Source organism: Reyranella sp., from assembly GCF_044224635.1.
In the GTDB taxonomy this organism is placed as follows: domain Bacteria; phylum Pseudomonadota; class Alphaproteobacteria; order Reyranellales; family Reyranellaceae; genus Reyranella.
Genome location: NZ_JBGAKA010000001.1, coordinates 57,214 through 114,884 on the forward strand (window position 1 = coordinate 57,214; position 57,671 = coordinate 114,884).

48 protein-coding genes and 2 pseudogenes (2 of these 50 only partly in view) are annotated in these 57,671 nt (G+C 68.3%); 32 read left to right on the plus strand and 18 right to left on the minus strand.

What is annotated here, in order from left to right:
* From ACILR9_RS00265 to ACILR9_RS00290, 6 genes are all read left to right on the plus strand, one after another.
* A protein-coding gene (locus ACILR9_RS00265; RefSeq protein WP_395707870.1) for a flavin-containing monooxygenase crosses the window boundary here: on the plus strand, positions 1-527 show its end. It extends 1,222 nt beyond the left edge of the window; 527 of the gene's 1,749 nt are visible here — the last part of the coding sequence; its start codon lies beyond the left edge, outside the window; it ends in the stop codon at positions 525-527.
* 295 nt (positions 528-822) lie between these two features.
* Positions 823-2,397: an ABC transporter substrate-binding protein gene (locus ACILR9_RS00270; protein WP_395707871.1), complete on the plus strand. Its 1,575-nt coding sequence runs from the start codon at positions 823-825 to the stop codon at positions 2,395-2,397.
* A 64-nt stretch (positions 2,398-2,461) separates the two neighbouring features.
* Positions 2,462-4,591, plus strand: a complete 2,130-nt coding sequence (locus tag ACILR9_RS00275; protein WP_395707872.1) for an FUSC family protein — start codon at positions 2,462-2,464, stop codon at positions 4,589-4,591.
* 247 nt (positions 4,592-4,838) lie between these two features.
* Complete coding sequence (locus ACILR9_RS00280; RefSeq protein ID WP_395707873.1) at positions 4,839-5,306, plus strand: hypothetical protein; 468 nt, start codon at positions 4,839-4,841, stop codon at positions 5,304-5,306.
* A gap of 74 nt (positions 5,307-5,380) precedes the next feature.
* A complete protein-coding gene (locus ACILR9_RS00285) occupies positions 5,381-6,517 on the plus strand; it encodes a nitronate monooxygenase (RefSeq protein WP_395707874.1) in 1,137 nt (378 codons plus the stop codon).
* Between the two features lie 212 nt (positions 6,518-6,729).
* On the plus strand, positions 6,730-7,719 hold the full coding sequence (locus tag ACILR9_RS00290; protein WP_395707875.1) for a Bug family tripartite tricarboxylate transporter substrate binding protein: 990 nt from the start codon (positions 6,730-6,732) through the stop codon (positions 7,717-7,719).
* Between the two features lie 196 nt (positions 7,720-7,915).
* Here the strand turns inward: ACILR9_RS00290 and ACILR9_RS00295 are convergent, their stop codons facing one another.
* On the minus strand, positions 7,916-9,079 hold the full coding sequence (locus ACILR9_RS00295) for a phytanoyl-CoA dioxygenase family protein (protein ID WP_395707876.1): 1,164 nt from the start codon (positions 9,077-9,079) through the stop codon (positions 7,916-7,918).
* Between the two features lie 324 nt (positions 9,080-9,403).
* Between ACILR9_RS00295 and ACILR9_RS00300 the strand changes: the two genes are divergently transcribed.
* From ACILR9_RS00300 to ACILR9_RS00315, 4 genes are all read left to right on the plus strand, one after another.
* Positions 9,404-10,576 (plus strand): iron-containing alcohol dehydrogenase, encoded by a 1,173-nt coding sequence (locus ACILR9_RS00300; protein ID WP_395707877.1) that lies wholly within the window; start codon positions 9,404-9,406, stop codon positions 10,574-10,576.
* Between the two features lie 202 nt (positions 10,577-10,778).
* Positions 10,779-11,051 (plus strand): hypothetical protein, encoded by a 273-nt coding sequence (locus tag ACILR9_RS00305; RefSeq protein ID WP_395707878.1) that lies wholly within the window; start codon positions 10,779-10,781, stop codon positions 11,049-11,051.
* A gap of 43 nt (positions 11,052-11,094) precedes the next feature.
* A complete protein-coding gene (locus ACILR9_RS00310; protein ID WP_395708170.1) occupies positions 11,095-11,769 on the plus strand; it encodes an ABC transporter substrate-binding protein in 675 nt (224 codons plus the stop codon).
* Positions 11,688-12,272, plus strand: coding sequence for a hypothetical protein (locus ACILR9_RS00315; RefSeq protein WP_395707879.1), 585 nt, complete (start codon positions 11,688-11,690; stop codon positions 12,270-12,272). Before ACILR9_RS00310 ends, ACILR9_RS00315 begins: the two co-directional genes overlap by 82 nt.
* 133 nt (positions 12,273-12,405) lie before the next feature.
* On the opposite strand, the gene ACILR9_RS00320 is transcribed toward ACILR9_RS00315, so the two are convergent.
* The 3 genes from ACILR9_RS00320 to ACILR9_RS00330 all read right to left on the minus strand — a co-directional run bounded on the left by ACILR9_RS00320 (position 12,406) and on the right by ACILR9_RS00330 (position 15,212).
* The gene (locus ACILR9_RS00320) at positions 12,406-13,338 is read right to left on the minus strand and encodes an NAD-dependent epimerase/dehydratase family protein (RefSeq protein ID WP_395707880.1); all 933 of its coding nucleotides are present in this window, start codon (positions 13,336-13,338) and stop codon (positions 12,406-12,408) included.
* Positions 13,339-13,436: 98 nt separating this feature from the next.
* Complete coding sequence (locus ACILR9_RS00325) at positions 13,437-14,417, minus strand: Bug family tripartite tricarboxylate transporter substrate binding protein (protein WP_395707881.1); 981 nt, start codon at positions 14,415-14,417, stop codon at positions 13,437-13,439.
* 21 nt (positions 14,418-14,438) lie between these two features.
* A complete protein-coding gene (locus tag ACILR9_RS00330) occupies positions 14,439-15,212 on the minus strand; it encodes a LamB/YcsF family protein (protein WP_395707882.1) in 774 nt (257 codons plus the stop codon).
* A 451-nt stretch (positions 15,213-15,663) separates the two neighbouring features.
* Between ACILR9_RS00330 and ACILR9_RS00335 the strand changes: the two are divergent.
* From ACILR9_RS00335 to ACILR9_RS00345, 3 genes and pseudogenes are all read left to right on the plus strand, one after another.
* Positions 15,664-16,500 (plus strand): annotated as a pseudogene (locus ACILR9_RS00335) (alpha/beta fold hydrolase).
* Positions 16,501-16,941: 441 nt separating this feature from the next.
* On the plus strand, positions 16,942-19,926 hold the full coding sequence (locus tag ACILR9_RS00340) for a TIR domain-containing protein (protein WP_395707883.1): 2,985 nt from the start codon (positions 16,942-16,944) through the stop codon (positions 19,924-19,926).
* 69 nt (positions 19,927-19,995) lie between these two features.
* Entirely contained in the window at positions 19,996-20,406 is a 411-nt protein-coding gene (locus ACILR9_RS00345) for a RidA family protein (protein ID WP_395707884.1), read from the plus strand.
* An 80-nt stretch (positions 20,407-20,486) separates the two neighbouring features.
* Here ACILR9_RS00345 and ACILR9_RS00350 read toward each other — a convergent pair whose 3' ends face one another.
* From ACILR9_RS00350 to ACILR9_RS00370, 5 genes are all read right to left on the minus strand, one after another.
* Entirely contained in the window at positions 20,487-22,145 is a 1,659-nt protein-coding gene (locus ACILR9_RS00350; protein ID WP_395707885.1) for an MBL fold metallo-hydrolase RNA specificity domain-containing protein, read from the minus strand.
* Positions 22,142-23,644 (minus strand): thymidine phosphorylase family protein, encoded by a 1,503-nt coding sequence (locus ACILR9_RS00355; RefSeq protein ID WP_395707886.1) that lies wholly within the window; start codon positions 23,642-23,644, stop codon positions 22,142-22,144. The genes ACILR9_RS00350 and ACILR9_RS00355 overlap by 4 nt, the downstream gene beginning before the upstream one ends.
* A gap of 220 nt (positions 23,645-23,864) precedes the next feature.
* A complete protein-coding gene (locus ACILR9_RS00360) occupies positions 23,865-24,284 on the minus strand; it encodes a cyclic nucleotide-binding/CBS domain-containing protein (protein WP_395707887.1) in 420 nt (139 codons plus the stop codon).
* A 73-nt stretch (positions 24,285-24,357) separates the two neighbouring features.
* On the minus strand, positions 24,358-25,218 hold the full coding sequence (locus ACILR9_RS00365; protein WP_395708171.1) for an aminotransferase class IV: 861 nt from the start codon (positions 25,216-25,218) through the stop codon (positions 24,358-24,360).
* Positions 25,219-25,304: 86 nt separating this feature from the next.
* A complete protein-coding gene (locus ACILR9_RS00370; RefSeq protein WP_395707888.1) occupies positions 25,305-26,051 on the minus strand; it encodes a GntR family transcriptional regulator in 747 nt (248 codons plus the stop codon).
* Between the two features lie 269 nt (positions 26,052-26,320).
* On the opposite strand from ACILR9_RS00370, the gene ACILR9_RS00375 reads away from it, so the two are divergent.
* From ACILR9_RS00375 to ACILR9_RS00410, 8 genes are all read left to right on the plus strand, one after another.
* The gene (locus ACILR9_RS00375; protein ID WP_395707889.1) at positions 26,321-27,622 is read left to right on the plus strand and encodes an aspartate aminotransferase family protein; all 1,302 of its coding nucleotides are present in this window, start codon (positions 26,321-26,323) and stop codon (positions 27,620-27,622) included.
* Positions 27,619-28,593, plus strand: coding sequence for an ABC transporter ATP-binding protein (locus ACILR9_RS00380; RefSeq protein WP_395707890.1), 975 nt, complete (start codon positions 27,619-27,621; stop codon positions 28,591-28,593). Before ACILR9_RS00375 ends, ACILR9_RS00380 begins: the two co-directional genes overlap by 4 nt.
* A 12-nt stretch (positions 28,594-28,605) precedes the next feature.
* Complete coding sequence (locus ACILR9_RS00385; RefSeq protein ID WP_395707891.1) at positions 28,606-29,628, plus strand: extracellular solute-binding protein; 1,023 nt, start codon at positions 28,606-28,608, stop codon at positions 29,626-29,628.
* Positions 29,629-29,808: 180 nt separating this feature from the next.
* Positions 29,809-30,627 (plus strand): ABC transporter permease, encoded by an 819-nt coding sequence (locus ACILR9_RS00390; RefSeq protein ID WP_395707892.1) that lies wholly within the window; start codon positions 29,809-29,811, stop codon positions 30,625-30,627.
* 187 nt (positions 30,628-30,814) lie between these two features.
* Positions 30,815-31,624: an ABC transporter permease gene (locus ACILR9_RS00395; RefSeq protein WP_395707893.1), complete on the plus strand. Its 810-nt coding sequence runs from the start codon at positions 30,815-30,817 to the stop codon at positions 31,622-31,624.
* 236 nt (positions 31,625-31,860) lie between these two features.
* Entirely contained in the window at positions 31,861-32,586 is a 726-nt protein-coding gene (locus tag ACILR9_RS00400; protein ID WP_395707894.1) for a phasin family protein, read from the plus strand.
* A gap of 123 nt (positions 32,587-32,709) precedes the next feature.
* On the plus strand, positions 32,710-35,307 hold the full coding sequence (locus ACILR9_RS00405; protein WP_395707895.1) for a hypothetical protein: 2,598 nt from the start codon (positions 32,710-32,712) through the stop codon (positions 35,305-35,307).
* Positions 35,308-35,348: 41 nt separating this feature from the next.
* A complete protein-coding gene (locus ACILR9_RS00410) occupies positions 35,349-36,197 on the plus strand; it encodes a protein-L-isoaspartate O-methyltransferase (RefSeq protein WP_395707896.1) in 849 nt (282 codons plus the stop codon).
* Between the two features lie 401 nt (positions 36,198-36,598).
* Here ACILR9_RS00410 and ACILR9_RS00415 read toward each other — a convergent pair whose 3' ends face one another.
* Entirely contained in the window at positions 36,599-36,811 is a 213-nt protein-coding gene (locus ACILR9_RS00415; RefSeq protein ID WP_395707897.1) for a cold-shock protein, read from the minus strand.
* A 335-nt stretch (positions 36,812-37,146) separates the two neighbouring features.
* Here ACILR9_RS00415 and ACILR9_RS00420 point away from each other — a divergent pair, with 335 nt between their 5' ends.
* Positions 37,147-37,470 (plus strand): hypothetical protein, encoded by a 324-nt coding sequence (locus tag ACILR9_RS00420; RefSeq protein WP_395707898.1) that lies wholly within the window; start codon positions 37,147-37,149, stop codon positions 37,468-37,470.
* A gap of 1,011 nt (positions 37,471-38,481) precedes the next feature.
* Here ACILR9_RS00420 and ACILR9_RS00425 read toward each other — a convergent pair.
* On the minus strand, positions 38,482-38,901 hold the full coding sequence (locus ACILR9_RS00425) for a RidA family protein (RefSeq protein WP_395707899.1): 420 nt from the start codon (positions 38,899-38,901) through the stop codon (positions 38,482-38,484).
* A gap of 286 nt (positions 38,902-39,187) precedes the next feature.
* Between ACILR9_RS00425 and ACILR9_RS00430 the strand changes: the two genes are divergently transcribed.
* Positions 39,188-40,063, plus strand: a complete 876-nt coding sequence (locus tag ACILR9_RS00430; RefSeq protein WP_395707900.1) for a sulfurtransferase — start codon at positions 39,188-39,190, stop codon at positions 40,061-40,063.
* An 8-nt stretch (positions 40,064-40,071) separates the two neighbouring features.
* Entirely contained in the window at positions 40,072-40,659 is a 588-nt protein-coding gene (locus tag ACILR9_RS00435) for a hypothetical protein (protein ID WP_395707901.1), read from the plus strand.
* 141 nt (positions 40,660-40,800) lie between these two features.
* Here the strand turns inward: ACILR9_RS00435 and ACILR9_RS00440 are convergent, their stop codons facing one another.
* Positions 40,801-42,000, minus strand: coding sequence for a CaiB/BaiF CoA transferase family protein (locus tag ACILR9_RS00440; RefSeq protein ID WP_395707902.1), 1,200 nt, complete (start codon positions 41,998-42,000; stop codon positions 40,801-40,803).
* Positions 42,001-42,377: 377 nt separating this feature from the next.
* Here ACILR9_RS00440 and ACILR9_RS00445 point away from each other — a divergent pair, with 377 nt between their 5' ends.
* From ACILR9_RS00445 to ACILR9_RS00460, 4 genes are all read left to right on the plus strand, one after another.
* Positions 42,378-42,767 carry a DUF4280 domain-containing protein gene (locus tag ACILR9_RS00445; RefSeq protein ID WP_395707903.1) on the plus strand — a complete coding sequence of 130 codons (390 nt, stop codon included), beginning with the start codon at positions 42,378-42,380 and terminating at the stop codon, positions 42,765-42,767.
* 83 nt (positions 42,768-42,850) lie between these two features.
* Positions 42,851-45,778 (plus strand): type VI secretion system tip protein TssI/VgrG, encoded by a 2,928-nt coding sequence (gene tssI / locus ACILR9_RS00450; protein WP_395707904.1) that lies wholly within the window; start codon positions 42,851-42,853, stop codon positions 45,776-45,778.
* A 52-nt stretch (positions 45,779-45,830) separates the two neighbouring features.
* Positions 45,831-46,424: a hypothetical protein gene (locus ACILR9_RS00455; RefSeq protein ID WP_395707905.1), complete on the plus strand. Its 594-nt coding sequence runs from the start codon at positions 45,831-45,833 to the stop codon at positions 46,422-46,424.
* A 311-nt stretch (positions 46,425-46,735) separates the two neighbouring features.
* Positions 46,736-47,407, plus strand: a complete 672-nt coding sequence (locus tag ACILR9_RS00460; RefSeq protein WP_395707906.1) for a hypothetical protein — start codon at positions 46,736-46,738, stop codon at positions 47,405-47,407.
* Between the two features lie 74 nt (positions 47,408-47,481).
* Here ACILR9_RS00460 and ACILR9_RS00465 read toward each other — a convergent pair whose 3' ends face one another.
* Both ACILR9_RS00465 and ACILR9_RS00470 read right to left on the minus strand, forming a co-directional pair.
* Positions 47,482-49,491, minus strand: coding sequence for an alpha/beta hydrolase domain-containing protein (locus tag ACILR9_RS00465; RefSeq protein WP_395707907.1), 2,010 nt, complete (start codon positions 49,489-49,491; stop codon positions 47,482-47,484).
* 130 nt (positions 49,492-49,621) lie between these two features.
* On the minus strand, positions 49,622-50,116 hold the full coding sequence (locus ACILR9_RS00470; RefSeq protein ID WP_395707908.1) for a hypothetical protein: 495 nt from the start codon (positions 50,114-50,116) through the stop codon (positions 49,622-49,624).
* A gap of 277 nt (positions 50,117-50,393) precedes the next feature.
* Here ACILR9_RS00470 and ACILR9_RS00475 point away from each other — a divergent pair.
* Positions 50,394-51,245, plus strand: a pseudogene (locus tag ACILR9_RS00475) (serine/threonine-protein kinase); the annotation flags it as partial.
* Between the two features lie 498 nt (positions 51,246-51,743).
* Positions 51,744-52,808, plus strand: coding sequence for an amino acid ABC transporter substrate-binding protein (locus ACILR9_RS00480; protein ID WP_395708172.1), 1,065 nt, complete (start codon positions 51,744-51,746; stop codon positions 52,806-52,808).
* Positions 52,809-52,967: 159 nt separating this feature from the next.
* On the opposite strand, the gene ACILR9_RS00485 is transcribed toward ACILR9_RS00480, so the two are convergent.
* Entirely contained in the window at positions 52,968-53,915 is a 948-nt protein-coding gene (locus tag ACILR9_RS00485) for a hypothetical protein (protein ID WP_395707909.1), read from the minus strand.
* A 226-nt stretch (positions 53,916-54,141) separates the two neighbouring features.
* Between ACILR9_RS00485 and ACILR9_RS00490 the strand changes: the two genes are divergently transcribed.
* Both ACILR9_RS00490 and ACILR9_RS00495 read left to right on the plus strand, forming a co-directional pair.
* The gene (locus tag ACILR9_RS00490; protein WP_395707910.1) at positions 54,142-54,750 is read left to right on the plus strand and encodes a hypothetical protein; all 609 of its coding nucleotides are present in this window, start codon (positions 54,142-54,144) and stop codon (positions 54,748-54,750) included.
* Positions 54,747-54,899, plus strand: coding sequence for a helix-turn-helix domain-containing protein (locus tag ACILR9_RS00495; RefSeq protein ID WP_395708173.1), 153 nt, complete (start codon positions 54,747-54,749; stop codon positions 54,897-54,899). The genes ACILR9_RS00490 and ACILR9_RS00495 overlap by 4 nt, the downstream gene beginning before the upstream one ends.
* A 26-nt stretch (positions 54,900-54,925) precedes the next feature.
* On the opposite strand, the gene ACILR9_RS00500 is transcribed toward ACILR9_RS00495, so the two are convergent.
* The 3 genes from ACILR9_RS00500 to ACILR9_RS00510 all read right to left on the minus strand — a co-directional run.
* Complete coding sequence (locus ACILR9_RS00500; protein WP_395707911.1) at positions 54,926-56,410, minus strand: tripartite tricarboxylate transporter permease; 1,485 nt, start codon at positions 56,408-56,410, stop codon at positions 54,926-54,928.
* Positions 56,411-56,576: 166 nt separating this feature from the next.
* Positions 56,577-57,086 carry a tripartite tricarboxylate transporter TctB family protein gene (locus ACILR9_RS00505; protein WP_395707912.1) on the minus strand — a complete coding sequence of 170 codons (510 nt, stop codon included), beginning with the start codon at positions 57,084-57,086 and terminating at the stop codon, positions 56,577-56,579.
* A gap of 94 nt (positions 57,087-57,180) precedes the next feature.
* A protein-coding gene (locus ACILR9_RS00510) for a tripartite tricarboxylate transporter substrate binding protein (protein ID WP_395707913.1) crosses the window boundary here: on the minus strand, positions 57,181-57,671 show its end. It continues 493 nt past the right edge of the window; 491 of the gene's 984 nt are visible here — the last part of the coding sequence; its start codon lies beyond the right edge, outside the window — the gene reads right to left on this strand; the stop codon is at positions 57,181-57,183.

Sequence of the window (57,671 nt, forward strand, 5' to 3'; positions counted from 1 at the left end):
TCACCCTTGCCGAGAAGTGGCAGGCCGGGCCGCGCACCTATCTCGGCCTGGCGACATCGGGCTTCCCCAACCTGTTCACCATCACTGGACCGGGCAGCCCGTCGGTCCTGGCCAGCATGATCCAGGCCATCGAGCAGCATGTCGACTGGCTCGCCGACTGCATCGGCCACCTGCGCGACATCGGCGCCGCGACCATCGAGCCGGTCGAGAGATACGAGGACGACTGGGTCGAGCATGTGAACGAGGTTTCCCTGGTGTCGCTGCGCTCGACCTGCAGCTCGTGGTATATCGGCGCCAACATTCCCGGGCGTCCGCGTGTGTTCATGCCCTATATCGGCGGCTTTCCGGTCTACGTGCAGAAGTGCAACGAGGTCATGAGCAACGGCTTCGAAGGCTTCGTCATCGACGGCGCGAAGACGACCAACGACGCGCCGAGGGTGGGCCTCACCGAGCGCTGGCGCGTCCCCCTGGACATCGAGGTGATCTCGCCGGCCGCGATCGCCGCCAAGCGCGTGCCGGTGGTGTGAGGAATCAGGCTTTCCTCCCTAGCGAAGCTGGGGAGGTGTCCGCGTCTTCGCGGAGGGAGGGGTCATGAGTCACGTGAGGGGGCCTATGACCCCTCCGTCGCCGAAGACGGCGACACCTCCCCGGCGAAGACGCTGGGGAGGAGGTTGAGATCGGCGCTTTCCAGTAGCAGAGCATTGTGCCTGCGCCTCGCTTCGCCCTAACCTTCCCTCTGCCGGCCCCGCGCGCGACGGCGCGAATATTGCTCGTCCTGGCGTGACGTTTCCAGAGGCAGGCCGGCGAAGGGAGAGATCGATCGTGAAGAACTGGCTCTATCGGATCCTGGTCGCGGCCGTCATCGCGGCCTGTTCGCTGACGGCTCACGCGCAATCGTCCAAGACGTTGCGTGTCGTCATGCACTCCGACATCAAGGTCCTCGACCCGGTGTGGAGCGGCGCCTACATCGTGCGCAACCACGGCTACCTGATCTACGACACGCTGTTCGCCCTCGACGAGAAGTTCCAGATCAAGCCGCAAATGGTCGACACCTGGTCGGCGAGCGAGGATCGCAAGACCTGGACCTTCACCCTGCGCGAGGGTCTCGAATGGCACGACGGCAAGCCGGTGATGGCCGACGACTGCGTCGCCTCGATCCGCCGCTGGGGAGCGCGCGATCCGATGGGCCAGAAGATGATGCTGTTCCTGGAGGACATCAAGGCGACCGACGCCAGGACCTTCGTCATCACCATGAAGCAGCCCTACGGCCTGGTTGTCGAATCGCTCGCCAAGCCCAGCGTCGTCACGCCCTTCATGATGCCGCGGCGCGTCGCCGAGACCGACCCGTTCAAGCAGCTCGGCGAGTATGTCGGCTCCGGCCCGTTCATCATGAAGCAGGACGAATGGAAGCCGGGCGAGAAGATCGTCTACGTCAAGAACCCCAAGTACAAGGCGCGGCCCGAGCCGGCCTCGGGGCTGGCCGGCGGCAAGGTCGCCAAGGTCGATCGCGTCGAGTGGGTCTGGATCTCCGACTCGCAGACCGCCGTCAACGCCCTGACCAGGGGCGAGATCGATATCATCGAGCAGGCATCCTACGATCTCCTGCCGCTGCTCGAGAAGGACCGCAACATCACGCTGGTGCGCGCCGCGACCGGCAACCAGTACGTCTTCCGACCCAATTGGCTCAATCCGCCGTTCAACAACGAGAAGGCGCGGCAGGCCGCCATGATAGGCCTGAACCAGCAGGATTTCCTGCACGCCATCGTGGGCGACCCGCGTTACTACCGCGTCTGCAAGTCGATGTTCCCCTGCGGCTCGCCGCTCGAATCGACGGAAGGCTTCGAGGGTCTCATCGAGGGCAACATCGCCAAGGCGCAGGCGCTCCTGAAGGAGTCGGGCTACGACGGATCGCCGATCGTGCTGCTGCAGGCGAGCGACACCCCGGCCCTGTCCAATCTCTCGCCGGTCGCCAAGTCGATCCTCGAGCGCATCGGCTTCAAGGTCGACATGCAGGCGATGGACTGGCAGTCGCTGGTCAACCGCCTGCTCACCAAGAAGGGGCCGGCCTCGGAGGGCGGCTGGAACGTCTTCCTGACCTACTGGTCGATGGCCGACCTGTTCGATCCGCTGATGACGCCCTTCCTCCAGGCCAATTGCGAGAAGAGCCGCGCCGGCTGGCCGTGCGACGAGCCCATGGAGAAGCTGCGCGAGCGCTACGCGCTGGCGAGCGACGCTGCCGAACGCAAGGCGATCGCCGTCGAGGTCCAGAAGCACCAGGCCAAGATCGTCACCCACGTCCATCTCGGCGAGGGCTTCAACGTCGCCGCCATGCGCAAGACCATCACCGGCTGGATCAACGCGCCGGTGATCGTGTTCTGGGGGATCGACAAGCAGTAAGCGGCGTACCGTTCATCGGTTCCCCCTCGGCGCCCATTCCAGCCCCGCTCTGGACGGAGTCGTCTTGCGCCGCGCGCCCTTCCCAGAGCGCACTGTAAGGGCCGCGACGACGGCCGTCCTGCCCGCCCGCACGCTGATGCCGTTCGATCCCGGGCGATGGAACCTCCGACGCGGGCTGAGCGCAGCGCTCGCCTGCTGCGTGCCGCTGCTCCTCGCCGAGTGGGCCGGCGAGCCGACGCTGTCGTGGGCCTCGCTGATCGGCTTCTGGGTATCCCTGGTCGATCCCGCCTGGCCGCTGCGCCATCGCCTCCTTTCGATCGCCGGGTTCGTCGTCGCCACGGCAGTCGGGTGCTTCGTTGCCGTGCTGCTCCGGCCCTACCTGTGGGCGTCGGGCGCCTTCGCGCTGGTCTGGTGCATCGGCGCGATCCTGACGAGGATCTGGGGCGACGCCTCGGGCAGCGCCGGCAACCTGTCGGCGCTTTCGGTGATCATCGCCCTCGGCGACGACCATCCCTCCTCCCTCGAAGCCGCCGCCGTGATCGCGGCGGTCACCCTGGGCGGCGGCCTGTGGGGCCTGGGATTGGCCGTGTGCATCGTCCGGCAACGCCCCGACATGCCCTTGTGCAGCGCTCTTGCCGACGTATTTCGGAGCGAGGCGGCGTTCCTGCGCGACATGATGAACGAGCGCGCGGTCATGGTGCGGGCGGCAGCGACATCCCTGCCGCATCGCGGCGCCGTGCGCGACGCGATCGAGCAGGCGCGCGACCGGCTGGTGGCGGCCCGCCGCGAAGGGTTCGGCGACGGCGTCCTGCTCCGGCGTCTCTCCCTGATTCTGGGCGACGCCGAGGAGGTGCTGCGGGCGCTGCTGGCGTTGCGCGAGATGATGGAGGACGCGGCCGAGGCCGAGCTGCCGCACGCCGCCCTGGCCGGCCTGGTCGCCCGGCTCGGGGGGCTTGCCTCGATGCTGGCCACAGGCGGCGATGCCCCCGCGCCGTCGTTCCCGCCGATCGGTCTCGACGCGTCAAACAGCATCGCCGCCAGCCTGAGCCACGCCATCGCATGGACCGAAGCGGCGGCGCGGCATATGGCCGGGCCGATGGACACCGGCACGACGGACCGCGCGATCGTCCAGGACGCCCGACTCGACCGGCTGGGCCAGCTTCGCAACAACCTGAGCCTCGATTCGCTGTCGATGCGGCATGCCCTGCGCTTCGGCCTGACCGCCGCCAGCCTGACCCTGCTGACCAAGGGCCTGGATCTCGACATGGGATACTGGATCACGCTGACGGCCATCATCATCATGCAGGCCTACCCGTCCGCGACCTGGCAGCGGGCGGTTCAGCGCGTCGCCGGAACCATGGTGGGCGGGCTGATCGCGACCATCGCTGTCTATGTGCTGCAGGGCCCCGCCGCGGTCCTCGTCGTCATCGCGCCGCTCAGCCTGCTGGCGATGGCGGTGCAATCGGCGAGCTATGCCCTCTACATCGTCTGCATCACGCCGATGTTCATCCTGATCACCGAGCTGTTCAGCCACGGCGGCGTGCTGTCGCCGGAGTTGGGCGGCGTGCGCATGATCGACAATGTCCTGGGTGCGGCCGCGGGCATGCTGGCCACGTTCGTGCTGTGGCCGAGCTGGGAGAGTCGCTACCTGCGCCGGCGGCTCGCCGATGACCTGCGCGCCAACGGCGCCTTCCTGCTGGCCGCGCTGCAGAGCGCGAGCGGCGCGCTCACGCCGCAGCAGTCCGACGCCGCGCGGCGCCGCGCCGGCCTGGCGGGCAACAACGCCGAGGCCTCGCTGCGCCGCGCCCTCGACGAGCCGCGCCGGCGCCCGGTCGACGAGATCGCTGCCGCCATGCTGGTGACCGCGGTGTCGCGCCGATTGTCCGGGATAGCCGCGGCCATCGTACAATGCGGGCAGAGCGACGGCGCCCGGCGTGATCTCGCCCAATGCTGCCGCGCCTTGCAGGAACAGATCGAGGAGGTCGCGAACGCCATTGCCGAAACGCGGACTCCGGCCTCCAGACCGCATCAGCCGGTTCCCACATCAGAGATGAGCGAGGTCGAGCAACTCGTCGCGCGCGCCGAGCGACAGCTCGCCATTGCCACGGAAGCGGCGCGCAGCCTGTCCGCGAGGCGAGGACCCGACTCGTCGCGCGTGGATGAAACGAAAGGTCCCTCGCTGCGCTCGGGATGACAGGGGTGGTGTGGCCGCAAAGGTGATGTCATCCCGAGCACAGCGAGGAACCTTTGAGGCAACAGAACGGTCCCCTGCTAATGACGCTTGCTTCGCAAGCGTCAGACTCGGGATGGCAGGGTCTTTGTCGCGCCTACCCTGTGCCCTCGCGCCTGGCTCGATCTCCCGCGCATCCGTGTTGATCCGGGCCACGATTTGCCCTCCCATAGGCCGACCAGCGCCAAGGCTTGCGGTTCGGGAGGCTTACATGGACCACGCCACCTATCTCAAGGAGCTCGTTGCCGCCTACCAGGGTGAAGTCCGGGGCGAGGCCGGGTTCGCGACCCTGGCGGATCACGCGACGAACGCCGAGGAGCGCGAGATCTGGCAGATGCTGGCACGCCTCGAGCGGACGACGCGCGAGCGGCTCCTCCCTCTGATGAAGAAGCATGGGCTCGACACCGCGCCCGACGAGGCGCAACGCCGTCTCGGCCGCGAGCGCGGCGAGGCGCGCATCGCCGCCGGATTTGCCGCGACGGTCGGATCGATGACGAAATCGCTTCAACCCTATCTGACGCTCTACGCCCGGCTCGAAGCGGAAGGGCCGCCCAGCGATCGAACGGAGCTGGCCTTCCTCAATGCCCACGAGGTCGCGCTGCATGAATTCGCGATGCGCGCCGCGGCGGGCGACGGCCGCGGCGCCTTGCAATCGGTCAGGATATTGCTTGGCGAATAGCGCCTGCAGCGGCGCTTGAAGCGGCGGTTCGCGTCGTCCACGCTGGACGCAGCCTTTGAACCGGGGAGAACACCGTGAAGTCAGTCCTCTGTCGCGATCTCGGAATCGAGTTTCCCCTGTTCGCCTTCAGCCACTGCCGCGACGTGGTCGCGGAGGTGACGCGCGCCGGCGGCATGGGCGTGCTGGGCGCGGTCGGCCACACGCCGGAATCGCTGGAGATCGATCTGCGCTGGATCGACGAGCGTGTCGGCGGCAAACCCTACGGCATCGACCTGCTGGTGCCCAACAACATGGCGGCGAAGGAAGGCGGCGTAACCGCCGAGGATCTCGAAGCGCGTGTCCCACTCGAGCATCGCCGCCATGTCGCCCAGCTCCTGGAGAAGCACGGCATCGACACCGCCGGCCTGTGGGACGAAGGCTTCGCCAACTCGAGCGGCGAGAACATGCGCGAGGCAGGCGCCGAGGCGCTGCTCGACGTGGCCTTCGCCCATCCGATCGGTTTCGTCGTCAATGCGCTGGGCGTGCCGCCGCCCGGCATGTTCGCCCGCGCCCGCGCCAAGGGCATTCCGGTCGGCGCACTGACCGGTGCGCGCGAGCATGCGTTGCATCACGCCCGCGCCGGCGTCGACATCCTGGTCGTGGCCGGCACCGAGGCCGGCGGTCACTGCGGCGAGGTCTCGACCATGGTGCTGGTGCCCGAGGTCATCGACGCCATGCGGCCCTATCCCAACGTGCGGGTCCTGGCGGCCGGCGGCATCGCGACGGGCCGGCAGATGGCCGCCTGCATGGCGATGGGCGCGGAAGGCGTGTGGACCGGCTCGGTCTGGCTGACGACGGCGGAGGCCGAGACGACGCCCACGGTGAAGCAGAAGATGCTGGCTGCCAACTCGCGCGACACGGTGCGTTCGCGCAGCCGGACCGGCAAGTACACCCGCCAGCTGCGCTCGCCGTGGACCGATGCGTGGCAGGCCGACGGCGCACCCGTTCCCTTGCCCATGCCGCTGCAGGGTCTGCTCTCCAAGCGCGCGCTGGCGCGGGTCGACCGCCTCGCCGAAACCGGCCACCCGGGCGCCAAGGCGCTGGCAACCTACTATGTCGGCCAGTCCGTCGGCCTGATGACTGCCGAGCAGTCGACGCGCAGCGTCGTCTACGACTTCATGCGCGACTACGCCGAGGCGGTCGAGCGGCTGTCGGGCACCCTGGCGGAGTGATCCGCCAAACAGAAAGCTCCCCTCCGTCGCCGCAAGACGGCGACACCGCCCCAACGATGTTGCGGAGGAGAATGACCGCCAAGAGAAACCCGAGACGGCGGTCGTTCTGCAGCACGGTGGCGCAAGCCGCTCACCCAGCTCCAGCACCTTGATGAGCGCGTGACCCGTCTCCTACCGTGCGCCGCACGTAGCAACGCAACGGAGGAAACATCATGCGATCGCGCGTCTCCTGGATTGCGGTCACGCTGGTCACGCTTGCGCTGGCCGCGCTGGCGCCGCGCTCGGCCGAGGCGCAGCAGGCAACCTTCCCCGATCGACCGATCCGCATGGTCTTCGGCTTCGCCCCGGGCGGCTCGGGCGATCTCGCGGCACGACTGCTCGCCGATATCGCGAGCAAGGTCCTCGGCCAGCGCGTCGTGGTGGAGAACCGCACCGGGGCGAACGGCATGATTGCCGCCGAGGCGATCGCGCGCAGCCCGGCCGACGGCCACAGCGTGCTGTTCTGCACCACCGGCAACATGACCATCATCACCGAGCTGCCCGGCACCAAGCTGTCGGTCGATCCGGCGACCGAGCTCAGCGCCGTCGGTCAGCTGCTGCGCTCCACCTTTGGCCTGGTCGTCCGCCAGCAGAGCCCGTGGCGCACCACGCAGGACGTGATCGACGCGGCGCGCGCCAAGCCGGGAACGCTCACCTTTGCCAGCCCCGGCGTCGGCTCGGTGCAGCACCTCTCGGGCGAGCTGCTCTCCCAGAAGACCAAGACCAGCATGGTGCACGTGCCCTATCGTGGCTCGCAGGCGGCGATCCTCGACATCACCAGCGGCCAGACCGACTTCATGATCACCAATCTCGGCGACGTGATCCCGCATATCCGCCAGGGTACGCTGCGCCTGATCGCGCTCGGCGATCCGCTCGGCCGGCAATTCTTCCCGGACGCGCCGATGATCGGCGATGTCGTGCCGGGCTTCGAGACCTATGCCTGGTTCGGGTTGTGCGGTCCGCGCGGCCTGCCGCCCGCCGTCGTCCAGCGCTGGGAAGAGGCCATCCGCACCGCGGTGAACGATCCGCAGGTCAGCCGCAAGCTGCTCGACAACGGCATGGTCCCGGCCTTCCAGGACGCCGCCGGCCTCGCCCGCACCATGGACGAGAACCGCCGCGGCTACCGCGAGGTGATCCGCGCTGCCAACATTCGGGCGGAGTGAACATGACCCCTCCGCGGTGACGCCGACACCCCCAGCGGAGCTGAGGAGGCCTCATGATTCCTCCCCAACGAAGTTGGGGAGGTGCCCCCGTAATCGGGGGCGGAGGGGTCATGAGCAACAGTCGCGATGCTCATGACCCCTCCGTCGGCGATGACGCCGACACCTCCCCAGCTTCGCTGGGGAGGACTCATGAGACTCAGATGAACATGTCGAGCTGATTGTAGTTCTTCAGCACGCTGGCGCGGGTCGTCTCATTCCAGCGGTTTTCGTTCTCGCGGCCGGCGAGCGGGCGGTAGAAATAGCTCTTCTCGTGCGGGAAGCGCTGGCGACGGGCGTCGATGGCGATCTGGATGATGCGGGTGCGCGCGTCGATACGGGCCTGGTCGTAGGTCTCGAGCGCGCCGTGCAGGCGCCGCGTCGTCACGTTGAGCACGCGCCTGCGCGGGAAGAATCCCTCGTTGAGCGTGATGCGCCGGTCGGGCGAGCTGTTGGCGAACGACCCGTGCACCAGCTGGCGGTTGGTGACGATGGTGTCGCCGGCGTCGCACAGCATCGGCACGGCACCATCGATGCGGTCCGAGCCGCACTCCGCCACCATGCGCTTGATGTCGGCCTTGCCGAGCTTGTGGCTGCCCGGCAGCACCCAGACGCCGTTGGCCGCGGTGCTGGGATAGAGCTGGGTCATGAAATTGAAGCCGTGCGCGCCCTGGTCCCAGTCGGGAGCGTTCCAGTGCGTCGTGCCGTCCTGGTGCCAAGCGACCGACGGGCCGAGGCCGGGCTCCTTCACGAAGGTCACCTCGTTATAGGGCACGAAATCGTCACCGAGAATCGAGGCGGCCACGGTGAGCAATCCGGGATGGCCGTAGAGCCGCAGGCAGGCGTCGCTGAGATGCAGGTTGCCGTCGAGCAGCTCGACGGTCCAGGCCGGCGCACCCGCGCCCGGCGCGGGCTGCAGCATGGCGGCAGGATGGCGGCCGTTGTTCTTGTCGGTGCCGCCCACCGGATCGCTGAGCGGCCTCGCCCATTTGTAGGCGGGCTTCAGGATGCCGTCGGTCGAGGTCGGCCGGCCATGACGGTCGATCGTCGCGTCGGGCGCCACCGGAGCGCGCGCGATCATGCCATCGATCTCGGTGCGCAGCTCGGCCAGCTCCTCCGGCCCCACCACGCCCTGGAACACGTAGAAACCGTTGGTCCAGTACGAGTCGAGGATTTCCGGCAGAAGCTTGCCGTCACCGCCGACCCGGATCGGTCCGCGATTGCCGAGCGCGTAGGCGCGCGCCTCGGCGCGCTGGCCGTAGTCGCGCATGGCGCGCTCGTGATCGACGGCGCTGAGGGGCTGGACAGCGGTGGCAAGGCTCATGACAGGGCTCCCGGCGAAGGCCCGCCGACGATAGGCGAGCCTAACCCAACGATACCGCACCGGCAGGGCCGCGACCAAGCCTCCAGGATATCGCGAGGCGCACCGAGCGCACGTCGCCGGACGTGCTCAGTTCGGCTGCGGAGCGCCTGAATCAATCCAGCTTCTTCGTCAGAAGCTTGAAGACCGGGTCGAACCTCAGTTTGTACTTCTTGCCGTTCCCGCATGTCGAATCGTCAACCTCGAACTTGCCATTGGGGTGAGCCGCACCCTTCCGCTGACAGGCTGCGCTTTTCCTCCGCGCGGCCAGCCTGTAGCCTCGCCGTCATGCGCGCAGGTGAGATCGTCTTCACGGGAATGGACCGTGTCGTGTTCGGGCGTCCGGCCGCCGAGGCCGTGGTGGAGGCAGCCGACAGGATCGGGGCCAGGCGCGTGTTCATCCTCGCCGGACGGACGCTCAACCGGGAGACCGATGCGGTTCGGCGGATCGCTGCGGCGCTGGGACCGCGCTACGCCGGCGTCCACGACGACATGCCCGCGCACAGCCCGCGCGATGCGGTGGTGGCCTGCGCCAACAAGGCGCGCGACGCAGGCTGCGACCTGCTGCTGAGCGTCGGCGGCGGCTCGACGACCGACGGCGGCAAGGCGGTCACGATCTGCCTCGAGCATGATGTTCGCGAGCCGGACGGGCTCGAGCCGTTTCGCACCGTCGTCGACGAGATCACCGGCAAGCGCAGCTTCCCGCAGTATCGCGCGCCACAGGTGCGCCAGATCTGCGTGCCGACGACCTTGAGCGGCGGCGAGTTCAACGCCCGCGCCGGCGTCACCGAGCCCCGGCTGCGTTTGAAGCAGGCCTACATCCATCCCGGCCTGATCCCGCTCGCGGTGATCTTCGATCCGGCGATCACCGTGCACACGCCGGAATGGCTGTGGCTGTCGACCGGCGTCCGCGCGGTCGATCATGCGGTCGAGACCTACTGCTCGATCGACGGCAACGCCTACACCGACAGCACCGCGCTGCAGGCGCTGCGCCTGCTCGGCCACGGCCTGCCGGCGGTCAAGCGCGATCCGACCGATCTGGCGGCGCGCCTCGACTGCCAGATCGGCGCCTGGATCTCGATGACTGCCATCGTCACCGGCACCCGCATGGGCGCCAGTCACGCCATCGGCCACGTGCTGGGCGGCAGCGCCGGCGTGCCGCATGGCTACACCTCGTGCGTGATGCTGCCGGCGGTGCTGGCCTTCAACGCCGCGGTCAACGGCGATCGCCAGGCCGAGATCAGCATCGCGCTGGGCGCAGCCGGCCAGCCCGCCGCCGAGGTGCTCGACCGTTTCATCGGCGGCCTCGGCCTGCCGCGTCGCCTGCGCGACGTCGGTGTCCAGCGCGACGACCTCCAGCGCATCGCCACCAACTGCATGCTCGACGACTGGACCTTCAGCAACCCGCGGCCGATCGGCGGCGCGCAGGAGATCATGCCGATTCTCGAGTCGGTGTACTGAGGCCGGCGCGGGGAAACACCCGCCTGGAGCCACCTGTCACCTCGCGGGCCCTCGCGATCGCAGGAGATACCCTGCTGCATGAATGATGGAGAAGTTGAGGCGGCCCCTGCGACCGCTGCAATGTTGACCGCGGCGACGCCGGGCGATTTCATCGACTGCGATAACAAGAGTCCTACTCGACCAACAACAGGGCAGGCCGATCATGAAGCGACGTCTCTTCGTACAATCCGCATTCCTGGGGCTGATCAGTAGCCCGGCGTGGGCGGGCGGTCCGCTGCCGAAGATGATCGAGACACCGATGCTCGCCGACCAGGTCAAAGCCGGGGCATTGCCGCCGGTTGATCAGCGCCTGCCGCAGAATCCTCTGGTGATCACGCGTTTTCCCGGTGGCGACGGCCCGGGTCAGCCGGGCGGGCAGATCAACATGCTGATGGCGAACACGCGCGATACGCGCCTGATGACCGTCTACAGCTAGCGGCCAGCAAAGCTGGACTCAAATCTTCAAGAGGCTCGACGTGATGTACGGCAACAGCAACGTCGACCTGCCGACCCTGAACCCGTGGGTCAACATCACGCCCGGATCGGCTCAGCGCTACATCTTCCAGCGCAACCCCTATTTTCACCACGTCGATGCGAAGGGCCAGCAGCTGCCGTACGTCGACCGCATCGTGTTCACCATAGCGGCCGCCAACCTGGTGCCAGCCAAGGCCGGAATGGGCGAGGCCGACCTGCAGCCGCGCTACCTCAACATGCGCGACTACACCTTCCTGCAGAAAAGCGCCAAGACCTCGGGAGTCGAGGTGAGACTGTGGGAGACCGGCTCGGGCGCCCAGATTGCCCTCTATCCCAACCTCACCACCAACGACGAGGAATGGCGCAAGCTCTTCCGCGACGTCCGGTTCCGGCGCGCCCTATCGGTGGCGATCGATCGAAACGAGCTCAATCAGGTCGTGTATCTCGACGTCGGCAAGCCGTCGAACAACACGATCATGGAGCGATCCACGCTGTTCAAGCCCGAGTACGCCACCAAGTGGGCCCAGTACGATCCCAAGCTCGCCACGCGCTGCTCGACGAGGCCGGCCTCGGCAAGCGCGATGCCCAGGGGATCCGCATGCTGTCCGATGGCCGACCAGCGACCCTGGTGGTCGAGCATGCCGGCGAGGACACCGAGGATGCCGATGCGCTGCACCTGATGGGGGAGATGCTGAAAAAGGTCGGCATCAAGATGCTCGCCAAGCTGCAGACGCGCGAAAACCTCCGCCTGCGCACCTTCTCCGGTGAAGCCGTCATGACGGCATTTGCAGGCGTCGTCACCGCGGTGCCGACCGCCAACACGAGCCCCAAGGAATTCGCGCCGACGATGCTGGGCGGCCTGCAGTGGCCCCGCTGGGGTTTGTTCTTCGAGTCGAAGGGACGCCAGGGCGAGGAATGCGATCTGCCGGAAGCACGAATCCTCCTCGACTATGTCCGCGAATGGGAGGTGGCTCCCGACGAGGCCGGCCGGCGCAACGCCTGGGACAAGATACTGACCGCTCACGCCGACAACGCTTTCACGATCGGCACGGTGAACGGCATTCGCCAGCCGCTGGTCGTCGGTCCCAAGGTTCACAACGTGCCGAAGGAAGGCTACTTCGCCTGGGATCCCGGCGGATATATCGGTCTTTACCGGCCCGACACGTTCTGGGTCAGCCAGTAGGTTCCGTCCGCGCGCCTCATCGCTGGGAGCTCCCCAACAGAGTCGGGGAGGAGCGTGAGAGAGCGCCCATATGCGGATGCCGTGCCGTATGACGGGGCACCCTCCCGACTATGGGGAGGAACATGAAGATGTATCATGCCCCCTTCAGCGGTGGCCGCCCCGCGTCCTTGCGGATGTCGTTGATGATCTGGAGCACGCGCTGGCGGAATGGCGCGTATTGCACGCCGAACTCCTGCACCAGCCGGCTGTTGTCGATCAGGAAGTTGCCGGAGCGCTCGCGGCCGCCGGTCTCGTTCTCGAAGGTGACCTTCGCGTCAGGCAGGAACTCGCGCACCATCGTGGCGAGATCGCCCAAACTGATCGTGTGGCCGCCTGAATTGTAGATCGCGTGCCTGGGCTTGTCGGCCATCAGCACGCGGGCGAAGACCTCGGCGATGTCGTCGACATGGACCGGAATCCGCATGGCATCGCGATAGGGAAACGACACCGGCTCGCCTCGCGCGGGCCGCGTGATACAGTTCACGTGATCGACCGAACCGCTCACCTTGTCTGGCCCCGTGACGTTGGCAGGCCGCACGCCGGTGATGATCATGCCGTACTTGTCGCGATAGTCCTTGGCCTGCCATTCGTTGAAGATCTTGTTGGCGGCGTACTGGTTGTCGCCGTGCTTCAGGTCGTCCTCGGTCGTGGCTCGCTCGCCGAAATGACTCTGCTGGCCGCTGACCGCGAGCGAGCTGGCATAGACCGTGTGCTTGACGCCGCAGAGCCGCGCCGCCTCGAAGCAATTGTCCATGCCGAGCACGTTGAGCTTGGTGGCAACGCGCGGCGGCAGGTCGCTGCCGATGTAATAGGAAAGGTTGATCAGGCGGTCGGGCTTGGCCTCCGACACCACGGCGATCACCTCGTCGAACTGGGTGACGTCGCCGCGCACCATCTTGACCCGCTCGCCGAACGACGCGGCGGCGGGGTTGATGTCCATGCAGACGATGTCCGCGCCCTGCTTCTCCAGGATTGGAATCAGGCGGCGCCCGATGAACCCGGCGCCCCCTACGACCACGATCGACATCCGTTCCCTCCACCGTTTGCTTGCTGTCGCGCGATCATGCAGCACTTTCCGCGACGGCTGCAAAATCTCTTGGCGCAGGCCCGCGGTGCGGACCGCGCCTACTTGGTCAGCCGATCGCCGAGCTCGCTCTGGAAGGAGCGGAAACGCTCGACGTCGCGCTTGAGATAGAGGCCGGTCTCGGCCGGTGTCGCCGGTGCGTAGACCTCGATGCCGGCCTTGAGCATGCGCTCCTTCACGTCAGGCTCGGCGATCGCCTCGTTGATGACGCCGTTCAGGCGCGCGACGATCTCGGCCGGCAATCCCTTGGGCCCGATCATGATCACCCACGACGTCATGGTCGTGTCCTTCATGCCGAGGTCGGCGAGCAGCGGCACCTTGGCCACCAGCGGCGTCGCGCTGGGCGCCGCCAGCGCCAGCGGCCGCACGGCGCCGGAACTGATCAGCGGCACCGCCGAGGCCAGCACGGCGACGCCGAAATCGGCTTCGCCCTTGGCCAGCGCCTCCATCATCGGCGCGCCGCCGCGATAGGGCACATGCACGGCCGCGAGGTCGCCGGCGCGCTTGAGGTAGACCTCGGCGCCGAACTGGCTGATGCCGGCCGGCCCCGACGAGGCGTAGCTGGCGCGGCTGCCATTGGCCTTCAGGTAGGTATCGAGCTCCTGCGCGGTCATGAAGGGCTTGCTCGCCGGCACGACCAGGATCAGCGGCGACTGGCCGACCAGCGCGATCGGCGTGAAGTCGGCCAGGGGATCGTACTTGGCGTTCTGCGGCTGCATGATCGGATTGATCGCGAAGGCGCCGGGATCCGACAGCATGATGCGATAGCCGTCGGGGCTTGCCGCGGCAGTGGCCGCCGCCGCGATCGAGCCGCCGGCGCCCGGCTTGTTGTCGACCACCACGGCGACACCCAGCGATCTGGTCAGACGCTCCGACAGGATGCGGGCGGCGACGTCGCTGGTCCCGCCCGGTGCGAAGCCCACCGTGATGGTGATTGGCCGGTCGGGATAGTCGGCCAGGGCCGCGCCGGCAGCCGCAAGCAGGAGCGCGAGAGCGGACAAGAAGCGGGTCAGGATGGTCATCGCAAATCTCTTCAGGAATGATCAGTTGAACATCTCGGGCAGCGGCACGATGCGGCAATCCGCGGCCTCGAGCCCTTGCCGCACGTAGCGTGCCAGGTCGACGGCAGTAGGCTCGTCGCCGTGCACGCAGATCGTCTCGACCTCCACGGTCACGCGCTTGCCCAGGCGCGATGTCAGGCAACGATCCTTGACCATGCTCAGGCACTGCTTCAGCGCCTTGTCCGGATCCTTGAAGACCGTGCCAGGAATAGAGCGCGGACTGAGGTTGCCATCATCCTCGTAGTGGCGGTCGGCGAAGCCTTCGCGCGCCAGCCGCAGCCCGAGCGTGCGCGCCGCCTTCTCCATCTCCGAGCCGGCCAGCGCGACATAGATGATCCGGTCGTTCACGGTCTGGATCGCCCGGCCGATCGCCAGCGCGTAATCCTCGCGCACCGCCGCCATGTTGTTCAGCGCGCCATGCGGCTTGAGATGGGTCACCGGCAGGCCGGCATAGCGCGCCATCGCCTGCAGCGCGCCGATCTGGTAGGCGACCATCAGCTCGAGGTCATGCGGATCCATGTCGATCCTGCGCCGGCCGAAGCCCCACAGATCATTGAAGCCGGGATGGACACCCAGGCTGACGCCGTTCTGCTTCGCCAGCATGGCGAGGCTGTGCATGGTGTTGGCGTCGCCGGCGTGAAAGCCGCAGGCGACGCTCGCCGACTTGATCACGGTCATCAGGTCCGCATCGTTGCCGATGTCGTAGGCTCCGAAGCCTTCGCCGATATCGGCATTGAGATTGATCCGGTACGTCATGCGGCGTGGCCCTCTGCGGCTGAAAAGATCGAACCCGAATGCCGGCAAGCTCGCCACGGCACGCCGGGCTTGTCCACTCTTCGCTGTCGAGGTCGAACCGAGCGCGCCCTCATTCTCGCCCCCGAAATCGTCGGGCAACGGCGCCTGGCGACGTCACGAACGGGAAGGAGCGGTGCCGGCGCCGCGTCGGGACATGTCCCGCCTGCGCAGGCTGCCGGGGCCAAGAAGCTGCGCTACGGCATCGAGTTTTTCCCCGATCCCGCACAAGGCTGCACTCTGACGCACGAGCCGTTCCGGGGCGCATCGTCATCGACGCGACTCCCCGTTAAAAGGTTCCTGTCGCGGGCGTTCGACGGGGAAAGACCATGAGGCGGCTCGCCCCCATATTGCCCGCAGGCTCTGTCCGGTCCGGGCAGCGACCGGCGCCAATTGAGCGAGAAGGATATCTGCCATGAGCTACGTTACGACCAAGGACGGCGTCGAGATCTTCTACAAGGACTGGGGCCCCAAAACGGCGCAGCCGATCATGTTCCACCATGGCTGGCCGCTGTCGTCGGACGACTGGGACAACCAGATGCTGTTCTTCGTGCAGCACGGCTACCGCGTCGTTGCCCACGATCGGCGTGGCCACGGCCGCTCCTCGCAGGTGAGCGATGGCCATGACATGGACCATTAAGCCGCCGATGCCTCGGCGGTCGCCGAGCACCTCGATCTCAGGAATTCCGTCCACATCGGCCATTCGACGGGCGGCGGCGAGGTCGCACGCTATGTCGCCAGGTTCGGCCAGCCACAGCGCCGCGTGGCAAAGGCCGTGCTGGTGAGCGCGGTGCCGCCGCTGATGGTCAGGACGGCTGCCAATCCCGACGGCACGCCGATCGAGGTGTTCGACGGCTTCCGCAAGGCGCTTGCCGACAATCGTGCGCAATTCTATCTCGATGTCGCGTCCGGCCCGTTTTACGGCTTCAACCGGCCGAAGGCGCAGGTCTCTCAGGGAGCGATCCAGAACTGGTGGCGGCAGGGCATGATCGGCAGCGCCAAGGCGCACTACGACGGCATCAAGGCGTTCTCCGAGACCGATCAGACCGCCGACCTCGAGGCCATCACCGTCCCCACGCTCGTGCTGCACGGTGACGACGACCAGGTGGTGCCGATCGACGACGCTGGGCGCCTCTCCGTCAAGCTACTGAAGAACGGCACCTTGAAGGTCTATCCGGGATTTTCGCACGGCATGCTCACCGTCCATGCCGACGTGATCAATCCCGACCTGCTGGCTTTCGTGAAGGGCTAGCGCGGGATCGAACGGGTCGGCGAGGACCGAGCCGGCCCGCTCGGGACAACCTTTGGCCGGCGCTCTCCGTCGCAGGGAGGTCAATGCCCCGATTCATGGACGCACTCAGGAAAGCCAGGCTGGAGAAACCGATCGAGTTCGTGACGATGATCGTGACCGTCCCCGCCCTCATCATCGGTCTCACGGTCGGAAGCCGATTGCGGGCAGCCCTGATGCGCGTTGCAGCTGGTCAGCCATGGCCGGCGCCATTCCCCCCTGAATGCACCTCGGGGTCTGTGATAAAATGGATGTGACGATTCACGAAGTCGGTACTCCGACAATCGCTGTCATTCCGAGCACGGCGCCTCGCCTCGAACGAAAATGCAGGGGGGCGTCGGAGCGACCGCAAGGTCGGTCGCGGCGCTCGGGATGACAAGGTCTTTGTGGCATGCGGGGCGCCCCATGGCCTACGACGTCTTCCTCTCCTATTCGCGGGCCGCCTCGCGGCCGCACGCGCTCGCGCTGCACGAGGCGCTGTGCGGCACGTTTGCCCCCGGCCAGGTATTCCTCGACACCAATGACATCGCGCCGGGAGCGCAGTTCCCGGACGAGCTCGCCGCCGCGGTGGCGGCGGCGCGCGCGGTCGTCGTGTTCGCCGACACGCTGTACTTCGCCCGACCGTGGTGCGTGCGCGAGCTCGAGGCCGCGCTCGGCAGCGACGGCGAGGCGCGCTCGGTGCTGATCGCCCTGCCGGCAGAGGGCACTCTCGACTCGCTGCTGCTGCACCTGCCGCCTGCCCTGGCGCGGCGCGCCTGGCCGCAGGCCCACGAGACCGAGGTGATCGCCGCCATGGTCGCGCGCGCGCTCGGAACAGGGCTCGATCGCACGCTCGCCGTGCCGGCCCAAAGCGCGCTGCGGCCGGACGGCATGATCCCGCCCCTGCCATGGCGCGCCGCGCAGCGCGTCTCGGCGGAAGCGGCCCCCGATTCGCTGAGCGAAGGCTTCATCGGCCGCGAGCACGCGCTGTGGCGGATATTTCGCGGCCTGGAGACGCGGCGCGCCGGCGGACGCGGGCGCAGCCTGCTGCTGCAGGGCGGCGCCGGATCGGGCAAGAGCCAGCTCGCCGCCGAATACCTGCGGCGGGCCGGTCCACGCCATTACGATGTCGTCTGCTGGCTCGACGCGGACGTGCCCGACGAGCAGTGGCGCGGCCAGATCGATGCCCTGGGACATCTGCTTGCACCGGCTGCGACGGATACTGCGACAAGGCCCAGCTTGCAGGAGTCGAGCGCCGCACGCGCAGCGAGCGGCCAGCGCATTCTCTGGATCGTCGACAACCTGCCCGAGCCGCAGGCCGGGCAGCCGCCGGCGCCACTCGATCATTGGTGCCCGCCACTCGGCCATGTCAGCCTGCTGCTGACGTCGCGCCGGCCGCAGGTGCATGGCTGCGACGAGACCATCTTCGTCGACGCGCTGCCGACCGACGAGGCGGTGCGCGTGCTGACCCGTCCCGACGTCGATCCGCGCTGGCTGCCCGCCGCAGACTGGTCGGCGATCTGCAAATGGGCCGGCGGCCTGCCGCTGGCGCTCGGCATCCTCCAGGCGGGCCTGGCCGACGGCAGCCTCGCGGCGGCGGCGCTGCGGGCCGCGATCGACACGACCGAGCCTGCGCCAGCGCTGGACGAGGAGGTCGGGCAGCTTGCCGAAGTGATGCCGGCCGGCACGCTGCGCGGCATCGGCGATGCGCTCGGCTCGTCTCTCGCCGCGCTCGAACGGCAGCCGTCGGCGTACCAGGCGCTGGCGGCGCTGGCCCGGCTCGAACCCTGGGCCTTGAGCGAACCGCTGGTCGACCTGCTCGCCACCGCGGCCGAGCGCGCCTTGCTGGCGCGGCGCGGCTGGCTGCAATCGGCGACCGGCAGCGACGGCCGCCGCACCTGGCGCCTGCACCGCGTGACGGCGAGCTTCGTGCGCCATCGCACGGGCATGGACGGCGAACGCATGCTGCTCGAGCGACTCGCCGACGGCATCGAGACGGATCGCCTGGCAGTCGGCGCGACGCGCGAGCTCGACCGGCACCTGATCAAGGCCCTCGCGCCGATGGTGGCCCGGATCAATCGCGCTTCCAGCATTCCGCAGGCCGTGGTCGAGGCCGGCCGCCGCTTCGGCGCGGTCGCAGCCCTGACGCATCTCTCCGACAAGGACTGGCGCGGCTTGCGCTATGTCGGCGCCGGTTGGGCCTCTGCCTTCGGCGCGGCCGAGACCGTCGAGGCGCGGGCGAACGCCGTGCTGGCGCGGGGCGACGAGCAGGAAGTGGCCGCCCTGCCCGCGGCCCTGCAGCCGCTCGGCCGCATGCCCGAAGTGGCGCGCATCATCGCCGCCATCCTGGAAGATCCCCGCGATACACCGCGCTGGCAGGCGATCGTCCACGCCGCCGCCTACAGCGCGCCCGTCGTTCTCGAGCCGCTGTGGCAGGCGCTCGCCGGCGAATCGGTCGATGCCGTTCGCAACAATGGCCTGCCGGTATTGTCCCAGCTGATGCGCGCTCCCGACGCGCCGCTGCGCGCGCTCCTGACGCACGCGGCGTCGCGCACCGACGATGCCTCCGCCGCGGTGCGCAGCCTCGCCGCATGCGTGTTCGGCGAGGCGCTCGACCTCCTGGGCGAGTCCGGCGCGGCCGGTGGATTCTCCGCCGCGTGGTTGCGCGCGGCCTTGCTGCAGCTCCTGCACCGCGAAACCGATCCCGATGTCCGGCAGAAGGCAGCCGGGGCGCTCGGCGTGCGCCATGCCGAGACGTCATGGCAAGCTTTGGTCACGGCGCTGCGCGGTGCAGGGTCGGCGGCCGAAACCGCCATCGCCCGCTGCAATCTCGTGACCTATCTGCAGGCGGTCGAACGGCCACCGCCGCCGCGCGGCACCGCCTTCAGCATCGACGATGAGGGCAGGGAATCCCTTCAGGTCGATCTCGGCAGCGGGGGCGTCCCCCGCCCCGACCTGTGGCAGCCGCTGATCGAGGTTGCGGTGAGGGCCGACGGCTCCGGTGACGACGAGACGCTCGCCTTGTTGCGCCAGCCCTCCGGCGGCTATGCCGCACTGTCGACCACCTTCGAGACCCTGCTCAACCGGCACGATCCTCCACGAGAAGCCGTGCGACTGTCCGAGCGCTGCGTGGCGCAGAGCTCCGACGAACCGAACTTCCGCTGGTGGCGCGGCTTGGCGCGCGAGGCATCGGGCGAGGCCACGGGCGCGCTCGCCGACTTCGAGGCCGTAAGCGACGCCGCGCCGCAGTTCGGTTACGCCTTCAAGCGGGTCGCCCGGCTGCGCCTGGCCCGAGGAGACGTCGCGGCGGCGCGACAGGCTCTTGCGCGCGCCCAGGTGTTGATCCCGGAGGATCCGGAAGTGGCCGAGCTGGCCTCGGCCCTGGCTGGTGCCGGGTTCGCCGGAACATAGTCGCCTCGCGCAAAGCCTTGGCAAACCGCGCGGTGTCGTGCCATGCCCGACCGGATACGGAGGATCAGCATGGCCCACGAACGTTTTCGCCGCTTCAACACGTCGGGGCGCTGGCCCAACCAGACGATCGATTACGACGTGTCGCTGATGGTCCGCGCGACCGGGCGCAGCCTGTTCGTCGCCGGCCTGACCGGCTTCGACCTCGACGGCAAGTTTCACGGCAAGGGCGACGTGGCGGCACAAGCCGACCAGGCGATGAAGAACCTGAAGATCCTGGTCGAGGAAGCCGGCGGCACGCTCCAGCACGTCTGCAAGATCACCACCTACCTGCTCGACCGAGCGCACCGCGAGCCGGTCTACAACACCGTCGCGCGCCATCTGAAGGGCATCGCGCCGTGCGGCACCGGCCTGATCATCTCCGGTCTGGCGATGGCCGACATGCTGGTCGAGTTCGACGTCGACGTCGTCATTCCGGAGTGAGTGGTCGACAATCCTTCTCCCTCGGCTACATCGCCGGAATGACCTTCTTCCGTCCTGTCGGCGGCTGATCCAGGCGTCACTCACCCGCGCGCTGTCGGCGACGGGGACTCTTTCGCCTCGCCCCAGGCCTGCCTCTGGCGACCGCGATGGGCGTCGATCACGCGTCGCACCTCACCCAGCAGGCGCCGTCGGCTCGCGTCGTCCGCGGGATGCAGCAAGGCCGCCCGCAACTCGAGCAGAGCCTCGGCGTACTCGTTGTGCCAGTCACGCCTCGCCTTGGCCTCTTGCGCGGGCAGGCGCGGCGCCGAGGCGTCGCTGGTCTCCGCCATCCACCGTCCGTCACGGTGTCCGAACGCGAAGGATTGATCGAGATCGGGAACGACGATTCTTTCTCGCGGCAAGCCGCTCCTGGCCAGGCCGTCCGCCAAGCCGGCAAAGGCATCCGGCTCGCCGTGCACCAGCAGCACGCTGCCGAGCCCGTGCAGCACGGGCTGCATCCACGCCACGAGCTCGTCGCGATCGGCATGCCCCGAGTAGCCGTCGAGGCGCCGCACCCGCGCTTTCACGCTGACTTCCTCGCCGTGGATGCGCACCCGCGGCGCGCCGTCACGGATCAGCGCACCCAGCGTTCCCGGCGCCTGGTAGCCGACGAACAGCACCGTCGAGTCGGGGCGCCACAGATGATCCTTGAGATGGTGCTTGACCCGTCCGGCGTCGCACATGCCGGAGCCTGCGAGCACGACGGCGCCGCCGTGGATGCGCCCCAGCGCCTTGCTCTGCTCGACCGTCTCGACCAGCCGGAAGTCGCCGCCGGAGAACGCATGGCCGTCATCGGCTCTGTCCAATGCCTCGCGATGCAGACGGAACACCTCCGTGGTCCGCCCGGCCAGAGGCGAGTCGAGGAACACCGCGACCGACGGCAGCGCGCCGTGGCGCTTCAGCTGCGCGATGTCGTCGAGAATTTCCTGAGTCCGCTCGACGGCGAACACCGGCACGATCACGTTGCCGCCGGCCGCCAGACCGGCCGTCAGCTCGCGGCCCAGCAGCGCCCGACGCTCGGCCGCCGTGCGACGCTCGCGGACGCTGTCGCCGTAGGTCGATTCCAGGACCGCGACGTCGCAGGCAAGCGGCATGGCCGGATCGGGCTGCAAGGCCTTGTCGCTCGGCCCCAGGTCCCCCGAGAAGAGGAAGCGGATCGGCCGCGGATCGGCATCGACCTCGAGCTCGACGAAGGCGCTTCCCAGGATGTGGCCGGCGTTGCGGAAGCGCGCGCGTACGCCGGCAAGCGGCTCGAACCAGTCGTCATAGGCGCGCGGCTGGAGGAGCGCCAGCGAGGCCTCGGCATCGGCTTTTGTGTAGATCGGCGTGACCGGCGGCTCGCCACGCCGGGTATTGCGCCGGTTCAGCCGCTCGACATCGTTCTCCTGGATGGCGCCCGCGTCGGGCAGCAGCCAGCGCAGCAGGTCGCGGGTCGCCTCCGTCGTCCACACCGGACCGCGAAAGCCCGCCAGCGCCAGCTTGGGGAGCAGCCCGGTATGATCGATGTGCGCGTGCGTCAACAGCACCGCGGCGATCTCGGCTGCGTCGAAGGGAAATCGCCGGTAGTTGAGGGCCCTCAGCGACTTCGGCCCCTGGAACATGCCGCAATCGATCAGCAGGCTGCCGCCCGGTGTCACCAGCCGATGGCACGAGCCCGTCACCGTTCCGGCAGCACCGTGTATATGAAGCATCACGTTCATGAGCGGCTCGCGATGGCGTAGCCATCGCCCTCGGCGGCAAACTTGGCGGCAAAGCGAAAATCGGCCTCGAAGGCGGCGTGGATGCGGTACAGCGGCTGACCCTTCTCGACCGGCTGGCCGATCTTCCTGAAAAGGTCGACCCCGGCACCCTTGTCGATCGGCGCGCCGGCCAGACGGGCGACCCGGGCCAGGCGAAGGCAATCGATGGCGCTCACCACGCCATCCTTCGGCGAGACGACGTCCAGCACCAGCGACCCGGGCGCGCAGGCGGCCGGCGGCGGCCCCTGGGCCGCCATGATGCCACGCATCTTGTCCAGCGCCGCCCCGCTCTCGAGCAGCGCGCGCGCCCGGACGATCCCCTGCCCGCCGCGCAGCGCCGGGTCGAACTCGAGCACCTGACCGGCGAGAAAGAGGGCGCGCTCGGCAAGATCGCGCGGCGCGGCCGGATCGCGTTCCAGCACCTGCATGACATCGCGCGCCTCGAACCACGGACCGATGCCACGCCCGACCGGCTGGCTTCCGTCCGTCGCCACCACCACGGTCTGCAGGCCGAGCTGGTCGGAGACGTATTCGAACAGCTTGCGCAAGGTCACGAAGCGACTGCTGTCGCGCAGCTTCGCGGTCGGTCCGATCGGCAGGTCGAGCAGGAGATGCGTCGAGCCTGCCGCCAGCTTCTTCGACAGGATCGATGCCACCATCTGCTCCGGCGTATCGATCGACAGCGGCCGCTCGACTGCGATCAGCACGTCATCGGCCGGCGACAGGTTGGCATGGCCACCCCACACCAGGCATCCCTTCTCCCTGGCCACGACCTCCCGCATCTCGTCGGGGCCGAGGTCGACGCGGGCGAGCACCTCCATCGTATCGGCCGTGCCGGCAGGCGACGTGATGGCGCGCGAGGAGGTCTTGGGAATGAGCAGGCCGTGCGCCGCCACGATCGGCACCACGATCATCGACGTGCGGTTGCCCGGCACGCCGCCGATGCAGTGCTTGTCGACCACCATGCTGCCGTTCCAGCCGAGCCGGCCGCCGACCGCCGCCATGGCGCGGGTCATCGACAGCACCTCGGGCGCCGTGGTGAAGCGCGCCGAGGCAATCAGGAAGGCGGCAATCTCCATCTTCGAATAGCGATGCGCCGCGAGGTCCTCGGCAATGGCACGATAGGCCTCGGGCGACAGTTCCGCGCCGTCGATCTTGGCGCGGACATGGTCGAGGCTCGCCGGCGGCGCGGCCTGCGCGATCTCGACCCTGTCGCCTTCCGGCAGGCCGAGCTGGCGATACGCGAGCAGCGAAAGACCGAGCTCGTCCGCTCCGAGGATCCCGGGGTCGTCGACCACGTTCAGCGTGGCGACGATCCGGCGCTTGCCCCCTGTGATCTCGATGCGCGCCAGGGCAAGAAACTCCTCGGCACGGTAGACGGTACAATTCCGCGACAGGAACGCGACGGTTTCCTGGCTCGTATCGATCGCAAGCTTCTTGACGCGCAGCATGGGCTGCATCGTCTTTACTTGCCGATCCGACCGGGCGCAAAGCCCGGGCGGCTGCGGGCGCCGCCCTTCCGTCTTCATCACGGTCATCCAGAAAACGCGCAGCAACCGCGTGCTCGAAGCCCTGCGCAAGGTCGCGAGCCCGCGCGCCATGGCCGTGCGCGACGGCCGGCGTCGGCCATTCGAGGCGATCAGGCCGCTGTGGCGCAGCAGCTTCCGGACGCGAGAACGCTTAGCGCATATGCTCCCACAGGTCGCGCTCATCGTCGTGCCGGGCCTGCTCCAAGCCCTTGAAGTCGCCGCGCGACACGACCCCCAGGATCCGGCCGTTGGCGACCAGCGGCACATGGCGAAAGCCGCCGTCCCACATCAGGCGCAGCGCATCGATCGCGGTCTGCTCCGGCGACAGGGTCGCCGGGTTGGGCGTCATCGCCTCGCCGAGGCGCGTGCGCGCCGCGTCGCGGCCCTCGGCCAGCACGCGACATACCGCATCGCGCCCCGTGAAGATGCCGACCAGTCGGCCGGACTCGCCGGTCACCAGCACCGAGCCAGCTTGGCTGTCGCGCATCTGTTGGCAGGCGGCGTCGACGCTCGCCGTCTCGTTCATGATCAGCGGATGCTGCTCCAGGATGATGTCGCGAAGCTTGCGCATGGACGGCCCCTGCAGAAGGATGCTCTGTCCTTCTGCCCGCTTGCCGGCGCCGCCGACTTGATCGAGATCAACCTTATTGCAGGAACTTGAGGTACTGGCCGACGAAGTCGCAGCCGACGTCCTTGGAATAGGCGTCTATCAACTTCTTCGTGATCGGCCCCGGCGTCTTGCCGTCGGCGACGGGTGCGCCGTTGAAGCTCTTGACCGGCAGGATGCAGAGGCTGGTCGAGGTGAGGAACATCTCCTCGGCGTTGGCGGCATCGAACAGGTCGATGTCGCCGTTCGTGCACGGAATGCCGAGCTTCTTGGCCATGTCGATGGTCATCTGGCGGCTGACGCCCGGCAGCACATAGCGCTCGGACGGCGTGAACAGCTCGCCCTCGCGCACGATGAAGATGTTGCTGCCCAGGCCCTCGGCGAGGTTGCCGTGCTCGTCGAGCAGGATCGCCCAGGCGTCGGGCCGCATCGCCTTCACCGGCTTCTCGGCCATGATCATGTTGAGGTAATTGTGCGTCTTGGCGCGCGGCGACAGCATCGAGGGCGCGGTGCGCCGCGTCGTCGTGGTGATGACCTCGGCGCCGTCGCGGTAGAGCGGCGCGCGCTTGGCCAGCGGCAGCGGCAGCACCTCGATGACGACATTGGGGCCGGTATGCTCCCAGCCCTCGTCGCCCACCGCATCGACGCCGCGGCTGACGCGCTGGCCGACCCACCAGTCGCCGACCGCGGGACGCAGATGCTCGTTGCGCGCCACGACCTCCTCGCTGTGCGCCACCATCTCCTTCGGCCCGATGCCGGGATCGATCTGCAGGTAGCGCAGCGAGCGGTAGAAGCGGTCGATGTGCTCCTTGAGCCGGAACGGCTTGCCCTCGAAGGTGCGCGTCATGTCGAAGGCGCCGTCGCCGTACTTCCAGCTGCGGTCGCGGAACGGGATCATCACCTGGCCTTCCGGCATGAACTTGCCGTTGAACCAGGCAATGCGCTGATTGCTGAGCTGCTGAGCCATATCGCTTTCCTTTCTGATCAGGCGAAGGCGAAACTGCCGACGAGCGGCGCGGAGGCCGGCCGGCGCCGGCGTTTGACGGGAGCGGGCACGGCAGGCGCGATCCTGCCCGAGGCATCGGCGAGCCCTGCGACGTAGGTGAGCGCGCCGCCGATGTCGGCTTCCATCTCGCGCCGCGCCATCGCCGCGTCGTGCGTCTGCAGCGCCTTGATCAGGCGCAGCCGGCGCTCGGGCCCGCGCGGCGAGGCGACGTAGTCGGGGTAGAGCAGGTTGAGATAGGGGCCGGTCTGCAGCCACAGCCCCTCGACGATGCGCTGCAGGGTGGGCTGGCGGGCGATGGCGGCGACACGGAAGTGGAACTCGCGGATCTTCGCGCGGTCGGTCGCGAAATCGCCGTGGCGGCGCGCCGCCATCAATTCCTCGGCAATGCGGCGCAGGCGGGCGATTTGGGCGCGCGTCGCCACCCCCGCCGCCTTCTCGGCGCCCAGCCCCTCGACCGCAATCCGAAGGTCGCGCAGCTCGAGCACGCGATCGCGCGTCAGCAGCGGCACGCGCACCGAACGGTTGGGCTGCATCTCGAAGGCGCCCTCCGCCACCATCCGCCGGATCGCCTCGCGCACCGGCGTCATGCTGACGCCGAGCGAGCCCGCGATGGAGCGGAAGGTGAGCTTCTCGCCCGGCGTGAATCGGCCGGCCGTCAGCCCATCGCGCAGCTGGTCGTAGACCAGGCTGCGCAGCAACGTGTCGGCGGGCTCTCGCGGGCTCATCGGCCGGCAGCATAGCCGATGCGGTGCGAATTTGTGATCACAAATTTGGATTGCCGTCCTGCGCCGGGCGAGGCATCGTTCTTGCAGAGAGAGTTCATCCTCCTCCCCAGCTTCGCTGGGGAGGTGTCCGCGTCTTCGCGGACGGAGGGGTCATGAGTCACTCGGCTCATGACCCCTCCGTCGCCGTAAGACGGCGACACCTCCCCAGCGGAGCTGGGGAGGAGAGTGAGAACGCAGGCGCTCGCGTCCGGAAGCAGTTGAGGAAAAGCATGCGGTCCTACGCCCAGTCTATTGCGCTCTACGAGCGCACCAAGAAAAGCCTGGCCGGCGGCGTCAGCAGCAACGTGCGCTATGCCGCGACGCCCGTGCCGCTGTTCTTCGTGCGCGGCGAGGGAGCCAGGCTGTACGACGTCGATGGCAACGTGCATATCGACTACGTGCTGGGCAACGGACCGGCGATTCTCGGGCACGCACCGCAGCCGGTGATCGACGCGGTCGCCCGCTCGCTGGCCGACGGCCAGGTGTTCGCGGCCCAAACCCCGCGCGAGACCGAGCTCTCCGAGCGTCTCGTAAGGCTGCTGCCGGGCGCCGAGGTCGTGCGCTTCGCCACGTCGGGCACCGAGGCCGTGCTGATGGCCATGCGGCTCGCCCGTGCCTTCACCGGACGCGACAAGATCCTGAAGTTCGAGGGCCATTATCACGGCTGGAGCGACCAGGCCTACATCAGCGCGCGACCGCCGCTGAACGAGGCCGGGCCGGCCGACGCGCCGGTGCCGGTCGCTGGCTCGCCCGGCATGCCGGCCAGCGTGCTCGGCGACACGGTGGTCTGCGGCTGGAACGATCTCGACCTGCTGCGCCAGGCGCTGGAGCGCCACAAGGGCGAGATCGCCGGCGTCCTCATGGAACCGATGATGGTGAATGGCGGCGCCGCACCGCCCGAACCCGGCTATCTCGAAGGCGCGCGCGATCTTTGCCGCGAGCACGGCGCGCTATTCCTTTGCGATGAAGTGATCACCGGCTTCCGACTCGGGCTCAAAGGGGCACAGCACCGCTTCGGCGTGACGGCGGATCTCGCGATCTATGCCAAGGCTGTCGCCGCCGGCTTCCCGCTGGCGCTGGTCGCCGGCCGCCGCGACGTCATGAATACCCTCCTCGACAAGGGCGTGATGCATGGCGGCACCTACAACGGCAATGTCCAGAGCATGTCGGCGGCCCTGGCTGCGCTCGACGTGCTGCAAGCCGACGACGGCGCCGTCTATCGCGACCTCGAGCGGCGCGGCACGCGCCTGATGCAGGGCCTGGCCGAGCTGGCCGCCAGGCACAAGGTGCCGGCGCGGGTGCAGGGCGCGCCGGCGATCTTCCAGGTGCATTTCACCGCTGGTCCGGCGCCCAGGAACTATCGCGACGCCGTGGCGTGCGATCGCGACCGGGCGCTCGCCTTCCATCGCCTGCTGCAGGAGGAAGGCATTCGCGTCAACCAGCAGGCCAAGTTCTTCCTGTCGACCGCGCACGACGACGCGATCATCGACGAGACTCTCGCCGCTGCCGACAAAGTCATGGCCCAATTGTGAGCGACATCCGCCTCGAAGGCGTGAGCAAGCGCTACGGCTCGGTCGCAGCGGCGGACAATGTCGACCTCACGGTGGCACAGGGCGAGTTCGTCACCATCCTGGGCCCCAGCGGCTCGGGCAAAACGACGCTGCTGTCGCTGATCGCCGGCCTCACCGCACCGACCGCCGGCCGCATCTTCATCGGCGGGCGCGACGTCACCGCGGCGCCGGCGCAGCAGCGCAACATCGGCCTAGTGTTCCAGTCCTATGCCCTGTTCCCGCACATGAGCGTGCTCGAGAACGTGCTGTTCCCGCTCGGCGTGCGCAAGATCGGCGGCGCCGAGGCGCGCGGCCGCGCCATCGAGGCACTGAAGCAGGTGCGGCTCGATGGGCTCGAGAACCGTCGCCCCTCACAGCTCTCCGGCGGTCAGCAGCAGCGCGTGGCGCTGGCTCGCGCCATCGTCTTCAAGCCCGACATCCTGCTGCTCGACGAGCCGCTGGGCGCCCTCGACCGCAAGCTGCGCGAGGAGCTGCAGGTCGAGCTGAAGCAGCTCCAGCGGACCTTGGGCATCACCACCCTCCTGGTGACGCACGACCAGGAAGAGGCGCTGTCGCTCTCCGATCGCATCATGGTGCTGAACCACGGCAAGACCCAGCAGGTGGCTGGGCCGGCCGAGGCCTATCTCAAGCCCGCCAACCGCTTCGTCGCGGAATTCCTGGGCATCGCCAATTTCGTCGCCCTGCCCGACGGCGGCCAGGGGCTGGTCCGCCCCGAGCGGATAAGGCTGTCCGCCAATGGCGGTGGCAAGCCGGCGCGCATTGTCGAGGCGATCTATCTTGGGCAGATGGTGCGCTATCACCTGGCGCTGACAGGGGCGCTCGACGGCGCGCCGGCGATGGTCGCAGCCGCGCCGTTCGTCGGTCCGGCCTATAGCCCGGGGGAGCAGGTTTCAGTGTCGTGGGAGTCGGCCGATGTCTGGCCGGTAACATAGGAGGGGCAACACATGAAAAGACGGACTTTCGTCGGCGCCGCAGCGGCGCTGCCTGCGGTCGGCATTCTCTCCGGGGCAGCGCGCGCGCAGTCCAAGGAGATCCGCATGATCGAATCGGGCGGAGCGTCCGGCGAGTCGATCGAGAAGGGCTACATCGAGCCACTGTTCAAGAAGACCGGCATAAAGGTCGTGCGCGAGAGCCCGAGCTCGCTCGGCAAGCTGCGCGCCCTGGTCGAGAGCGGCCAGACCAGCACGACGCTGTTTGAGCTCGGCTCGGGCATCATGCTGCAGGCCAAGAAGCTCGGCCTGATCGAGAAAATCGACTGGGCGGCGGTCGATCCGGCGCCGATGTTCCCCGAAGCCAAGAATGAGTACGGCTTCGGCTATCAGTATTTCTCGACCATCATGGCGTGGCGCAAGGGCGTCAAGGAGCCGAAGACCTTTGCCGAGTTCTTCGACTCGAAGGCGTTCCCCGGCAAGCGCTGCCTGCCCGACTTCCCGCACTACTGCCTGCCCTTCGCGCTCCAGGCGGCCGGCGTGCCGACCGACAAGCTGTTTCCGCTCGACGTCGATCTCGCCTTCAAGAAGCTGAACGAGATCAAGAAGGACGTCGCGGTGTGGTGGAAGGCCGGCGCCCAGCCGCCGCAGCTCATGAAGGACAACGAGGTGCAGTACTCGATCTGCTGGTCGGGCCGTGTCGTCGGCGATCCGGCGTTCGGCTTGAACTTCGCCGGCGGCAAGGCCGACCTGTCGTTCTTCGGCATCGTCAAGGGCTCATCGCCCGAGAACAAGGCAGCCGGCTACAAGCTGTTCCACGAAATGTCGCTGCCGGAGAACCAAGCCAAGGCGGCCGAGGTGATTTCCTACACCGGGCCCAGCCCCAACCTCGATCCGCTGCTGCCCAAGGACAAGCTGTGGCAGTTCCCGACCTCCAAGCAGAACAAGGAAGTGCAGTATTTCGAGAACGCCGAATGGTGGGCCGACAACGGCGAGGCGGTGAACAAGAAGTGGGAAGCCTTCAAGCTCAACCTGTGAGCGCGCGCGCTCTCTTCTCCTCCTCCCCAACTTTGTTGGGGAGGTGCCCCGTCATACGGGGCGGAGGGGTCATAAGCCATGATTCATGAGCTCTCCATCATTCGTGAACCTCATGACCCCTCCGTCGGCGTAGGACGCCGACACCTCCCCAGCGAAGCTGGGGAGGAGAACGCGACCTGAATGCGCGGCAACGGTTTCGGCTTCATCGCGCCGCTGCTGGTGCTGATGCTGGTCGCCTTCAATGCGCCGCTGGCCTACATGCTGGGCCTCGCCTTCTGGGAGAAGGGGCGCGGCTTCACGCTGGAGCATTACGAGGGGCTGGTCGAAGCGCCGGTCTATCTGCGCGTGCTCGGCAACACCATGCGCATCTCGCTGATCGCCACGCTGGCCAATGTGGCGATCGGCTATCCGCTGGCGCACTGGATGCGCGGGCTGGACGATCGCGCCCGCATGATCGCCATCGCCCTTGTCGTGCTGCCCTTCTGGGTGTCGATCCTGGTCCGCACCTACGCCTGGATCGTCGTGCTGGGCAATGGCGGCCTGGTCAATCGCGGCCTGATGTGGCTCGGACTCACCGACGCGCCGGTGTCCTTCCTCTACAACGAGCTCGGCGTCACCATCGGCATGGCCAACGTGCTGCTGCCCTTCCTGGTGCTGCCGCTGTTCGCCGCCATGATCAGGATCGACGACCGCCTGCTGCAGGCCGCGGCCTCCTTGGGCGCGCCGCCGCGCACGATCTTCTGGAAGGTCTATTTCCCGCTGACGCTGCCCGCCTTGGTGGCGGGCGCACTGCTGGTCTTCATCCTCTGCCTCGGCTTCTACGTCACGCCGGCAGTGCTGGGCGGCGGGCGCGTGCCCATGATCTCCAACCTGCTCGACACGCTGATCAACCAGATCCCGCGCTGGGAGCAGGCCTCGGCGATCTCGACCATCCTGCTGATCGTCACCCTGCTGATCTTCGCGGCCTACCGCCGCCTCGACCGGAAGGCGACGTCATGAGGGCAGCCGATCTCGCGATCTTGCTCAATCCTGTCGTCCTGAGCGCAGCGAAGGACCTCATCGCCGCCAACCACAGGTCAGCGCTGCGGATTCCCTCGACAAGGAATGCCGCCCCCTTCGCAACTCCTGGCGATGAGATCCTCCGCTGCGCTCAGGATGACAGAAGAATGCTGATCGGGGTCCCGCCATGATCGGCGGCTCGCCCTGGACGCGACGGCTGCTCGCCGCCGCCGGCATCTTCGGCCTGGTGTTCCTCACCGTGCCGCTGCTGATCGTCATCCCGATGTCGTTCTCCTCGGCCAAGGCGCTGACCTTCCCGCCGCCCGGCTTCTCGCTGCGCTGGTACGAGACCTTCTTCGGCGATCCGCGCTGGATGGAGGCGATGTGGACGTCGACCTTCGTCGCCGTCGTGTCGTCGCTGGGCTCGCTGCTGCTAGGCGGCCTTGCCGCCTACGGGCTGCGCCGCGGCACGTTCCGCGGCCGCGACTGGGCCGAGGGCGACTTCATGGCGCCGCTGATCGTGCCGACCATCATCTCGGCGATCGCCTTCTATCTCGCGCTAGCCAAGACCGGCCTGCTCGGCTCGATGACCGGCCTCCTGCTGGCGCACACCGTCCTGCACATCCCCGTCGTCATGATGGTGATGGGCGTCGCGATCCGCGCCTTCGACCTGCGCATCGAGCAGGTGGCGTGGAGCCTCGGCGCCTCGTGGTGGTACACGGTGCGCAAGGTGATGCTGCCCAACCTCGCCCCGTCGGTATTCGCCGCCTGGATCTTCGCCTTCATCGGCAGCTTCGACGAGGTGATCGTCACCTCCTTCATCGCTGGCCGCTACGAGACGGTGCCGAAGAAGATGTTCACCGAGCTGATCCTCGAGGTGAACCCCACCATCACCGCCGTCGCCACCCTGCTGATCGCCTTCACCGTGCTGCTGCTCGCCGCCGTCGCCCTGATCCTGGCGCGATCGGGCAAGCTCAGGCAGACGATGGCATCGTAGGCGGCCCGCCTGTCCCGTGATTGTCACACCCTGGGCCGTTGACTTTTTGCGCCGCAGCATGAATTGTCAGACGGAATTGCTGCACTGCATCAAATCTGGGTCAAGAGCCTGATCCAGGGCATTCCACCCTTGCCCGGAGTGCTCGCGCTCCCCGTCACGAAGGATGTCTCATGAGCTCTTTTCAAGCCACCTCCGCCGGCTTTCCGTTCGCCAACCCGGACATCGCCACGCCCTGGATGGACCTCAGGCTTCCGCCGCTCACCCTGGCGACGCTGATCGAGGCCCAGCACAAGAACGCGGCCGCTCTGGGCAACGCCAACCAGGTCGTCTTCGATGGCCTGAAGACGTTGCTGCAACGCCAGGGCTCCCTGTTCACCGCCTCGGTCGAAAACAGCAGCCGGGTGACCAGCGACTTCCTCGCCGCCCAGTCGTTCGAGGAAGGAGCCGCGAAGCAGGCCGACGCTGCCCGCGACACCTACTTCTCCGTCGTTGCCCGCCTGCGTGAGCTGTCGGACATCGTGATCGACGCCAACATGGCGGCGATCGGTATCGTGAACGCGCGCATCATCGAGGCGTTCGGCGACTTCCGGGCACTGTTTGCCCCGCCGGTTTCCGCTTCCATTCCCAGCGAGGCGCCAGCCCTTCCCGCACCCGCCACCGCCGCAGAAGAAAGTTCCGCCGTCGAGCAGGCGATCCTTCCCGTCGAACCCGACCGAGCGACAGCGACCGCCGTTTCGACGATCGCGCCGCAGGCGGTTGCACCGGAGGCGGAAGCCATCGCCGCTGTTCCGACAGCATCGGCAGAGACGGTCGTACCGGAGCCGGAGCCGGAGGCCGCCACGGCCCCGCCGCCGCCGAAGGCGGCCGCGCCGTCGGCAAAGACCGCCGCCCCTCCGTCTCGCACCACCGTGCCGAAGGCTCCGCTGCCGCGTCCGCCGCGCCGCCCGACCTCCCGCGGGTAAGCCGGAAGGCCCTTCAATCCCTTCCGGGCCGCGGGCGTCGCGCATGATTCATGAGCGAGCGAGACCCTCGCGGTCCGGAAGACGATGACTCGCCGAGGCCAACAGTCGTAGGCTGTCGACCTGATGCCGACGGCACGCCTGCTTCCGCTGTTCTTCACCTGTTTCGCCTCGATCGGGTACGAGATCGCACTGACCCGGTTCTTCGCCCTGTCGAGCTGGTCGGAGTACGGATACTGGGTGATCTCTCTGGCCATGCTGGGCCTGGCGGCGAGCGGCACGGTGGCGGCCCTGGCGGCGCGGCCGCTGCTGCGGCTCGGCCAGACCGTTCTGGTGCTGCTGCCGGTGCTGGCGATGGCGGCGGCCACGATCGGCTGGCACTGGACGACCCTGGTGCCGTTCAACCCGCTCGAGCTGCAGAACCGCCAGCTGTGGAGCGGCCAGTTCGCCAACATCGCCCAATACTACGCCGCCCTCTTCCCCTTCTTCTTCCTGATCGGCCTGTACGTCTCGCTGGTCTTCGTGGTCAACGCCCGGCAGATCGGCCGCGTCTATGCCGCCGACCTGGCCGGCGCCGGGCTGGGCGCGGTGGCCGTGCTGGCGCTGATGTTCGCGGTGCCGCCGTTCGATCTCGTCGCCGCGCTGCTGCCGGCGCTGGCGCTCGCCGCCGGGCTCGAGGCCTGGGCGCACCCGGCGCGCCGTCGCTGGGTCGTCATCGCGCTCCTCGTCTTCCTGCCCTGCGAGGCGAGCCTCGTGCTGGCCAACCAGGCCCGGGTCAACGAGTTCAAGGACATCTTCGCGCCGCTCAACACGCGCGGCAGCCAGGTGGTGGCCGAGATCCGCTCGCCCAAGGGCCGCTACGAGCTGGTCGACAGCTTCGTCGAGCGGCACGAGACCGACCTGTCCAACAACGCCGGCCGGTTGGGCGTGAAGGGGCTGCCGCGCGCCTTCGGCCTGTACCATGACGGCAACCGCATCGCCGCGCTGCCGCGCGAGGGCGAGCCCGACACCGCCTATTTCACCGCGACTCTCGATTCGCTGCCCTACCGGCTGCGGCCCGGCGCGCGCACCCTGCTGCTGGGAGCGGCCGGCGGCTTCCGCCTGCACGAGGCGCGCGGCGCCGGCGCCTCGACGATCGAGGTCATCGAGCCCGACACGGTGCTGCGCAATGCCCTGATCGCCGGCCTCGGCCCCGTCGGACCGATCAACGGGGCGCTGGGGCGGCGCGTGCTCGACACCGGCCCGCTCGCCCTGGCCGGGCTGGAGCGCGACGGCGTGTTCGACGTGATCGACATCACCCGCGAGTTCCTCGCCCAGTCCGACACCAACCGCGCCGTGCTGTCGGCCGAGACGCTGGCCGCGCTCACGCGCATGCTGACGCCGAACGGCCTGCTCTCCTTCACCGTGTCGATCCGCGAGTTCCCGGTCTACGCCGTGCAGGCCATGGTGGCCTCGCACGCCGCGCTGCGCCGCGCCGGGATCGCTCGGCCGGCCCGCCATGTCGCGATCTACCGCTCGGCCTTCAACGTCCGGCTGCTGCTCTCCCCTGCCCCCTTCGACCCGGAGACGCTCGACGCCATCGCCGGCTTCTGCGATGAGCGCTCGTTCGACCTTGTCCATCTCGCTGGCCGCGATCTCTCGGCCTTGCGCGTCTACAACAGTCTCTCCCTGGTGAGCTTCGCCCCGACGGAAAGCCCGGTGGAAGGGACGATCCGCCTTGGCCCGACAGCCGGCACGCCGGCGACCGACCCTCATGCGCCGGGACCGCGCCACTCTCGTGGCGCTCTTCCTGTTGAATCCAACGAGCGCCACGGCAGTGGCGCGGTCCCGGCGATGATCGCCGACGACGCCGACCCGCTGCGCCAGGAAGCGGCTGCCGCCCTGGCCGGCCTCGGCTCGCCGTTCCATGGCTTCTTCCGGCTCCGCCCGCCGACCCTCGACCGGCCGTTCTTCACCGGCGTCCTGCCGATCGACCGGCTTGGCACCATCCTGGAGCGGGTCGAGCTGGTGCCGCGCGAGGAGCTCGCCTGGCTGGTCAATCTCGCCGTCCTGGTGCAGGCGCTGGCCCTCGGCCTCGCCGTGGCGGCGCTGCCGCTGTTCGCCCGCGGCACCTTCCGCGAGGTCAGGGGACGGCAGTTCGCCCTCGTGCTGTGCTACTTCGCGGGCCTCGGGGTGGGCTTCCTGACGCTCGAGATCTTCCTGATCGAGAAGGCCTCGCACTACCTGCAGGACCGCACCTTCGCCTTCGGCTTCGTGCTTGCCGCGATGCTGGTCTCGGCCGGCGCCGGCAGCTGGCTCGCCCAGCGCCAGGTGGCGCGGCCGCAACGCGCGCTGACCCTTGCCGTGCTGATCGCCCTGGCGTGGATCGTTCTCGCCGTCGCCGGGCTCGACCGCCTGCTCGCCGAGACGGCGGGCTGGCCGCTCGTCCTGCGCTTCCTCGTGCTGCTGTCGGTGATCGCGCCGCTCGCCCTGGCGCTCGGCATGCCGATGGCGCTGGGCTTGAGCCAGTTCGACGGCCGGTCGGTGACCCTGATGCCGTGGGCATGGGCGATCAACGGCGCCGGTTCGGTGATCGCCACGCCACTCGCCAATCTCGTCATGGTCGAGCTCGGCTACAGCGTGTTGCTGGGCCTCGCCTTCGCGCTCTATGTCGTCGTGGCGTGCAGCCTGCCCGGCCGCGGCGAGATGCGCCCCGCTCTCGCCTTCCCCGGCGCGGTGCAATAGGGCACCTTGCGCGTGGGGAGTGTGCGAGCAGGGACGGATCAATGAAGTTGCATCGTCGCGCCATGATGGCGCAGCTGCTGGCGGCGCCGGCGGTTGCCGGCGCGGGCCCAGCCTGGGCCGCCCCCGAGCCGTGGACCTTCGAGGCCTTCTCGGCCGCCATGAAGGCCAGCGGCCGGCGCCAGGTGATCACCGCCGAGCAGTGGCAAACGACCGTGGCGCGTAAGCCGCGCATGCTGGCCACCATCCACACCGTGCTGTCGCACCATTTCACGCTGGCCGATCCCGGCGTCATGCGCGCCTTCACCGAGGTGCCGCGCGAGTACTATCACTATCACTACGACGAGCAGGCCGACTTCGCCGCCGTCGCCTACGAGGAGGAGTCCAAGCCGTGGCGCATCGGCCTCGGCTCGGCGCTGTCGGACTATCGCGGGCAGGCCTACATGACGCAGCTCTGCCGGCCCCGGGCGGGCGAGAAGGCGCTCGAGATCGGCACCGGCTCGGGCTTCCAGGTCTCGATCCTCTCGCGCATCGTCGACAGGGCCTACTCGATCGAGATCGTCGAGCCGCTCGGCAAGGCGGTGGCGCCGATCTTCAAGCCGCTGGGCTACGACAACATCGAGACGCGCGTCGGCGACGGCTACTACGGCTGGCCCGAGGTCGAGGGCGGCTTCGACATCGTGATCGTCACCTGCGTCGCCCAGCACGTGCCGCCGCCGCTGCTGGAGCAGCTCAAGCCGGGCGGCCGCATGGTCATCCCGATGGGCCAGCCTTTCAAGCGCGAGCAGTTCCTCTACGTCTTCACCAAGGACGACGACGGCAAGGTTTCCTCGCGCAAGGACCTCGGCGTCTATTTCATCCCGATGACCGGCGCGATGCAGGCCAGGAAGTGACGGGCAAGGCGGGCGCCCGCTCGTCGTTCTCCCCCTCAGCATCGCCGGGGGGCCTCCAGCACGCTCGGCGCGCACCACGATGCCGAGAAAATGCCAGTTCGTCATGGCTGGGGGCGCGCCACTCGTGGGGCGCGTCTTCCCTGCGCTCAACGATGATCGAGCCACAGGAGTGGCGCGCCCCCAGCGCATTTTCATAGGCGGAGAATGAAAAGCCCGCTGCCATGTCCTCGGCGCACGCGGCCTGGATCGCATATCTGACGCCATTCCAGGAGCGGCCGAATGAGAAAGCCCCGCGGCTCTCGCCACGGGGCTTCCCTTTCTTCAGTGTGCCGGCCAGGGCATCCCTGGCGCAACGCTCGCGGCAAGCGCCGACTGGCGCCGGATCACCGCCACGCGCGGCGTCAGTCCAAGGCCTTGAGATTGTCGGCCGACATCTTGCCGCTGCGGCGATCCGAAACCAGGTCGAACTGGACCTTCTGGCCTTCGACCAGCTGGCCGAGGCCGGCGCGCTCGACGGCGCTGATATGGACGAAGGCGTCCTTGCCCCCGTCGTCGGGCTGGATGAAGCCGAAGCCCTTGGTCGCGTTGAACCACTTCACGGTTCCCGTCGTCATGGGAATCCCCTTTCGCTACATAGTCATGCTCACCCGCCCAAAGGGGTCAGGCCGTCGAATTCGCAATTGTTTCAGGATCAGGGTCGGAGGTAGGCGCCGCCACCGACAAGGGGCGCAACCAAGTCGTCAGTCCGTCTATCGACCGTTGTCCTATGGTCCGTTTCGGCCGCCATGGCAAGCGAGCCATTGCGCCTGCCGCCGCCAATACCCATGTCGACCGGATCGCGGCCCCACAAAGGACGTTCGATGATTCCGCCAGGGGATAGCGCGCGCTTGGATGGCGAGGGCCGGCCGGCCGCGGCTGCCGTCGCACAACCGCTTCCGGCGAGCCTGTGATGCGCCATCTCGGCGTGCTTCGCGGCAGCGGCCGGCTCGAATGCAAGGGAGAAGCGCTCGGCCGCGCCGACTACGAACTCGACGGATACCTCGTCCGACAAGGCGAGATCGCCGCTTCCGGCGAGATCCACATGGAGGCCGGCGCGCTCGCCGAGGCGTTCGGGCGCAATGGCCTGGTCCTGAGAACCGACGACGGCCTCGCCCTGTCGATCCGCTTCAGCGGAAAACGCCTGCCGCCTTCAAGCACCGTGGCGCACGCCGACGTCCGCGAAGGATTGCCCGCGGAGATTGCCTGGCGGCGTCGGGGCTACCCCGAGCCGTAGCCTCCCGCCTCGCCGGCACATCGAGCTCTGGCCCTGCCGCGAACCGGCGACAAGAGTCGTCAGCGCGGCGGAAATCCCTCATGCTGTCGCGGCGCGCTGGCGAACAGGCTGCGCGGCAACTCCTTGAAGAGCACGGCACCGGCCGCCGCCACACGCAGCCCGGTTCCCGCTGGTTCAATGAGGCCCAGCATCCGCAGCCTGTCGAGATCGCTGCGCCTCAGGGTTCGGATGCATCTGGCGCGAATCTAGCTCAAGAAGGTACGGGCAATCGTCCGCGCTCTCGACCGCCGGACCCGCAAGATGAATCGGCTTCTGGATCGCGACGGCGCGAGCAAGCCCGGTTGCGACGGGCCTGCTCCGCCGCGACCTCCCTGGCGCAATGCGGGCATCGAGGCCGCCGTCGAAACTTTCCATGCCCTTGGTTTCGAAGCGGCAGCTCTGTCTCTTGTTCGCAGCTGCCCTCCCGATCAGCACGCGGCAAGCTTGGCCCTCTTCGGAGAAGCCCTTCGGGAGCTCGATGGCCCGGCAGCGATGCGGCGGGCTACTTACCCCCAGCTACCTACACCACTCCACGGGGCACAACCGCGGCTTATGCGCATTGTGCGTTTCGCAATGAAATCGGCGAAGCCCGCACAGCCTGCGACCAACTTCTGGACAATGCAGAAAGCTACAGCAGCGGAGCGCTGCTCTTCATCCTGACCAGCGATCTCTAGGGAAGCGTCTGCGAGGTCGGCGGGTAGAAGAATGGGGGCTCGTCCGTTCTCCTGCTCGGGGTCCTGCTGCGGCAGCGCGATGTCGATGAACTGGTTACCGGCGCGCGAAAAGATCTCGCTCGCGCAGCCTCAGCTGGCCGCGCGCCGGAAAGCCCCAGCCGCCGACCCGCCACCCGTTGGGACTGCCCGGGCCGCAGCCGCCGCACAGGGCGAGGATCGGTGAGCCGGGCGGCCTCTTCCTCATGCCATGCGCTTCGCTCATGCCATGCACACGTCGCCATGCCCTGCGCCGCGGCGCTCACGGCAGGATCGCGTCGCCCTCGATCTCGACCTTGGCGTTGGGATCGATCAGGGCCGAGACCTGGACCAGCGTCATCGCCGGGAAGTGCCGGCCGAGCGTCGCGCCCCACGCCGCGGCAATGGCGGCGCCGGCGGCGTTGAACTCGGCGATGTCGGTGACGTAGGCGCGCAACGCTACCAGATGCGTCGGCTCCCCACCCGCCGCCTTCAGTACCGTCACGAGATTGCCGAGCGCGACGCGCCATTGCGCGCCGGCGTCGGTGCCCGCGGGAATGTGCGCCTGCCCCGGCTCGCGGCCGATCTGCCCGGCGATGCGCACGCTCTTGGTGCCGGTGGCGACGACAGCGTGCGAGAAGCCACGCGGGCGCGTCCAGCCTTCGGGCAGGACCGGCGTGTAGGCGATGTCGGATGCGGGCATGGTCGGGGTTCCTCCTGGAAGTGTTGGCGGAGCCTACTTCATCTTCGCTGACGGCGCTCCTCTGGCTCTCCTCCCCAGCGTCTTCGCTGGGAAGGTGTCCGCGCCTGCCCTGAGCGAAGCCGAAGGGTCATCGCGGACGGGAGGGGTCATAGGCCACCTCCCGTTGCTCATGACCCCGTCGCGTATGACGCGACACCTCCCCAGCGAAGACGCTGGAGACGAGAATGATCAATTGCCAACCGCCGCCGCCGGTGTGACCTTGCCGCAAACTGGAGGAGACATCGCCATGCGCGACCCGCGCGCCCTGATCGACACCGCCACCCTTGCCGCGTCGCTCGGCGATCCGTCGCTGCGCGTGTTCGATTGCACGACTTATCTCGAGCCGACGCCGGCCGGCTCGGCCGAGCCTTACGTCGCCGTGCCCGGCCGCACGACGTTCGAGGCCGGCCACGTGCCAGGCGCCGGCTTCCTCGACCTGCAGGGCGAGTTCTCCGCGACGGGCACGCATCTCCATTTCATGATGCCGCCGGTCGCGCAGCTGGAGGCGGCGTTCGGCCGCCACGGCGTCGGGCAAGGCACGCGCGTGGTGCTCTACAGCATCGGCACGATGATGTGGGCGACGCGCTTCTGGTGGATGCTGCGCGCGCTGGGGTTCGACGAAGCGGCCGTGCTCGACGGCGGCTTCGACAAGTGGAAGGCCGAGGGCCGGCCGATCGAGACCGGCGCGCCGCGCGGCTATCCCACGGCGAGCTTTGTCGCCAAGCCACGTGCCGGACTGTTCGTCGATGCCGCGGCGGTGAAGGCCGCGATCGGCCGTGCCGGCACCGTGACGGTGAACGCGCTCGGCCCGCAGTTCCATCGCGGGCTCGAGCCCAGCCGCTACGGCCGGCCGGGCCGCGTGCCGGGCAGCGTCAACGTGCCGGCCGCCACGCTGGTCGACCCCGCGACCAAGGCCTTCACCACGCTGGCCGCCGCGGCGCAAAAATTCGCGGCGCAGGGCGTGTCGAAGGACAAGCGCACGATCTGCTATTGCGGCGGCGGCATCTCGGCCACCATCGACCTGTTCCTGCTGCACCAGCTCGGCCACGACGACATCACGCTCTACGACGCCTCGATGGGCGAATGGGCGAAGACGCCGTCGCTGCCGATCGAGACCGACTGAGTCCCGGGATGCCCGGCAGTGCCTCGCTCCCTGTCCTCGCCGCGCTCGCCCTCGCCCTGGTCGTCATGACCCCTCCTCCCGCCGCACGCGCACAGACGCTGGTCGACATCGTCGACTGGTTCGCCAAGGCCGCAAGCGAGCGCGGCGCCGGCCTCGCCCGCAAGACCCGACCGGTCGACGCGCGGCCGGCCCGGCCGGGCGAGATCGTGGTCACGATGATCAAGGGCGAAGGCAAGGAGACCGAGAGCCCGCCGGCCGCGTCGGGCGACTGGGTGGTGCGCAACCGTTGCCCCGAGACCGGCAACGAGGAGATCCTGGTGCGCGCCGCGACCTTTGCCCAGCGCTATGACGGCCCGGTCGGCGCCGCCGATGCCGCGGGCTGGCTGACCTATCGCCCGCGCGGCAACCCGATGCGCTTCGTCACGGTGACGGAGGGCGACGGCAGCTTCCGCTTCACCGCGCCGTGGGGCGAGACCATGGTCGCCCGGCCGGGCGACCTGATCGTGCAGAATCCGGATAGCGCGAAGGACACCTATCGCATCGCCAAGGCGGCCTTCGTCTGCACCTACGAGGTGATGAACGAGCCGCGACGGTGAATGCCCACGCCCGTCCTTCTGTCATCCTGAGCGAGCGACGGATCTCATCGCCGCCAAATACAGAGTTCTCGGTTGCCAACGGCGATGGGGTCCTTCGCTTACGGCGCTTGCTTTGCAAGCGCCTGGCTCAGAACGACATGATCACTGCTGCAGCACGCCCAGCCCCTTCAGCCTGGCGATCTCCTCGGCCGAGTAGCCCGCCTCGCGCAGCAGCGCTTCCGAATGTTGCCCGACCGACGGGGCGCGCGCCGGTGCGACCTTGGTCGCGCCGTCGAGATGGAACGGGCTCGACACGGTGAAGCCGCCGCCGTCGGCGAACGGGACCAGCGCGCCGATCGCACGGGCCTGGGCGTCGTCGGCCGCCTCGTTGACCGAGGCTACCGGCCCGAACGTCACGCCGGCGCGCTCGAGGATGACCCGCCAGTCGTCGAGGTCGCGCTTGGCGAAGATCGCCTCGAGGATCCCGGTCAGCACCTGGGCGTTGGCGCGCCGCGCCAGCGGCGTCTCGAAGCGCGGGTCGGCTGCCAGGTGCTCGGCCTCGATCGCCTTCAGGAAGCCGGCGAGCTGGCGCGCCTCGTTGTGCAGCGCCATCAGGAACCAGCGCCCGTCGCGGCAGCGATAGTGGTTGGCGAGCGCGCTCGGCGTCTCCTTGCGCGGCGGGCGGTGCGCGACGTGCTCGCCGAACAGGCGGTTCTGCACGTAGCAGCCGTTGGCCCACAGGCCGTTCTGCAGGAGCGAGGTCTGCGCCACGCCGCCCTTGCCGGTGCGCTCGCGCCGGTAGAGCGCGGTCACGATGGCGGCGTAGAGCGCGGTCGCGGTCGGATGGTCGCCCATGCCCGGCATGGAGCGCACCGGCTCGGCCTCGGCGCCGGTCCGCACCATGTCCATCAGACCGGTGCGCGCCCAGTAGGCGGTGGCGTCGAAGCCGGTGCGCGCCGCCTCCTCGCCGGCCTCGCCGTAGGCCGAGATCGAGCCGTAGACCAGCCGCGGGTTGACCGCCAGCAGGTCGGCGGCGGCGATCTTCAGGCGCTCGCGCACCGGCAGCGGGAAGTTGGTGATGAAGACGTCGGCCCGGGCGATCAGGCGGTGCAGCACGGCGAGCCCTTCGACCGGCTTGAGATCGATCGCCAGGCTGCGCTTGTTGCGCGACGTCAGCTGCCACCAGTAGTCGGTCACCTTGCCGGGCACCGGCACCGCGGCGCGCCACGGATCGCCGGCGCCGGGCGGCTCGAGCTTGATCACCTCGGCGCCGAAATCCGAGAGGATCGTCGCCGCCGCCGGACCCGCGATCCAGCTCGCGCAGTCGATGACCCGCAGGCCTGAGAAGATGCCGTCAACCATCGGGAGTTACCCTCGTGAGGATGCAATCACGCCACATAAACGCCGTCGTCGCCGCGCCAACTGTGTCACGCCATGGACTGTCCTGACAGAGCTCACGACATCGTCCGCGCGCTGGACGAAAGCGGCCATCGCCATTCCCGGCAGCGCACCCTCGGCAGCCTGCCCTTTTCGGGAGACGAGCCTGCCCCGCGGCGCAGTTTACAGGCCATTCCACTGATGCATGATAGCCGGGTGCCCGGTCGCGTCAGGTATCCCGATCTTGCCGGCAGACAGGGGCCAGCCGGCAGGCAGCGGCCACGGCCAGGCCTATCGGTGCGATTTCTGCCCACGATGACGTGCTCTGCCATGGTGACGAACTCTGAAAGGGGACCAGCACGATGCCCACTCAAGTCGTGAATACGGCGCAACTGGCGTGCAGCTTCGGGGCGGCGCCCTCGGCGCTCACCGTGCTGCCGGTCAACCGGGTCAAGTGCGGCAACCAGCCGGCCGCCAACATCATGGACCACCAGCCCAACGTCAACATCATGCCGTTCGGCATGTGCGCGGCCCCGACCAACCCGCAGGTCATCGCCGCCACCTCGGCGGCGCTGGGCGTGTTCACGCCGCAGCCCTGCGTGCCGGTCACGCCCGCGCCCTGGGTGCCGGGCGCGGTGACGGTGATGATCGCCAACCAGCCGGCGCTCGACAACGTCTCGAAATGCAATTGCACCTGGCTGGGCATCATCTCGGTCGTGATGCCGGGACAGCTGCAGACCAACATACCGTGAATCCCGGCCGTGATCTTGGCCGTGAGCCCCGGCCCATGCGTCGGGCCGTGCGGGAGCGATGATGGCGGCGGGGGAGATGTTTGATGGCCGATAGTCCGCAAAAAGACGCGTTGATCCAGTTCGAGATGCCGGTGCTCGAGGACCGGGACAAGCTGCTGGTGACCGGCGTCGTCGGCCAGGAGGCGATTTCCCGGCCGTTCGTCTACACGCTGTCGCTGGTGTCGAAGGACAAGGACATCGAGCCCGCCCAGATGCTCGGCAAGTTCGCCGGCTTTCGCATCCGGCGGCGCGAAGCCGACGTGATCAAGGAGACCCGCGGCTTCAGCGGCTTCATCGCCTCCTTCTCGCGCGGCGAGCTGCTGGCGCCACGGCGCGAGTTCCGCGTCTATACGATGCGCCTGGTGTCGGCCCTGTCCCTGCTCGACCAGGGCACGAACTATCGCATCTTCCAGGACAAGGATGTCCTGCAGATCATCGACGCCGTGCTGAAGGACGCCCAGCAGGAAAGGTTCAGCAACCGTTTCACGCTGGATTTCTCCATGCCCATCCAGTCGAGCGAGAAATACCCGCCACTGCAGTTCTGCGTCCAGTACAACGAGACCGATTTCAACTTCATTTCCCGGCTGATGGAGCAGCACGGCCTGCACTATTTCTTCGAGCAGACCGACACGAGCCACAAGCTGTTCATCGTCGACGGCCCGCCCTACAAGAATAATCCGGCCTCGCCGGTGGCGTTCATCGGCGGCGCGAAGAATGCCCGCGGCGCGATCGGCGACGGCTGGAAGCACAATTTCGATCCGCAGCTGGAGAACTGGGTCTATCGCGACCGCGAGTACCGCAACATCCCGGCGCTGTCGGAAGACAACCGGGAGACCGTCATTCCCGAGGTCAAGGCGGCGATGCAGGGCGAGCAGTTCGTGTATCCCGGCGGCTACGCGACGCTCACCACCCAGGGGCAGACGGCGAACTACGTCAAAGGCCTGGTGCGGACCCGGATGGAGGAGGAGGAAACCCGCTACGACACGTTCACCGGCAGCTCGTTCAACGTGCCGTTCGCGGCCGGCACGCGCATCAAGATCATCACGGTCGCCGAGCAGCCCGCCAAGGAACGCATCCCCAACGAGCTCGAGAAGGAATACCTGCTGACCTCGGTGTCGTTCACGGCGACCGAGGCGAGCTTCACCCAGGAAACGACCGCCGAGATCCTGCTGCGGGTGCTGAAGAGCGCGGCGGAGGCCGGTGGCGAGGCCGGTCTCGGAGCGCTGACACAGTCAGCCAAGGCCAACCTTCCCGACGTCAACAAGACGATCAACGAGCTGCCCCGGCTGGGCAGCCTCATCGGCAGCTTCTTCGGCGGCTTCGCCGGCGTGGCCGTCGCCGCGGCGGCTGAGATCCTGAAACCGCATCTCTCCGACATCCCGATCATCGGGATCTTCTTCAAGAAGGCGAAGCCGCCGCCGGCCTACAACAACACCTTCACCGCCGTGCCGATCATCAACGGCCGGCAATACCGCTCGCCCAGCATCACCAAGAAGCCGCGCGTTCCGGGGCCGCAGACGGCGACCGTGTTCGGCGCCACCGACGAGGACGTCGCGACCGACGAGCTCGGCCGGGTCAAGGTCAAGTTCGACTGGGACCGCACCGGCACGGGCGGCCCGAGAAAGCCGGTGACCAATTCCTGCTTCATCCGCGTCGCCCAGCCGTGGGCGGGCCCCAAATGGGGCATGCAGTTCCTGCCGCGCGTCGGCGAGGAGGTGCTGGTCGATTTCATCGACGGCGATCCCGACCGGCCGCTGATCACCGGCCGCGTCTTCAACGCCGCACACAATTATCCGCTCGACCTGCCGAAGTTCCGCCTGCGCTCCGGCATCAAGACCCGCACGGTGCCGCTCGCCACCAACGACAAGGCCAAGTTCCACATGATGCGGTTCGACGACACCGCGGGCAAGGAGCAGCTGCTGCTGCGCAGCCAGGGTCGCACCGACGTCACCTCGTTCGGCACCTACTACGAGACGGTGCATTCGACCCTGCATTCGCTGATCGGCGGCAAGGACCCCGAGACCGGCAAGTCGGGCGGCTCGCTGATCGTGACGGTCGGCGGCGAGCACGACCAGCACATCATGCAGGACCAGTACGAGGGCATCGACTCCAAGTTCCAGCTGACCGTGAAGGCCGACGTGGCGCACGACCTGCAGGCCAAGTACGAGACCGTCGTCGGCACCAAGGCGACCCTGAACGCGCAGGAGGTGGTGGTCGAGGCGTCGCAGAAGATCACCCTGAAGGTCGGCGCCAGCTTCGTCGTGGTCAGTCCGGCCGGCGTGCACATCAACGGCGCCATGGTGAACATCAACTCGGGCGGCTCGCCCGGCAGCACGGTGAGCCTGACGATGACCGACCCGCTGGATGCCGCCCGGGCCGATCCGGGCGACCCGCAGGATTTCATCGAGAAGCACCCGCCCTGGAAAGGCGGCGGCGCGCGCCGGACCCATACCGCCAACGCGCATCACGGATTGACGGTCACCGCCAACAAGGACGGCACCCTGCAGGTCGGCAGGGGCATCAAGGTGGGGGGCGATCAAAAATACCAGGATACGGTGGTGTCGCAGCTCGCGCAGATCAACGACACCAAGATGGGAAATGCGCTGATCACCGACTACCAGGCCACTGACAAGACGATGACGATCCAGCCGGCGAACCCGCCATTCAGCCCGCCGAACGCCGAGGAGTCGCCGGCCAACTGGGACAACTCCGAGAACGGCAAGGGAACGGATTCGACCGTCAAATACAATCCCGACCAATGGCCCAATCCAACGAACGCTCCCGACGTGCCCGGCGACGCGATCCTTTTCCACGAAATGACCCATTCCAAGCACGGCGCGCACGGCACGCAAGACCACACGGCCCGCACCGACGGCTTCGACAACCAGGAGGAATTCAATACGATCCAGGATGAAAACAAGTATCGCGACGAGCGCGGTGTGCGTCGCCGCACTGATCATCAGACTTTCTAGTGCGGTCCTCGGCGCGCCCGGGCCGACCACGCCGCGACAGGAGACCCTTGCGATGACCAATGCAACCGACGCCGAGCCCGGCGTTACCCTGAGCTGCCAGCCCACGCGCGACGGCGACGTGCTGGTGTTCCCCTACACGCTCACCAACAACACGGGCGGCGACATCTACGTGCTGGATGCCTTGCCCGAGTTCGACGCGGCGACCGGCCAGGCGCGCGTCAACCTCAACACCGCCGTGATCGCCCTCGGCGAGGACGGCTTCGCCCATATCCTGAGAGGCATCGCCCCTTTGCCGAGGAAGCGCAATGTGGCGGTTCGGATCATTCCGCTGGCGACCAAGCTCCCGAACGGTGCGGCGCTGGAACGGCGTTTCACGGCCAACGAACCGCTTCACGAGACCGGGCCCTACCATCCCGATCTGCTGCTCTCGCAATACCGCCTGCGCGACATCAAGGGCGTGATCCTGACCGCGCACTACCTCCCCGCCTCGGCCGAAGGCTTCGGCGCCGCGCCGGTCGATTTCGCGCCCGACCTGTTCCGCGTCTTCGCCAAGAACACGGTCGGCTCGACTCGCGCCGTCTCCTGCCAGATGCCGGCCCGCGGCCTCAACATCCTGGTCCGCACCGACGATTTCCCGCGGCCGTGACGGCCGTTCAGATGTGCAGAGTTGGTGGCTTCTCACGCCGGCCGCACGAGCGCTAACGTCCGTCCCTTGTCGGATACGAGCTGGTCCTCTCGAGCACGCCGCCGGACAGCGCCGGCGGTGAGGCCAGCGAACCGCGCGACGGCCAACCGCAGGACGGCCAGCGGGCGGCCTTCTCGCCTTACGATCCGCCATCGTGGCCAGCGCCGGCGTCGGCGCCGCCGCCGTTCGAGCTGGCGTGGGGGACCTGGCTGAACGCGCCGGCGCCCAAGCCGCAGCTGCCGATCCCGCCGCCGGCCCTCTCGTCGATCCTCGTGCGCGCGCCGGCGCCGGACCGGACCGGCGGACGCGAAGGCGCGCCGCCGCCCGCCCCCAGGGTCCCGCCCGGCCACCGCGGCCAGAAAAAGACCCTCACCCGTTCAAGTCCGCACGTGTACGGACCGCTGGCCGCCAACGAGGTGGTGGAGTTCGAGACCGCCACCGATGTTTCCGCTCTGCTGAAGGAGCGGCCGTGCGAATTCGCGGTCTCCCAGTCCTTCACGGCGTCGGTGGTGAAGCTGAAGCCGTACGTCGTCCCCAGCGGGTCGCTCTATTTCGGCTCCGCGGGATCGGGGCTGCGCGCGTCGCTCCGCTTCTGGGACACGCCGATCAAAGAGTGGATGTGGAAGCACATGGCCGGTGAAGCCAATTCCACCGGGCGCCTCACGATCGCGCCGTCCTTCGTCTCCAGCCTGATGTGGGACTATGTCAGCAAGCACAGCGAGTTCGGCGTCTACGGCGGCCTGCGCATCGAAGGCAGCTGGAGCAAATCCTGGGAAGGTCGGCGCGGACGAGAGCGGTCGCTCACCATGTTTGCCGGCATGGCGGCCCACGCCGTGTTCCTGAGCGAGCTCGGCCCGCGAGGCTGGAGCAAGATGCACCCGCACGGCGGCGAAATCAGCTTCTCGCTGGGATTCAGATTCGGCCCCTGGGGGGCCAATCATTGATCGGCGACGGAGTGCTCATGCTGGCCCCCTCCTTGGGCGAAAACTCCGACACCTCCCCAAGCGAAGCTTGGAGATCACTTATCCTTCGCCGCCCGCTCGCTGATCGCGTCGGCGTCGGCGGCCAGCAGCAGGCGCTCCTCGACCAGCCACAGCGCCGCCTGGCGCACCGCGGCGGCGTAGGCCTCCGGCGTCGGATAGCGCTCCTCGAGCGAGGGCCGCGGATCGCCGTTGCGCTCGCGCTCGGCGCGGGTGGCGGCGAGCGGCCACACGCCGCCCAGCAGCGGGCAGAGCGACCCTGGGCCAAAGCCTTCGGCGCGCGGGTTCCAGCCGGTGTAGGTGGCGCGCGGCACCTCGACCGCCGGCATGCGGATGCCGGCCACCGCCATGCCGTCGGGATTGGCGAGCGGCACCAGCACGGTGTAGCGGCCGAGCTCGCGCGGCGGGTCGCCGCCGGGCACCCCGCCAGGAACGCCCCCCGTGTCGACCTTGGCCGCCGGCACGTGCAGGCTCTGGTAGGCGAGGCCCGGGATGTTGGGCACCGCCTTGTCCGGCGCCACCAGGGTGCCGTGGGTGCGGCTCGGCGTGCGGCTGGCCGGCGGAGATGCGTCCTCGCGCACCCAGCCGTCGAGCGCCGACAAGAGCGCGCGCATCGGCGCGCCGGCATGCAGCGGATTGACCGGCAGGGCGCAGACCTCGCTCTTGCGCACCTCGGCGCGCGGCGCCGAGAAGTGCGGCGTGCCGGCGATCATGTAGGCGCGCACGTCGTCGGGCAGGACGAGGTCGCGGCCGGCCGGGTCAGTCACCACCAGCGAGGCGCGCGACGACCAGTATTCGTACTCGGTGTCGGTCTGCATCACCTTGGGGCAGGTGCCTGACGCGCGGCAGCGCCGCATCAGGCCGTCCTGCACGCCGCTCACCGGATCGGTCGTGTCGGCATAGGTGAAGGGGAAGGCGTCGGCCGGCCAGGCGACGTCGCGCGGATAGCGTGGCGCGCGGCCGGGCTGGGCGAAGCGGCTGTTGCCGTAGAGCCGCCGGCCGCCCGCGACATGCGGCATCATGCCGTCGAACACGCGCCGCCCCTCCAAGTCCTCGTTGAAGCCGAGATAGAGGTAGTCGCGCACGTAGCGCCCGCTTTGCGACACGCCGAACAGGTGGCTGCGCCGGACCTGGCCGGCGAGCGGATTGGCGGCGCCCGCCTCGTGGCGCAGGAAGCTCGCGACGTCGCGCAGGGCGGCGAAGCCCAGCCCGACCACGCCGGGATCCTTGGCCGTATAGGTGATCTCGTAGATCGCCCCGGCATCGAAGCCGGCTGGCCGCGTGATCTCGAGCTTGCCATCCTCGAGCAGGCGCCATGACAGGCCGGCCGGCGACTGGCGCGCGGCCTCCCAGCCCGCGCGCACGGTGACCTTGAGGCTCTTGGCATCGGCCACCGGCCAGGGCAGCGCCGTGGTGGCCGGGCTCTTCAGATGATCGAACACCACCTCGTCGCGCACCGGGCCGGTGACGCCCGCCAGCACCGGCACGCGCAAGGCGAGCTGCCCGGGCTGCGAGGGAATGTCGGCCTGCCAGCCGACCCATGCCAGGGTGTAGCCCTCGCGGAACAGGAAGCCGTTGCCGGCCGCCTCCGCCGTCAGAGCCGGCGGCCCCTTGGCGGCGACCGCCTCGGCGAACAGGTGCAGCATCAGCTCGCGGCCGCGATTGGGCGCCTCGACCACCACAGCCCCGTTGGCGCGCGAAGACTCGGCGGGGCGCAGGATGAAGACGTCGGCCACCGCCTCGACCCGGCCCTGCGCATTGCGCGGCGCCTGGTCGAGGTCGGCGATCACGGCATTGCGCCGGTCGGCCGGATCGACGGCCAGGGCGGCGCGCGCGGTGATGCGCTCGTAGGCCCCGACCGTGCCGAAGCTTGCGCCGCCGAAGGCCGGCCCGCGCTCCAGGATCTCGAACCGCGCGACCTCGGCCTGCGCCGGGGCGATCAGCGCCAAGCCGAGAGAGACCAACCCCAGACTGGCCACGCCGTGGCTGACCAGCCCGATACTGGCCAGCCCGATACTGGCCAGCAGCCGCACCGCGATGGGCTTCATGATCGTTTCCTCCGTTCGCGCGCCATGTGCGTTCGCGCCCCATGTGCGTTCGCGCCCAGTGTGGCATCGCGCGGAGATAGCGGCCAGTTGTGAGCGATCGGGCGGGCGCCCGAGCCCGCGAGCCCGCCCGTCACGTCGCGCTGGCCGCCCCCTCGGCGCCCGCCCTGCCCGGCATCGCCCCGTGACGCACGGTATGCGCCTGGCCGCCATACTCGAAATGCACCTCGACGTCGCGCACGTCGGCGGCGCGGCGATCGACCGTCGCCGCGTCGCCGGCGGGCGTGCCCTCGCCTTGCGCCACCCAGACGCAGTGCCGCCGAACCGCCAGGCTGTCGCACGTCAGCTTGAAATAGCCCGGCGACGTCTCGGCGGTCGCGCCGAACGCCGCCGGATCGACGCCGCCATTGAACAGGCAGCTGAGGTTGCGCGGCTGCTCGGCGTCGGCGCCGCGCCGCCAGCGGAAGCCGCGCCACGTCGCCGGCTTCCACCAGATCGGCCGCGTCGCCACCTTGCGCTCGCTGCTGAGCGCGACCCCGGCCTCGTGGAAGAACACCAGCCGGGTCCTGATCGTCGAGACGATCAGGCGATCGTTGCCGCCGTTGGCGTAGAATACCCGGCTCGTCATGGGTCGTGGTCCCGAGTGTCTCATGGCGTTGAAACGGAGTGTCTTCGAGAGTAGCCCCATTCCTTGCGCCCGTGAGATGTGGCCGAGGATAGTCGAACGAGCTTCTGGCTCAAAACGGCCCCCCGGATGGCAAAGCTTCCCGCCGCGGGTCATCGCCTCGCCCGTCCCGCTGTTCAACGACACGGCGGCTGCAATCCGAGCGGAAATGTTGAGCTTTCCTGGCGTCGAACCTATGGTGATGCGGGGTGGGTGACGACGATAGGACGCTTGCACGGCGATGCCTGATCACGACGTAGAGGGGGACGGCCATGACGGCGACTTCCTGGGAGCCCTCCCTGCCGGCACACGATTGCAACGCTATGAGCTGATCTCCGTCCTGGGGCATGGTCAGTTCGGCATCACCTATCTTGCCCGCGACACGGAACTGGGGCGCGAGGTCGCGATCAAGGAGTACCTGCCGATCGCCCTGGCCCTGCGCAAGGGCGGGACGACCGTCGCGCCGCGCTCGTCGGCCCTGAAGGCGGACTTCATCTGGGGCCGCGAGCGCTTCCTGGAAGAGGCCCGCACGCTCGCGACGCTCGATCATGTGCCGGCCGTCGTTCATGCCTTCGACTTCATGGAAGCCAATGGCACGGCGTACATGGTGATGGCGCTGCTGCGCGGCGACACGCTCGAGGAGCGTCTGCACCGCGACGGGAAGCTGCCGGGGCCGATCGTCGAACGGATCCTGGGGCGACTGCTCGACGGATTGCAGGAGGTTCACAAGGCCGGCTTCCTCCACCGCGACATCAAGCCGGCCAACATCATCCTCGATGCAGCGAACGATCCGACCCTGATCGATTTCGGGGCCGCGCGGATTTCCCTGGCCGGCCGGACGGCGGCCATGACGGCGATCTTCACGCCCCGCTATGCCGCCGTGGAGCAGGAGGACTTCGCCGGCAAGCTGGGACCGTGGACCGACATCTACTGCCTGTCGGCGACCCTCTACCACGCGATCACCGGCCAATCGCCGCCGCGCGCGATCACCCGCGCGCTGAACGATGTCTACAAGCCGCTGGTCGAGCTCGCGCCGGCAGGCTTCACGCATCGCCTGTTGGCGGCCATCGACTGGGGACTGGCCCTTCGGCCCGAGGACCGTCCGCAATCGATCGCCAGCTGGCGGCTGGCGTTGACGACAGCCGAGCCTTCCCATGACCGTGCCGCCGCGGATGACGACGGCAACGCAACGATCATTGGCCCGCACAGGCGGTCCCAGGCCGCATCGAGGCCGGTAACCGGCGTCCCTGCATCCACACTGCCTGTCGTTCCGCCGATCCCGCCTCCATCCGCCCCGACGCCTGTACCACCGCCGCCCGGCGTCCCGGCAGCGCCGCCGCCCGCGCGACGCCGCGGCGTCCTGTTTGCCGCGATCGCGCTGGCGCTCATCCTCCTGCCCGCCGGGGCGTATTGGGCCCTGAGGGCTGGGCTGGTGCCGGCGGCGGCCGTGGATCCGAAGCCCGCGCAAGTGGCGAAGCCCAGCGCCGAGGAGGAAGCACGACGAAAGGCGGAGACCGAGGCAGCGGCCAAGGCCGAAGTCACGCGGCGGGCACGGGAAGAAGGCGGCACGGAGGGCGGCGCAGTCGACATCATCGAGAGAGGGAACGAAGAGGCGAGACAGAAGGCAGAGCAGGACGCCCGCCAAAGGACCGCCGGCGCGACAGCGGCCGCCACGGCCGGCGACGAGGATGCGGCCCGCAAACCCACGGATCTCGACGTGATCAGGGCGCGTGGCATGGTGCTCTGCGGGGTCTCGTTCGGGATCGCGGGCTTCTCGGTGCAGAGCAGCCAGGGCAAGTGGAGCGGCCTCGACGTCGACACGTGCCGCGCCGTCGCGGCGGCGATCTTCGGCGATGCCGACAAGGTGAAGTTCGTGCCGACGACGGCGCAGCTGCGCTTCGTCGCCCTGCTGTCGCGGGACATCGACCTGCTGGCGCGCGCGACCATCTGGACGCTGACGCGCGACACCGCGCTTGGCTTCGACTTCGTCGGCATCAACTACTACGACGGACAGGCCTTCATGGTGAGCAAGAAGCTCGGCGTGAAGAGTGCGAAGGAGCTGAACGGCGCCACGATCTGCGTGCAGCCCGGCACCACCACCGAGTCGAACCTCTCCGAGTACTTCCGGGCCAACGGGATGACCTACAAGCCGGTCGTCATCGAGAAGGTCGAGGAGATCGGCGCGGCCTTCTTCGCCGGTCTCTGCGACGTGCTCACCTACGACGGCTCGAGCCTCTACTCGACCCGCGCCGTCCATGCGCCCCACCCGGATGACTACATCATCCTGCCCGAGATCATCTCCAAGGAGCCGCAAGGTCTGGCGGTGCGCCACGGCTACACTCAATTCGCCGACCTCGTGCGCTGGACGCTGCGCGCCATGATCGCCGCCGAGGAATACGGCATCACCTCGGCGAACGTCGACGAGATGCTGAACAGCGAGGACCCGGCGATCAGGCGCATCCTCGGCGTGACGCCGGGCCTCGGCGAGGCGCTCGGGGTCGACGAGCGGTGGGTCTACAACATCGTCAAGCAGGTCGGTAACTACGGCGAGGTCTTCGCGCGCGATCTCGGCCAGGGCTCGCCGCTCAAGATCGATCGCGGCCTCAACAACCTGTGGACCAAAGGCGGCCTGCACTATTCGCCGCCGTTTCGCTGACTCGGGGATCGGGTGACGCGACCGCGCCTTCACGCCCGATCGAGCGCCCGCCCGGGTCGCATCGCGACTCAGATTCATGAGCGAGCGAGACGCTCGCGGTCCGCAAGAGCATGACCTTGATCCCTCGCTGCGCTTCCTTTCGAAGCGATCACGCTGCGGTCAGACCCCGGACTTGTCGACCCCGAACAAGCTCTTGAAATCGCCCGGCTTGATCTTCTTGGTCGCTTCGAACAGGCGGGCCGCGTCCATCGACTTGTCGAGCCACGGGAGGGACGGAAATGCAGCGTTGAGGTTGCACGCCTTCACGAGGACATTGGCGATCGTTCCCTTTTGCTGATCTGCCGGGTTCGACCGGAAGTACTCGTAGTATGCCGTGCTGGCGCGAGCAGCCTGGATGGCTTTCTCGCCAGCCGGATTTATCCGGTATATCTCGTACAGCTCGTGTCCCAGGCCGCCTTCCACCAAAGGATATTTGGTTCGCAACTCGCGTGCCTTGTCCTCGCCAAAGGCATTGACGAACTCTTTCTTCGATTTCGCGTACATCATGTTCATGTAATTGACCTGGACCTCTCCGGTGAACGAGCCGTCCGTCACGAAAACGGTGTAGCCGGAGTAGCCGCACGCATTGTCTTTCGGCTCGACGCTCTTCGCCTCCTTTTCGACGAAGCCATTCACGCCGCCCCTGATCCTGTCGAAGAAATACCGCACCAGCCAGTAGGGCCTGTCCTCCGGTTGCACCGGGTGCTCCATCGCCAGTGTGCAGCGGGCGATGTCCTTGATCTTGCTCCAATCGCCTTTGTATTCCTTCCAGACCTTGACCTCGGTTTCCGGGAACTTCTTTTCGCCTCCGAGGGTGCGGATGAAATCTTCTCCGGGAACATGCGTCTCCGCGCCGGGGGGTGCAACCAGGAGACGAACGGGCTGTCCGAGCACCCAGGCGAGCTGCTCGCGGACGTGCTCCGCCGCTTCGAGCAGCCGGTTCTGCATGCGGCTGTCCAGGAGGTCCGCATACGGCTTCGTTGCCTCCCTGGCCTTCTCGGCAGGCATCAAGGGATGGGTGCCCTTCCAGCCGCGCAGATCGGACGACATGAATGGATTCTTGGTCACGGAAACTCTCCCCGGCAGCCATTCCTCGCAGGCATGATAGCGATGGCATTGCCGAAAGTCGCGAACAGTCCAATCCACTTTGAGAAAGGAAAGTGGTCCGACCACTGCCGCTGTGCCGGCCGCGCGACGTCACTCCACGCCTTCTGTCGGAGACAGTCGATGTGCTGGCGCGCACGACCAAGAGGCACCGCAGTTTCGGTGAAGCGACGCTTGGGAAGAGAGACTCGTGCTTGTCGTCACCCTCGCACGGTCCGGGTTTACCCGCACGGGAACCAGCGCCGCCAGGGTACGTTTTCAGGCCATATCGGCGCTGGGTTTCTTCGACGAGATGGTCTCGCGTCACCGCCTCGGGCACGTCGGCTCTTCAAGCGCCTCGTTGGCCGATCTCGCGGGCTTCCAGTTCCGGAGGACCGGGCAGCGCGGCGATATTCTGGCGCGAGGTCGCCAACAGGAGGACGTTGTCTCTCATCCCGATCGCCCTGCTGATGATTGCAGGCGCCAGTCTGGCCGTGATCGTCGTTGTCGCTCACCGCGAATTGGCAAAGCGGCGGGATCGTTCCTGACGTCGAAAGCGTGGCCTGCTGTCCATAGCCACAGCCCGGAACCGGCAAAATCACCGCAAAGCCCGTCGACCGAAACCATGCTGGAAGATCGTCGGATCGCCATCCGCGGTCGGCAGCACCCGCTGCGCCGCTCGCTCGAATATCGGCGCCAGCACGCAGGCCTGGTTGCACGACGCAGGCAGACATCGCGCGCCAGAGCGCGGCCGATGACCTCAAGGCGCGCAGGAGCGCCGCCGCCTATGCTCACCGTGTCCGGAGACAAACCGGGCTGAGCCAGGCCGCCTTTGCCGAGCGCATCGGCGTGCCGATCGATACGATCCGCAACCGGGAGCAAGGCAAGCGCCTCCCCGCCGGTCCGGCAAAGGCTTTGCTGAAGATCATCCATCAGGCGCCCGAGGCGGCCTTGGCCGCCCTCGAGTAAGCCACGCTGGCCGCGCCGTCCCGCCCTCACCCCGCCCGCGCCCGCCGCTTGGGCCACAGCCCGAGCACCAGCAGCACCACCGCCACCACCGCAAACCCCGTCGACAGGGTGCTGTGAAAGAAGATCGTCGGATCGCCGTCCGAGATCGCCAGTGCCTGGCGCACCGAGCGCTCGAAGATCGGCCCCAGCACGTAGGCCAGGATGACGATGCCCAGGTCGAAGCCGTGCCGCCGCAGGCCATAGCCCACGAAGCCGAACAGCACGGCGATCGCCACGTCGACCGGGTTGCTGCTCGAGGAATAGACGCCGATCAGGCAGACCACCAGGATCATCGGCGTCAGGTAGGCGCGCGGGATCTGCAGGATGCGCACGAACAGGCCGACCAGCGGCAGGTTCAGGATCAGCAGCATCACGTTGCCGATATACATGCTGGCGACGACGCCCCAGAAGACCTGCGGCTGGCGCTCCAGGATGGTCGGGCCCGGCGTCACGCCATGGATGATGAAGGCGCCGAGCAGCAGCGCCGTGATGGCGTTCGCCGGGATGCCCATGCAGAGCAGCGGCACGAAGGCGCCGGCGGTCCCCGCATTGTTCGCGGACTCCGGCCCGGCCACGCCCTCGACCGCGCCCTTGCCGAACTCCTCGGGATGGCGCGACAGCTTGCGCTCCATGGCGTACGACAGGAACGAAGCCAGCACCGCGCCGCCGCCCGGCAGCAGCCCGACCAGGAACCCCAGCGCGGTGCCGCGCAGCGTCGGCCCGACCGAGCGCCGCGCCTCTTCGCGCGACGGCAGGAAGCCCAGCACGCCCGACGGCGCCGGCAGGATCTTCATCTCCTCGGCCGTCTGGCGCGCCATGAACAGCACCTCGGAGAGGCCGAACAGGCCGATCGCCAGCGGCACCAGGTTGACGCCGTCGCCCAGCGCCACAATGCCGAAGGTGAGCCTGGGCGTCATGCTGATCGGGTCGCTGCCCACCGTCCCAAGCAGCAGGCCGAACGCCGCCATCAGCAGCGCCCGCGCCAGCGAGCCCGACGACATGTAGGTGACCATGGTGAGGCCGGCCAGCATCAGCATGGCGTACTCGGCCGGCCCGAACTTCAGCACCAGCTCGGCGAGCGGCGGCGACAGGAAGGAGATGCCGATCACGCCCACCGTGCCGGCGAAGAACGAGCCGATGCCGGCGATGCCCAAGGCGGCGCCGGCGCGGCCCTTGCGCGCCATCTCGTAGCCGTCGAGGCAGGTCACCACCGACGAGGCCTCGCCCGGGATGCGCATCAGCACCGACGTCACCGTGCCGCCATAGGCGACGCCGTAATAGATGCCTGACAGCATGATGATGGCCGACGTCACGTCCATCTTGAAGGTGATCGGCAGCAGGATGGCGATGGTGGTGAGCGGCCCCAGCCCCGGCAGGATGCCGACGACGGTGCCCAGCAGCACGCCGACGAAGCAGTAGAAAAGATTGTCGAGCGACAGCGTGACCGCGAAGCCCTGCAGCAATGCTTCCATGGTCAGCTCCTCCCCAGCGTCTTCGCTGGGGAGGTGTCCGCGTCTTCGCGGACGGAGGGGTCATAGGCCGGGAGCGCGCCACTCCCGTGGCGCTCATGCGTTGCCCGGCCCAGAAGAGGATGAGCGCCACAGGAGTGGCGCGCTCCCAGCGAAGACACGAGCACCCTCACCGCACCCACGTATAAAACGCCCGCTCGACCGGCCCTTCTGGCAGATCGACCCGCAACAGCCACCCGAAGCACACCATCCCGATCACCGCCGCGCCGACGCCATACCCCAGCGCTGCAGCCCACGACCGCCGCTCGGCGAAGCGCACGATGACGACCGACACCGCGATCGCCGTCGCGACGAAGCCGGCCCACGCCGCCCCCGCCGCCAGCACGACAAGCGCCAGCGCATAGAGCGCAAAACAGCGCCGCGTCTCCGCCGTCGCCGCCACCGCTTCGGAATCGCCCTCCTCCGTCTCCCCAGCCCGCCCCGGCGCCACGAAAACAAGAACCGCCAGCGCGACGCAAATCCCAGCCACCAGCTGCGGGAAGAACCCGGCGCCCGGCCCGTCGAAGCCCCAGCTCTCGAGCCGCAGCGCCTGCCACAGCCCGACCAGCGCCGCCGCCAGCAACCCCAGCGTGGCGAGGCGCGCGCCGCCCAGGCGCGCGAGCCCGCTCCACCGGCTCATCGAACGCCCCGCCAACGGTTCGTCCCGCCCGCCTGCCTCGACCCGCCTACCTGCCTCGGCCCACCCGCCTGCCTCAACCCGCCAGACCCCTTCATCACGCCGGCTTCTTGGCCATGCCGGTTTCCTTCAGGATCGGCACCAGCTCCGTCTCGATCGACTTCAGGAGCGCGCCGTAGTCCTTGCCGCTGCGCCACACCGGCTCGATGCCGAGATCGTCGATCTTCTTGCGCACGTCGTCCTCGGCCATGACCTCGGCCAGCGCCTTCTCCAGGCGCTCCTTGATCGCCGGATCGACGCCGGCGGGGAGGGCATAGCCGAACGGGCCGTTGGTGACGGCGTTGTAGCCCAGCTCGCGCAGCGTCTTGACGTCGGGATAGTAGGGCCAGCGCTTCTCGGCCGCCGAGGCGAGGAAGCGCAGCTTGCCGGCCTCGATCTGCGGCCGCATCTCGGTGACGGTCTGGATCACCGCATCGACGTGGCCGCCGATCGCCGCCGTCACCGATTCGACGCCGCCCGGGAACACGACCCAGCGGAACTTGGCGCCGGTGAGCTTGGCGAGCTGGAACATCGCCACGACGTTGGTGA

Bases quoted from the DNA above. Each gene is read 5' to 3' on its own strand.
- ACILR9_RS00280 (WP_395707873.1), top strand. From the start codon at position 4,839: ATGGACCACGCCACCTATCTCAAGGAGCTCGTTGCCGCCTACCAGGGT.
- ACILR9_RS00290 (WP_395707875.1), top strand. From the start codon at position 6,730: ATGCGATCGCGCGTCTCCTGGATTGCGGTCACGCTGGTCACGCTTGCG.
- ACILR9_RS00295 (WP_395707876.1), bottom strand. From the start codon at position 9,079: ATGAGCCTTGCCACCGCTGTCCAGCCCCTCAGCGCCGTCGATCACGAG.
- ACILR9_RS00300 (WP_395707877.1), top strand. From the start codon at position 9,404: ATGCGCGCAGGTGAGATCGTCTTCACGGGAATGGACCGTGTCGTGTTC.
- ACILR9_RS00305 (WP_395707878.1), top strand. From the start codon at position 10,779: ATGAAGCGACGTCTCTTCGTACAATCCGCATTCCTGGGGCTGATCAGT.
- ACILR9_RS00310 (WP_395708170.1), top strand. From the start codon at position 11,095: ATGTACGGCAACAGCAACGTCGACCTGCCGACCCTGAACCCGTGGGTC.
- ACILR9_RS00315 (WP_395707879.1), top strand. From the start codon at position 11,688: ATGCTGTCCGATGGCCGACCAGCGACCCTGGTGGTCGAGCATGCCGGC.
- ACILR9_RS00320 (WP_395707880.1), bottom strand. From the start codon at position 13,338: ATGTCGATCGTGGTCGTAGGGGGCGCCGGGTTCATCGGGCGCCGCCTG.
- ACILR9_RS00325 (WP_395707881.1), bottom strand. From the start codon at position 14,417: ATGACCATCCTGACCCGCTTCTTGTCCGCTCTCGCGCTCCTGCTTGCG.
- ACILR9_RS00330 (WP_395707882.1), bottom strand. From the start codon at position 15,212: ATGACGTACCGGATCAATCTCAATGCCGATATCGGCGAAGGCTTCGGA.
- ACILR9_RS00340 (WP_395707883.1), top strand. From the start codon at position 16,942: ATGGCCTACGACGTCTTCCTCTCCTATTCGCGGGCCGCCTCGCGGCCG.
- ACILR9_RS00345 (WP_395707884.1), top strand. From the start codon at position 19,996: ATGGCCCACGAACGTTTTCGCCGCTTCAACACGTCGGGGCGCTGGCCC.
- ACILR9_RS00350 (WP_395707885.1), bottom strand. From the start codon at position 22,145: ATGAACGTGATGCTTCATATACACGGTGCTGCCGGAACGGTGACGGGC.
- ACILR9_RS00355 (WP_395707886.1), bottom strand. From the start codon at position 23,644: ATGCAGCCCATGCTGCGCGTCAAGAAGCTTGCGATCGATACGAGCCAG.
- ACILR9_RS00360 (WP_395707887.1), bottom strand. From the start codon at position 24,284: ATGCGCAAGCTTCGCGACATCATCCTGGAGCAGCATCCGCTGATCATG.
- ACILR9_RS00365 (WP_395708171.1), bottom strand. From the start codon at position 25,218: ATGATCCCGTTCCGCGACCGCAGCTGGAAGTACGGCGACGGCGCCTTC.
- ACILR9_RS00370 (WP_395707888.1), bottom strand. From the start codon at position 26,051: ATGAGCCCGCGAGAGCCCGCCGACACGTTGCTGCGCAGCCTGGTCTAC.
- ACILR9_RS00375 (WP_395707889.1), top strand. From the start codon at position 26,321: ATGCGGTCCTACGCCCAGTCTATTGCGCTCTACGAGCGCACCAAGAAA.
- ACILR9_RS00385 (WP_395707891.1), top strand. From the start codon at position 28,606: ATGAAAAGACGGACTTTCGTCGGCGCCGCAGCGGCGCTGCCTGCGGTC.
- ACILR9_RS00390 (WP_395707892.1), top strand. From the start codon at position 29,809: ATGCGCGGCAACGGTTTCGGCTTCATCGCGCCGCTGCTGGTGCTGATG.
- ACILR9_RS00395 (WP_395707893.1), top strand. From the start codon at position 30,815: ATGATCGGCGGCTCGCCCTGGACGCGACGGCTGCTCGCCGCCGCCGGC.
- ACILR9_RS00400 (WP_395707894.1), top strand. From the start codon at position 31,861: ATGGACCTCAGGCTTCCGCCGCTCACCCTGGCGACGCTGATCGAGGCC.
- ACILR9_RS00405 (WP_395707895.1), top strand. From the start codon at position 32,710: ATGCCGACGGCACGCCTGCTTCCGCTGTTCTTCACCTGTTTCGCCTCG.
- ACILR9_RS00410 (WP_395707896.1), top strand. From the start codon at position 35,349: ATGAAGTTGCATCGTCGCGCCATGATGGCGCAGCTGCTGGCGGCGCCG.
- ACILR9_RS00415 (WP_395707897.1), bottom strand. From the start codon at position 36,811: ATGACGACGGGAACCGTGAAGTGGTTCAACGCGACCAAGGGCTTCGGC.
- ACILR9_RS00420 (WP_395707898.1), top strand. From the start codon at position 37,147: ATGCGCCATCTCGGCGTGCTTCGCGGCAGCGGCCGGCTCGAATGCAAG.
- ACILR9_RS00425 (WP_395707899.1), bottom strand. From the start codon at position 38,901: ATGCCCGCATCCGACATCGCCTACACGCCGGTCCTGCCCGAAGGCTGG.
- ACILR9_RS00430 (WP_395707900.1), top strand. From the start codon at position 39,188: ATGCGCGACCCGCGCGCCCTGATCGACACCGCCACCCTTGCCGCGTCG.
- ACILR9_RS00435 (WP_395707901.1), top strand. From the start codon at position 40,072: ATGCCCGGCAGTGCCTCGCTCCCTGTCCTCGCCGCGCTCGCCCTCGCC.
- ACILR9_RS00440 (WP_395707902.1), bottom strand. From the start codon at position 42,000: ATGGTTGACGGCATCTTCTCAGGCCTGCGGGTCATCGACTGCGCGAGC.
- ACILR9_RS00445 (WP_395707903.1), top strand. From the start codon at position 42,378: ATGCCCACTCAAGTCGTGAATACGGCGCAACTGGCGTGCAGCTTCGGG.
- tssI (WP_395707904.1), top strand. From the start codon at position 42,851: ATGGCCGATAGTCCGCAAAAAGACGCGTTGATCCAGTTCGAGATGCCG.
- ACILR9_RS00455 (WP_395707905.1), top strand. From the start codon at position 45,831: ATGACCAATGCAACCGACGCCGAGCCCGGCGTTACCCTGAGCTGCCAG.
- ACILR9_RS00465 (WP_395707907.1), bottom strand. From the start codon at position 49,491: ATGAAGCCCATCGCGGTGCGGCTGCTGGCCAGTATCGGGCTGGCCAGT.
- ACILR9_RS00470 (WP_395707908.1), bottom strand. From the start codon at position 50,116: ATGACGAGCCGGGTATTCTACGCCAACGGCGGCAACGATCGCCTGATC.
- ACILR9_RS00500 (WP_395707911.1), bottom strand. From the start codon at position 56,410: ATGGAAGCATTGCTGCAGGGCTTCGCGGTCACGCTGTCGCTCGACAAT.
- ACILR9_RS00505 (WP_395707912.1), bottom strand. From the start codon at position 57,086: ATGAGCCGGTGGAGCGGGCTCGCGCGCCTGGGCGGCGCGCGCCTCGCC.